Annotated in this window: 59 protein-coding genes and 2 pseudogenes (1 of these 61 only partly in view); 44 read left to right on the forward strand and 17 right to left on the reverse strand. The window is 60.3% G+C overall.

Annotated features, from left to right (window positions below):
• Positions 1-124: 124 nt before the first annotated feature.
• The 23 genes from fliL (at position 125) to ACM6IK_RS06295 (ending at position 21,077) form a co-directional block, all read left to right on the forward strand.
• Positions 125-628, forward strand: a complete 504-nt coding sequence (fliL, locus tag ACM6IK_RS06185) for a flagellar basal body-associated protein FliL (RefSeq protein WP_414873598.1) — start codon at positions 125-127, stop codon at positions 626-628.
• Between the two features lie 9 nt (positions 629-637).
• Entirely contained in the window at positions 638-1,606 is a 969-nt protein-coding gene (fliM, locus tag ACM6IK_RS06190; RefSeq protein ID WP_103394738.1) for a flagellar motor switch protein FliM, read from the forward strand.
• A 66-nt stretch (positions 1,607-1,672) separates the two neighbouring features.
• The gene (fliN, locus tag ACM6IK_RS06195) at positions 1,673-2,119 is read left to right on the forward strand and encodes a flagellar motor switch protein FliN (protein ID WP_057398370.1); all 447 of its coding nucleotides are present in this window, start codon (positions 1,673-1,675) and stop codon (positions 2,117-2,119) included.
• Between the two features lie 30 nt (positions 2,120-2,149).
• Complete coding sequence (gene fliO, locus ACM6IK_RS06200) at positions 2,150-2,563, forward strand: flagellar biosynthetic protein FliO (RefSeq protein WP_414873692.1); 414 nt, start codon at positions 2,150-2,152, stop codon at positions 2,561-2,563.
• A complete protein-coding gene (fliP, locus tag ACM6IK_RS06205) occupies positions 2,563-3,321 on the forward strand; it encodes a flagellar type III secretion system pore protein FliP (protein ID WP_218432705.1) in 759 nt (252 codons plus the stop codon). Before fliO ends, fliP begins: the two co-directional genes overlap by 1 nt.
• Positions 3,318-3,587, forward strand: coding sequence for a flagellar biosynthesis protein FliQ (fliQ, locus tag ACM6IK_RS06210; RefSeq protein WP_007983364.1), 270 nt, complete (start codon positions 3,318-3,320; stop codon positions 3,585-3,587). Before fliP ends, fliQ begins: the two co-directional genes overlap by 4 nt.
• A gap of 3 nt (positions 3,588-3,590) precedes the next feature.
• On the forward strand, positions 3,591-4,373 hold the full coding sequence (gene fliR, locus ACM6IK_RS06215; RefSeq protein ID WP_414873599.1) for a flagellar biosynthetic protein FliR: 783 nt from the start codon (positions 3,591-3,593) through the stop codon (positions 4,371-4,373).
• A 3-nt stretch (positions 4,374-4,376) separates the two neighbouring features.
• On the forward strand, positions 4,377-5,516 hold the full coding sequence (gene flhB / locus ACM6IK_RS06220) for a flagellar biosynthesis protein FlhB (RefSeq protein WP_108218654.1): 1,140 nt from the start codon (positions 4,377-4,379) through the stop codon (positions 5,514-5,516).
• A 308-nt stretch (positions 5,517-5,824) separates the two neighbouring features.
• Positions 5,825-7,954: a flagellar biosynthesis protein FlhA gene (gene flhA, locus ACM6IK_RS06225; protein WP_414873600.1), complete on the forward strand. Its 2,130-nt coding sequence runs from the start codon at positions 5,825-5,827 to the stop codon at positions 7,952-7,954.
• Positions 7,955-7,965: 11 nt separating this feature from the next.
• Positions 7,966-9,294, forward strand: coding sequence for a flagellar biosynthesis protein FlhF (gene flhF / locus ACM6IK_RS06230; RefSeq protein ID WP_414873601.1), 1,329 nt, complete (start codon positions 7,966-7,968; stop codon positions 9,292-9,294).
• 116 nt (positions 9,295-9,410) lie between these two features.
• On the forward strand, positions 9,411-10,241 hold the full coding sequence (gene fleN, locus ACM6IK_RS06235; protein WP_008001746.1) for a flagellar synthesis regulator FleN: 831 nt from the start codon (positions 9,411-9,413) through the stop codon (positions 10,239-10,241).
• Complete coding sequence (gene fliA / locus ACM6IK_RS06240) at positions 10,238-10,978, forward strand: RNA polymerase sigma factor FliA (RefSeq protein WP_223461391.1); 741 nt, start codon at positions 10,238-10,240, stop codon at positions 10,976-10,978. Before fleN ends, fliA begins: the two co-directional genes overlap by 4 nt.
• Before the next feature lie 168 nt (positions 10,979-11,146).
• On the forward strand, positions 11,147-11,518 hold the full coding sequence (locus ACM6IK_RS06245) for a chemotaxis response regulator CheY (protein ID WP_003183998.1): 372 nt from the start codon (positions 11,147-11,149) through the stop codon (positions 11,516-11,518).
• A 21-nt stretch (positions 11,519-11,539) separates the two neighbouring features.
• Positions 11,540-12,328 carry a protein phosphatase CheZ gene (locus ACM6IK_RS06250; RefSeq protein ID WP_414873602.1) on the forward strand — a complete coding sequence of 263 codons (789 nt, stop codon included), beginning with the start codon at positions 11,540-11,542 and terminating at the stop codon, positions 12,326-12,328.
• A 47-nt stretch (positions 12,329-12,375) separates the two neighbouring features.
• Positions 12,376-14,634: a chemotaxis protein CheA gene (locus ACM6IK_RS06255; protein WP_414873603.1), complete on the forward strand. Its 2,259-nt coding sequence runs from the start codon at positions 12,376-12,378 to the stop codon at positions 14,632-14,634.
• A gap of 48 nt (positions 14,635-14,682) precedes the next feature.
• Positions 14,683-15,813, forward strand: a complete 1,131-nt coding sequence (locus ACM6IK_RS06260; protein ID WP_414873604.1) for a protein-glutamate methylesterase/protein-glutamine glutaminase — start codon at positions 14,683-14,685, stop codon at positions 15,811-15,813.
• Positions 15,813-16,553, forward strand: coding sequence for a flagellar motor protein (locus ACM6IK_RS06265; protein WP_085716992.1), 741 nt, complete (start codon positions 15,813-15,815; stop codon positions 16,551-16,553). The genes ACM6IK_RS06260 and ACM6IK_RS06265 overlap by 1 nt, the downstream gene beginning before the upstream one ends.
• Positions 16,554-16,576: 23 nt before the next feature.
• Positions 16,577-17,467 carry a flagellar motor protein MotD gene (gene motD, locus ACM6IK_RS06270; RefSeq protein ID WP_414873605.1) on the forward strand — a complete coding sequence of 297 codons (891 nt, stop codon included), beginning with the start codon at positions 16,577-16,579 and terminating at the stop codon, positions 17,465-17,467.
• Between the two features lie 43 nt (positions 17,468-17,510).
• On the forward strand, positions 17,511-18,299 hold the full coding sequence (locus ACM6IK_RS06275; protein WP_414873606.1) for a ParA family protein: 789 nt from the start codon (positions 17,511-17,513) through the stop codon (positions 18,297-18,299).
• Positions 18,300-18,422: 123 nt separating this feature from the next.
• The gene (locus tag ACM6IK_RS06280) at positions 18,423-19,355 is read left to right on the forward strand and encodes a chemotaxis protein CheW (RefSeq protein ID WP_414873607.1); all 933 of its coding nucleotides are present in this window, start codon (positions 18,423-18,425) and stop codon (positions 19,353-19,355) included.
• A 42-nt stretch (positions 19,356-19,397) separates the two neighbouring features.
• Entirely contained in the window at positions 19,398-19,883 is a 486-nt protein-coding gene (locus ACM6IK_RS06285; RefSeq protein ID WP_007980742.1) for a chemotaxis protein CheW, read from the forward strand.
• Positions 19,884-20,276, forward strand: coding sequence for a DUF2802 domain-containing protein (locus ACM6IK_RS06290; RefSeq protein ID WP_414873608.1), 393 nt, complete (start codon positions 19,884-19,886; stop codon positions 20,274-20,276).
• 300 nt (positions 20,277-20,576) lie between these two features.
• Complete coding sequence (locus tag ACM6IK_RS06295) at positions 20,577-21,077, forward strand: hypothetical protein (protein ID WP_414873609.1); 501 nt, start codon at positions 20,577-20,579, stop codon at positions 21,075-21,077.
• Between the two features lie 148 nt (positions 21,078-21,225).
• Here ACM6IK_RS06295 and ACM6IK_RS06300 read toward each other — a convergent pair.
• Positions 21,226-21,297 (reverse strand): annotated as a pseudogene (locus ACM6IK_RS06300) (flagellar biosynthesis protein FlhB); the annotation flags it as partial.
• 292 nt (positions 21,298-21,589) lie between these two features.
• On the opposite strand from ACM6IK_RS06300, the gene ACM6IK_RS06305 reads away from it, so the two are divergent.
• A complete protein-coding gene (locus ACM6IK_RS06305) occupies positions 21,590-21,823 on the forward strand; it encodes a hypothetical protein (RefSeq protein ID WP_414873610.1) in 234 nt (77 codons plus the stop codon).
• A 128-nt stretch (positions 21,824-21,951) separates the two neighbouring features.
• Here ACM6IK_RS06305 and ACM6IK_RS06310 read toward each other — a convergent pair whose 3' ends face one another.
• On the reverse strand, positions 21,952-22,278 hold the full coding sequence (locus ACM6IK_RS06310; protein ID WP_414873611.1) for an EscU/YscU/HrcU family type III secretion system export apparatus switch protein: 327 nt from the start codon (positions 22,276-22,278) through the stop codon (positions 21,952-21,954).
• On the reverse strand, positions 22,275-23,849 hold the full coding sequence (locus ACM6IK_RS06315) for a flagellar hook-length control protein FliK (RefSeq protein WP_414873612.1): 1,575 nt from the start codon (positions 23,847-23,849) through the stop codon (positions 22,275-22,277). The genes ACM6IK_RS06310 and ACM6IK_RS06315 overlap by 4 nt, the downstream gene beginning before the upstream one ends.
• A gap of 199 nt (positions 23,850-24,048) precedes the next feature.
• Between ACM6IK_RS06315 and ccmA the strand changes: the two genes are divergently transcribed.
• The 12 genes and pseudogenes from ccmA to phnN all read left to right on the forward strand — a co-directional run bounded on the left by ccmA (position 24,049) and on the right by phnN (position 32,827).
• Positions 24,049-24,684, forward strand: coding sequence for a cytochrome c biogenesis heme-transporting ATPase CcmA (gene ccmA / locus ACM6IK_RS06320; protein ID WP_108218669.1), 636 nt, complete (start codon positions 24,049-24,051; stop codon positions 24,682-24,684).
• Positions 24,681-25,349, forward strand: coding sequence for a heme exporter protein CcmB (ccmB, locus tag ACM6IK_RS06325; protein ID WP_007980754.1), 669 nt, complete (start codon positions 24,681-24,683; stop codon positions 25,347-25,349). The genes ccmA and ccmB overlap by 4 nt, the downstream gene beginning before the upstream one ends.
• Positions 25,350-25,438: 89 nt before the next feature.
• On the forward strand, positions 25,439-26,194 hold the full coding sequence (locus ACM6IK_RS06330) for a heme ABC transporter permease (RefSeq protein WP_103394761.1): 756 nt from the start codon (positions 25,439-25,441) through the stop codon (positions 26,192-26,194).
• Positions 26,191-26,367 carry a heme exporter protein CcmD gene (ccmD, locus tag ACM6IK_RS06335; protein ID WP_007939192.1) on the forward strand — a complete coding sequence of 59 codons (177 nt, stop codon included), beginning with the start codon at positions 26,191-26,193 and terminating at the stop codon, positions 26,365-26,367. Before ACM6IK_RS06330 ends, ccmD begins: the two co-directional genes overlap by 4 nt.
• A complete protein-coding gene (ccmE, locus tag ACM6IK_RS06340; RefSeq protein WP_414873613.1) occupies positions 26,364-26,819 on the forward strand; it encodes a cytochrome c maturation protein CcmE in 456 nt (151 codons plus the stop codon). Before ccmD ends, ccmE begins: the two co-directional genes overlap by 4 nt.
• A 3-nt stretch (positions 26,820-26,822) precedes the next feature.
• Positions 26,823-28,811, forward strand: coding sequence for a heme lyase CcmF/NrfE family subunit (locus ACM6IK_RS06345; RefSeq protein WP_414873614.1), 1,989 nt, complete (start codon positions 26,823-26,825; stop codon positions 28,809-28,811).
• On the forward strand, positions 28,808-29,344 hold the full coding sequence (locus ACM6IK_RS06350) for a DsbE family thiol:disulfide interchange protein (RefSeq protein ID WP_414873615.1): 537 nt from the start codon (positions 28,808-28,810) through the stop codon (positions 29,342-29,344). Before ACM6IK_RS06345 ends, ACM6IK_RS06350 begins: the two co-directional genes overlap by 4 nt.
• Positions 29,341-29,814, forward strand: coding sequence for a cytochrome c-type biogenesis protein (locus ACM6IK_RS06355; protein ID WP_223461425.1), 474 nt, complete (start codon positions 29,341-29,343; stop codon positions 29,812-29,814). The genes ACM6IK_RS06350 and ACM6IK_RS06355 overlap by 4 nt, the downstream gene beginning before the upstream one ends.
• The gene (gene ccmI / locus ACM6IK_RS06360) at positions 29,807-31,009 is read left to right on the forward strand and encodes a c-type cytochrome biogenesis protein CcmI (protein WP_414873616.1); all 1,203 of its coding nucleotides are present in this window, start codon (positions 29,807-29,809) and stop codon (positions 31,007-31,009) included. The genes ACM6IK_RS06355 and ccmI overlap by 8 nt, the downstream gene beginning before the upstream one ends.
• A gap of 15 nt (positions 31,010-31,024) precedes the next feature.
• Positions 31,025-31,432, forward strand: a complete 408-nt coding sequence (locus ACM6IK_RS06365) for a hypothetical protein (protein ID WP_223544309.1) — start codon at positions 31,025-31,027, stop codon at positions 31,430-31,432.
• 397 nt (positions 31,433-31,829) lie between these two features.
• Positions 31,830-32,216, forward strand: a pseudogene (locus ACM6IK_RS06370) (alpha-D-ribose 1-methylphosphonate 5-triphosphate diphosphatase); the annotation flags it as partial.
• Positions 32,217-32,260: 44 nt separating this feature from the next.
• Complete coding sequence (gene phnN / locus ACM6IK_RS06375) at positions 32,261-32,827, forward strand: phosphonate metabolism protein/1,5-bisphosphokinase (PRPP-forming) PhnN (protein WP_414873617.1); 567 nt, start codon at positions 32,261-32,263, stop codon at positions 32,825-32,827.
• A gap of 198 nt (positions 32,828-33,025) precedes the next feature.
• On the opposite strand, the gene ACM6IK_RS06380 is transcribed toward phnN, so the two are convergent.
• Positions 33,026-33,154, reverse strand: a complete 129-nt coding sequence (locus ACM6IK_RS06380; RefSeq protein ID WP_414873618.1) for a hypothetical protein — start codon at positions 33,152-33,154, stop codon at positions 33,026-33,028.
• 102 nt (positions 33,155-33,256) lie between these two features.
• Between ACM6IK_RS06380 and ACM6IK_RS06385 the strand changes: the two genes are divergently transcribed.
• Both ACM6IK_RS06385 and ACM6IK_RS06390 read left to right on the forward strand, forming a co-directional pair.
• On the forward strand, positions 33,257-33,469 hold the full coding sequence (locus tag ACM6IK_RS06385) for a type II toxin-antitoxin system HicA family toxin (RefSeq protein ID WP_414873693.1): 213 nt from the start codon (positions 33,257-33,259) through the stop codon (positions 33,467-33,469).
• Positions 33,469-33,873, forward strand: a complete 405-nt coding sequence (locus ACM6IK_RS06390; RefSeq protein ID WP_108218680.1) for a type II toxin-antitoxin system HicB family antitoxin — start codon at positions 33,469-33,471, stop codon at positions 33,871-33,873. The genes ACM6IK_RS06385 and ACM6IK_RS06390 overlap by 1 nt, the downstream gene beginning before the upstream one ends.
• A 104-nt stretch (positions 33,874-33,977) precedes the next feature.
• Here the strand turns inward: ACM6IK_RS06390 and ACM6IK_RS06395 are convergent, their stop codons facing one another.
• Positions 33,978-35,183 (reverse strand): MFS transporter, encoded by a 1,206-nt coding sequence (locus tag ACM6IK_RS06395; RefSeq protein ID WP_414873619.1) that lies wholly within the window; start codon positions 35,181-35,183, stop codon positions 33,978-33,980.
• Positions 35,184-35,418: 235 nt separating this feature from the next.
• Between ACM6IK_RS06395 and ACM6IK_RS06400 the strand changes: the two genes are divergently transcribed.
• A complete protein-coding gene (locus ACM6IK_RS06400; protein WP_218432758.1) occupies positions 35,419-36,048 on the forward strand; it encodes a hypothetical protein in 630 nt (209 codons plus the stop codon).
• Between the two features lie 187 nt (positions 36,049-36,235).
• Here the strand turns inward: ACM6IK_RS06400 and ACM6IK_RS06405 are convergent, their stop codons facing one another.
• From ACM6IK_RS06405 to gcl, 8 genes are all read right to left on the reverse strand, one after another.
• A complete protein-coding gene (locus ACM6IK_RS06405; RefSeq protein ID WP_414873620.1) occupies positions 36,236-37,234 on the reverse strand; it encodes a sulfate ABC transporter substrate-binding protein in 999 nt (332 codons plus the stop codon).
• A gap of 173 nt (positions 37,235-37,407) precedes the next feature.
• The gene (locus tag ACM6IK_RS06410) at positions 37,408-38,232 is read right to left on the reverse strand and encodes an ion transporter (RefSeq protein ID WP_414873621.1); all 825 of its coding nucleotides are present in this window, start codon (positions 38,230-38,232) and stop codon (positions 37,408-37,410) included.
• A 21-nt stretch (positions 38,233-38,253) separates the two neighbouring features.
• Positions 38,254-39,168, reverse strand: a complete 915-nt coding sequence (locus tag ACM6IK_RS06415) for an urea transporter (protein ID WP_414873622.1) — start codon at positions 39,166-39,168, stop codon at positions 38,254-38,256.
• 160 nt (positions 39,169-39,328) lie between these two features.
• Positions 39,329-40,744 (reverse strand): pyruvate kinase, encoded by a 1,416-nt coding sequence (gene pyk / locus ACM6IK_RS06420; protein ID WP_414873623.1) that lies wholly within the window; start codon positions 40,742-40,744, stop codon positions 39,329-39,331.
• Entirely contained in the window at positions 40,734-42,014 is a 1,281-nt protein-coding gene (locus tag ACM6IK_RS06425; RefSeq protein WP_414873624.1) for a glycerate kinase type-2 family protein, read from the reverse strand. The genes pyk and ACM6IK_RS06425 overlap by 11 nt, the downstream gene beginning before the upstream one ends.
• Before the next feature lie 151 nt (positions 42,015-42,165).
• Complete coding sequence (locus ACM6IK_RS06430) at positions 42,166-43,059, reverse strand: 2-hydroxy-3-oxopropionate reductase (RefSeq protein ID WP_414873625.1); 894 nt, start codon at positions 43,057-43,059, stop codon at positions 42,166-42,168.
• Between the two features lie 181 nt (positions 43,060-43,240).
• Positions 43,241-44,023, reverse strand: a complete 783-nt coding sequence (gene hyi / locus ACM6IK_RS06435) for a hydroxypyruvate isomerase (protein ID WP_414873626.1) — start codon at positions 44,021-44,023, stop codon at positions 43,241-43,243.
• Between the two features lie 154 nt (positions 44,024-44,177).
• On the reverse strand, positions 44,178-45,953 hold the full coding sequence (gcl, locus tag ACM6IK_RS06440) for a glyoxylate carboligase (RefSeq protein ID WP_108218690.1): 1,776 nt from the start codon (positions 45,951-45,953) through the stop codon (positions 44,178-44,180).
• 260 nt (positions 45,954-46,213) lie between these two features.
• Between gcl and ACM6IK_RS06445 the strand changes: the two genes are divergently transcribed.
• Positions 46,214-46,654, forward strand: a complete 441-nt coding sequence (locus ACM6IK_RS06445; RefSeq protein WP_046037662.1) for a GlcG/HbpS family heme-binding protein — start codon at positions 46,214-46,216, stop codon at positions 46,652-46,654.
• Positions 46,655-46,863: 209 nt separating this feature from the next.
• On the forward strand, positions 46,864-47,322 hold the full coding sequence (locus ACM6IK_RS06450) for an REP-associated tyrosine transposase (RefSeq protein WP_414873627.1): 459 nt from the start codon (positions 46,864-46,866) through the stop codon (positions 47,320-47,322).
• A gap of 103 nt (positions 47,323-47,425) precedes the next feature.
• Here ACM6IK_RS06450 and ACM6IK_RS06455 read toward each other — a convergent pair whose 3' ends face one another.
• On the reverse strand, positions 47,426-48,031 hold the full coding sequence (locus tag ACM6IK_RS06455; protein WP_414873628.1) for a TetR/AcrR family transcriptional regulator: 606 nt from the start codon (positions 48,029-48,031) through the stop codon (positions 47,426-47,428).
• 134 nt (positions 48,032-48,165) lie between these two features.
• Between ACM6IK_RS06455 and ACM6IK_RS06460 the strand changes: the two genes are divergently transcribed.
• Complete coding sequence (locus ACM6IK_RS06460) at positions 48,166-49,080, forward strand: DUF808 domain-containing protein (RefSeq protein ID WP_414873629.1); 915 nt, start codon at positions 48,166-48,168, stop codon at positions 49,078-49,080.
• A gap of 127 nt (positions 49,081-49,207) precedes the next feature.
• Here ACM6IK_RS06460 and ACM6IK_RS06465 read toward each other — a convergent pair whose 3' ends face one another.
• Together ACM6IK_RS06465 and ACM6IK_RS06470 are read right to left on the reverse strand one after the other, a co-directional pair.
• Positions 49,208-49,996 carry a VacJ family lipoprotein gene (locus ACM6IK_RS06465; protein ID WP_414873630.1) on the reverse strand — a complete coding sequence of 263 codons (789 nt, stop codon included), beginning with the start codon at positions 49,994-49,996 and terminating at the stop codon, positions 49,208-49,210.
• The gene (locus tag ACM6IK_RS06470) at positions 49,989-51,287 is read right to left on the reverse strand and encodes a serine/threonine protein kinase (RefSeq protein ID WP_414873631.1); all 1,299 of its coding nucleotides are present in this window, start codon (positions 51,285-51,287) and stop codon (positions 49,989-49,991) included. The genes ACM6IK_RS06465 and ACM6IK_RS06470 overlap by 8 nt, the downstream gene beginning before the upstream one ends.
• Before the next feature lie 225 nt (positions 51,288-51,512).
• Between ACM6IK_RS06470 and ACM6IK_RS06475 the strand changes: the two genes are divergently transcribed.
• Positions 51,513-51,881 (forward strand): hypothetical protein, encoded by a 369-nt coding sequence (locus tag ACM6IK_RS06475; protein ID WP_414873632.1) that lies wholly within the window; start codon positions 51,513-51,515, stop codon positions 51,879-51,881.
• Positions 51,882-52,005: 124 nt separating this feature from the next.
• On the opposite strand, the gene ACM6IK_RS06480 is transcribed toward ACM6IK_RS06475, so the two are convergent.
• Complete coding sequence (locus tag ACM6IK_RS06480; protein WP_414873633.1) at positions 52,006-53,601, reverse strand: glycosyl hydrolase family 17 protein; 1,596 nt, start codon at positions 53,599-53,601, stop codon at positions 52,006-52,008.
• Positions 53,602-53,889: 288 nt separating this feature from the next.
• Here ACM6IK_RS06480 and ACM6IK_RS06485 point away from each other — a divergent pair, with 288 nt between their 5' ends.
• Positions 53,890-54,438, forward strand: the 5' portion of a protein-coding gene (locus ACM6IK_RS06485) for a glycine betaine ABC transporter substrate-binding protein (RefSeq protein ID WP_414873634.1). The gene runs 303 nt beyond the window's last position; only the first 549 of its 852 coding nucleotides appear in the window; the start codon lies at positions 53,890-53,892; its stop codon lies off the right edge, out of view.

The following is a 54,438-nucleotide window of genomic DNA, read 5'->3' on the forward strand; positions in this document are numbered from 1 at the left end:
GGGGCTTTGTGGTGATCTTGCGACCGAAGTCGGTCCGCCCATCTACCTCCAACACTTCTGGCATAACACTTGCTCTTGCCTTGCCGTGCGACTGTGAAAACCCGATTAGTGACGGATTATTGGCATGGCGAAGAGCGACGCAGCAGTAAAAGACCCCGCAACCAAAGGCAAACTCAAGCTGATTATCGTGATCGTGGTGGCCCTGCTGCTGGCGATCGGTGTGTCCGTGGGGGCGACCTGGTACTTCATGCACAGCGCTCAGAGCAAGCCTGCCGTCGCCGAGGCGCAAATCGCTCCCGTCGGCAAACAGCCAGCGATTTTCGAGTCGATGGCGCCGGCCTTCGTGGCCAACTTCAACCAGAACGGTCGCCAGCGCTACATGCAAGTGAGCATCACCATGCTTGGGCGCAATCAGGCGGATCTGGATGCCCTCAAGGTCCACATGCCGGTGATCCGCAATAACCTGGTCATGCTGTTCTCCGGGCAGGACTTCGCGACCCTCGCCTCGCCGGTCGGTCAGGAAATGCTGCGGCAGAAAGCCACCGCCAGCGTCCAGGAAGTGGCGCAGAAAGAGCTTGGCAAAGTGGTGATCGAACAGTTGCTTTTCACTAATTTCGTACTGCAGTAGGAACACGACATGGCCGTGCAGGACCTGCTGTCCCAGGATGAGATCGACGCGCTGTTGCATGGCGTCGACGATGGTCTGGTACAGACCGAAAACGCTGCCGAACCCGGCACCGTCAAAAGCTATGACCTGACCAGCCAGGATCGCATCGTCCGTGGACGCATGCCGACCCTGGAAATGATCAACGAGCGTTTCGCCCGCTATACCCGCATCAGCATGTTCAACATGCTGCGGCGCTCGGCGGACGTGGCGGTCGGCGGCGTGCAGGTGATGAAGTTCGGCGAATACGTGCACTCGCTGTACGTGCCGACCAGTCTCAACCTGGTCAAGATCAAGCCCCTGCGCGGCACTGCGCTGTTCATCCTCGACGCCAAACTGGTGTTCAAGCTGGTGGACAACTTCTTCGGCGGTGACGGCCGGCACGCCAAGATCGAAGGACGTGAATTCACGCCGACCGAACTGCGTGTGGTGCGCATGGTGCTGGAGCAGGCGTTCGTCGATTTGAAGGAGGCCTGGCAGGCGATCATGGAAGTCAACTTCGAGTACATCAACTCGGAAGTGAACCCGGCCATGGCCAACATCGTCGGCCCGAGCGAAGCCATTGTGGTGTCGACCTTCCACATCGAACTCGATGGCGGTGGCGGCGACCTGCACGTGACCATGCCGTACTCGATGATCGAGCCGGTGCGCGAAATGCTCGACGCCGGCTTCCAGTCGGACCTCGACGACCAGGACGAGCGCTGGGTCAACGCCCTGCGCCAGGACGTGCTGGACGTCGACGTGCCGATCGGTGCGACCGTGGCTCGTCGTCAGTTGCGCCTGCGCGACATCCTGCACATGCAGCCGGGGGACGTGATCCCGGTCGACATGCCGGAAGAAATGATCATGCGCGCCAACGGCGTGCCGGCCTTCAAGGTCAAGATGGGCTCGCACAAGGGCAACCTGGCGTTGCAAGTGATCGAGCCGATCGAGCGCCGTTGACCGGCGCTCGATCCCATTCGCGATTAACCGAATTCTGAATTTTTGCTCGCCGAGGACACTGACAATATGAACACCCAGGACGATCAGGCACTGGCCGATGAATGGGCTGCGGCCCTGGAAGAAACCGGCGATGCCGGGCAGGCCGATATCGACGCTTTGCTGGCCGCCGATTCCGGCAGCTCCGCGTCCAACCGCCTGCCTATGGAAGAGTTCGGCAGCGTGCCGAAAAACAACGATCCGGTCAGCCTCGAAGGCCCGAACCTGGACGTGATCCTCGATATCCCGGTGTCGATTTCCATGGAAGTGGGCAGCACCGACATCAACATCCGCAACCTGCTGCAACTGAACCAGGGTTCGGTGATCGAGCTCGATCGCCTGGCCGGTGAGCCGCTGGACGTGCTGGTCAATGGCACGCTCATCGCCCATGGCGAAGTGGTGGTGGTCAACGAGAAGTTCGGCATCCGCCTGACGGACGTGATCAGCCCAAGCGAACGCATCAAGAAGCTGCGCTGAGTGAACAAGGTTCTTGGATTTGCGCTGGCGATGCCGTTCAGCGTGCTGGCGGCCGAGCCGGTTGCAACGGCAGCCACGGCTGCTGCGCCGGCGGTGAGCAGTGGTGTGGCTGGGCAACTGACGCAGCTGGTGTTCGGCTTGCTGCTGGTGCTGGGGCTGATCTTTCTCCTCGCCTGGTTGCTGCGGCGGGTCCAGCAGGCCGGTCCGGCTGGCAAAGGGCAGGTGATCGAGATTGTCGGCTCCCGCGCGCTGGGGCCTCGCGACCGGCTGATGCTGGTGCAGGTCGGCAGCGAGCAGATTCTGTTGGGCCTGAGCCCCGGCAACATTGCTGCGCTGCACGTGCTCAAGGAGCCGGTGCAAGTGCCGAGTACCGAGAAGCCTACGCCGGAATTTGCCCAGCGCCTGTTGGAGATGCTGGGTAAAGATCAGAAGGATAAGAAGTAATGGGTGCGCTACGCATCGTCTTGACGCTGGCCCTGATGCTGGCCGCGCCACTGGCATTCGGCGCCGATCCGCTGTCGATCCCGGCCATCACCCTGGGCACCAATGCACAGGGTGCGCAGGAATACTCGGTCAGCCTGCAAATCCTGCTGATCATGACCGCGCTGAGTTTTATCCCGGCGTTTGTCATGCTGATGACCAGTTTCACCCGGATCATCATTGTCTTCTCGATCCTGCGCCAGGCCCTGGGCCTGCAACAAACGCCATCGAACCAGATCCTCACCGGCATGGCGCTGTTCCTGACCCTGTTCATCATGGCACCGGTGTTCGACCGGGTGAACCAGGACGCCTTGCAGCCGTATCTGGCGGAAAAACTGACCGCCCAGGATGCGGTCGCCAAGGCGCAGGTGCCGATCAAGAACTTCATGCTCGCACAGACCCGCACCAGCGATCTGGAGCTGTTCATGCGCTTGTCCAAACGGACTGACATCGCGACGCCGGATCAGGCGCCGCTGACCATCCTGGTGCCGGCCTTCGTGACTTCCGAGCTGAAAACGGCGTTCCAGATCGGCTTCATGATCTTCATTCCGTTCCTGATCATCGATCTGGTCGTGGCCAGTATATTGATGGCCATGGGTATGATGATGCTCTCGCCGTTGATCATTTCCCTGCCGTTCAAGATCATGTTGTTCGTGCTGGTGGATGGCTGGGCGCTGATCATCGGCACGCTGGCCAGCAGCTTCGGCGGTGTCTCGCCATGACGCCGGAAGTTGCTGTCGACATCTTTCGCGAAGCGCTGTGGCTGACCACCATGATGGTGGCGATCCTGGTGATTCCAAGTTTGCTGGTGGGCTTGCTGGTGGCGATGTTCCAGGCCGCCACCCAGATCAACGAACAGACCCTGAGCTTCCTGCCGCGCCTGCTGGTGATGCTGGTGACGCTGATCGTCGGCGGTCCATGGATGGTGCAGACCTTCATGGATTACATCCTGCAGTTGTACGGCAGCATTCCTCAGGTCATCGGCTAAACCATGTCACTGCTTGCGCTGACCGATACGCAGATCAGCACCTGGGTGGCGACGTTCATGTTGCCGCTGTTTCGCGTCGGCTCCTTGCTGATGGTCATGCCGGTGTTCGGCACGACCTTGCTGCCGCGGCGCATCCGCCTGTATTTCGCGCTGGCCATTACCGTGGTCATCGCGCCGGGCCTGCCGCCGATGCCGCCGGTCAATCCCCTGGATCTGAGCGGGCTGTTGCTGATTGCCGAGCAGATTCTCATTGGTGCGGTGATGGGGTTCTCCTTGCAGTTGTTCTTCCAGGCCTTTGTGGTGGCCGGGCAAATCGTCGCCATCCAGATGGGCATGGGCTTCGCTTCCATGATCGACCCGGCCAACGGCGTATCGACGGCGGTGATCGGGCAGTTTTTCACCATGCTGGTGACGCTGCTGTTCCTGTCCATGAACGGTCATCTGGTGGTGTTCGAGATTCTCACCGAAAGCTTCACCACATTGCCGGTGGGCAGTGGCCTGATGGTCAATCACTACTGGGAGCTGGCCGGCAAGCTCGGCTGGGTGCTCGGTTCAGCGTTGTTGCTGGTGTTGCCGGCGATCACCGCGCTGCTGGTGGTCAACATCGCGTTTGGCGTCATGACCCGGGCGGCGCCGCAACTGAACATTTTCTCTGTTGGCTTCCCGCTGATCCTGGTGCTTGGGCTGTTCATCGTCTGGGTCGGGCTGGCGGACATTCTCAACCAGTATCAACCGCTGGCCTCCGAGGCCCTGCAGTTACTACGCGAAATGGCACGGGCGAGCTGAGTCATGGCCGAGAGCGAAAGCGGTCAGGACAAAACAGAAGACCCCACGGAGAAGCGCAAGCAGGACTCCCGTGAAAAGGGTGAGGTGGCCCGGTCCAAGGAACTCAACACCCTGGCGATCATGCTGGTCGGTGCCTCGGCGCTGCTGATTTTTGGCGGCGCCCTGGCGCAGGACATGATGGAGCTGATGCGTATCAACTTCTCGCTGCCGCGGGAAGTGATCCTGGATCAGCGCTACATGGCCACCTACCTGATGCGTTCGGGGCAAATTGCCCTGTGGTCGATCCAGCCGGTGATGATCACCTTGGTGCTGGCCGCCATCATCGGTCCGATTTCCCTGGGTGGCTGGCTGTTTGCGGCGAGCTCCATGGCGCCCAAATTCAGCCGCTTGAACCCTGGTCCCGGCCTCAAGCGCATGTTCTCGGCCAAGTCGCTGATTGAGCTGCTCAAGGCCCTGGCCAAGTTCATCATCATTCTGTTCGTGGCGCTGGCGGTGTTGTCGTCGGATATCGATGACCTGCTGCGCATCGCCCATGAGCCCTTGGACATGGCAATCATTCACAGCCTGCAAGTGGTGGGCTGGAGCACCCTGTGGATGGCATGCGGGCTGATCCTGATCGCTGTGGTGGATGTGCCGGTGCAGCTCTGGGAAAGCCACAAGAAACTGCTGATGACCAAGCAGGAGGTGCGCGACGAGCATAAGGACCAGGAGGGGAGGCCGGAGGTCAAGCAGCGGATTCGACAGCTGCAGCGTGAGATGTCTCAGCGCCGGATGATGGCCGCCATTCCCGAGGCCGACGTGGTCATCACCAACCCGACGCACTACGCCGTGGCCCTCAAGTACGACCCGGAAAAAGGCAATGCGCCGGTATTGCTGGCCAAGGGTAGCGACTTCCTGGCCCTGAAGATCCGTGAGATCGCGGTGGCCAACGAGATCCTGCTGCTGGAGTCACCGGCGCTGGCGCGCTCGATCTACTACTCCACTGAGCTTGAGCAGGAAATTCCCGGCGGGCTGTATCTGGCGGTCGCGCAGGTGCTGGCTTACGTCTACCAGATCCGCCAGTACCGGGCGGGCAAGGGCAAACGACCGGATCCGCTCAAGGATGATCTGCCGATTCCGCCGGATTTGCGCCGCGATTCCTGAGTTTTGTTCTAACCCTGATGAACTCTTCGCTGGCAAGCCAGCGCCTACAAGATTTCGCGGAACCTGTAGGAGCGGGCTTGCCCGCGAAGGCGTCAGTCCAGCAATGCATATTCCCCTGAAAAAACTACAGGTTCGGCGATACCCCTGTAGGAGCGGGCTTGCCCGCGAAGGCGTCAGTCCAGCAATACATATCCCCCTGAAAAAACTCTCTATTTCTCCCTCTGCAAAAGTTGGAAAGCTTCTTGCAGTAGCCGCTCTGCGCCCGCTTCAGGCGTCAAAAGATTGCTTTAAAGGAACGGGGAAAACCGGTGGATCGCTCTCAGTTAATCAACAGTGCCCGCAGCAACATTGCCGACCTCAGTCGAGGCAATCTGGGCGTGCCGCTGTTGCTGCTGGTCATGCTGGCGATGATGATGTTGCCGGTGCCGCCGTTCCTGCTCGACGTGTTCTTCACCTTCAACATTGCCCTGTCCATCGTCGTGCTGCTGGTGTGCGTCTACGCCTTGCGGCCGCTGGATTTCGCGGTATTCCCGACCATTCTGCTGGTGGCGACGCTGTTGCGCCTGGCGTTGAACGTGGCCTCCACGCGGGTCGTGATGCTGCACGGCCAGGACGGCCATGCGGCGGCCGGCAAGGTGATCCAGGCATTCGGCGAGGTGGTGATCGGCGGTAACTACGTGGTCGGTATCGTGGTCTTCGCGATCTTGATGATCATCAACTTCGTCGTGGTGACCAAGGGTGCAGGGCGGATTTCCGAGGTGAGCGCGCGTTTCACTCTCGATGCGATGCCCGGCAAGCAAATGGCGATCGACGCCGATTTGAACGCCGGCCTGATCGATCAGAACCAGGCGAAACTGCGCCGGATGGAAGTGGCTCAGGAAGCCGAGTTCTACGGCTCCATGGACGGTGCCAGCAAGTTCGTGCGCGGTGACGCCATTGCTGGTCTGCTGATCCTGTTCATCAACCTGATTGGTGGCATGGCGGTCGGCATCTTCCAGCACAACATGACCTTTGCCGACGCCGGCAAGGTGTATGCGCTGTTGACCATCGGTGACGGTTTGGTGGCGCAATTGCCATCACTGTTGTTATCGACAGCCGCCGCGATCATGGTGACCCGTGCTTCCGGTTCGGAAGACATGGGCAAGCAAATCAATCGCCAGATGTTCGCCTCGCCCAAGGCGCTGGCGGTGGCCGCAGGCTTGATGGCGGTCATGGGCCTGGTGCCCGGCATGCCGCACTTCTCGTTTCTGAGCATGGCGGCCCTGGCGGCCGGTGGCGCCTACCTCTTCTGGAAGAAGCAGAGCGTCGCCAAGGTGCAGGCCCTGCAAGAGGTCAAGCGCCAGCAGGAGCTGCTGCCGTCGCCGGCCCGCGCCCAGGAAACCAAGGAGCTTGGCTGGGATGACGTGACGCCCATCGACATGATCGGCCTGGAAGTGGGTTATCGCCTGATTCCGTTGGTGGACCGCAACCAGGGCGGCCAGTTGCTTGCGCGGATCAAGGGGGTGCGCAAGAAACTGTCCCAGGATCTGGGCTTCCTGATGCCGACCGTGCATATCCGCGACAACCTCGACCTGGCGCCGAGTGCCTATCGCCTGACCCTCATGGGGGTGATCCTGGCTGAAGCGGAGATTTACCCGGATCGGGAGCTGGCGATTAACCCGGGGCAGGTCTACGGCACGCTCAACGGCATTACCGCCAAAGATCCGGCTTTCGGCCTGGAGGCGGTCTGGATTGAAATCAGCCAGCGCGCCCAGGCGCAATCCCTCGGTTATACGGTGGTCGATGCCAGTACCGTAGTGGCTACCCACCTGAACCAGATACTTTACAAGCACTCCAGTGAACTGATCGGTCACGAAGAAGTGCAGCAGCTCATGCAATTGCTGGCCAAAAGCTCGCCGAAACTGGCCGAGGAACTGGTGCCGGGCGTGGTTTCGCTGTCGCAGCTGCTCAAGGTGCTGCAAGCGCTGTTGGCCGAGCAAGTGCCGGTACGCGACATCCGCAGCATTGCCGAGGCCATCGCCAACAATGCCGCCAAGAGTCAAGATACCGCCGCGCTGGTGGCTGCCGTGCGGGTTGGCGTATCCCGTGCAATCGTGCAAAGCATTGTAGGCACTGAGTCGCAGCTGCCAGTGATCACGCTGGAGCCAAGGTTGGAACAGATATTGCTCAATAGTCTGCAAAAGGCCGGGCAAGGCTCGGAAGAAGGCGTTCTGCTGGAGCCAAGCATGGCTGAGAAGCTGCAACGCTCGCTGATTGACGCGGCGCAGCGCCAGGAGATGCAAGGTCAGCCGGTGATTCTGCTGGTGGCCGGTCCGGTTCGCGCAATGCTCTCGCGATTTGGCCGGCTCGCAGTCCCGGGTTTGCACGTGTTGGCTTACCAGGAAATCCCTGACAACAAGCAAGTGACCATCGTTGCGACAGTAGGGCCCAACGGCTGAGGTAGTGGTTTATGCAAGTTAAGCGTTTTTTCGCCGCCGATATGCGTCAGGCCATGAAGCTGGTTCGCGATGAGCTGGGCGCTGATGCCGCCATCATTGGCAACCGTCGGATCGCCGGAGGCGTCGAGCTGACGGCTGCGCTGGATTACAAGTTGTCGGCGCTGGCGCCACGGGTTCCGAACATGGAGCTCGAAGACGAGTTGCGCAAGACGCAGTCGCGGATCGTCACCGCCCAGGCCGAATTGAGCCTGCGTAGCGATGGCGAGAGCGACCAGAGCACCAACCGTCAGTTGTTCGCCGGCTTGCCGTTGACCGCCGCCGAGCCGCTGATCGAGCCGACGTACGCCGAACCTCGTCGCCCCGCACCAGCCGTTGCGCCTGCGTCCGGTGGCGTGGACCCGCGGGCGTTCGACTCGATGCGATTCGAGCTCAACAGCCTGCGCGAACTCATGGAAGTACAACTCGGGTCCCTGGCCTGGAATCAGCTGCAAGGCAGCCGTCCGGACCAGGCCAACCTTTGGCGTCGCCTGCAACGCATTGGCCTGTCTGGCCCGCTGTCGCGCGACCTGCTGGCGCTGATCACCGAGATCGAAGAACCTCGTCAGGCTTGGCGCATGTTGCTGGCGCACCTGGCGCGCATGATCGCGACCCCCGAAGTCGAGCCGCTGGAGGAGGGCGGTGTGATCGCCATGGTCGGCCCTGCCGGCATGGGCAAGACCACCACCCTGGCCAAACTGGCGGCCCGTTACGTGCTCAAGTACGGCGCGCAGAACATTGCGCTGGTGAGCATGGACAGCTTCCGCATCGGTGCCCAGGAGCAGCTCAAGACCCTGGGGCGCATTCTCAATGTGTCGGTGACTCACGTCGACCCGGGCCAGTCCCTGGTGCAGGCGCTGGAACCCTTGCTGCGCAAGCGTGTGGTGCTGATCGATACCGCAGGCCTGCAGGCCAGCGACCCGGCCCTGCGCATGCAGCTCGAAAGCCTGGCCAGTCGTGGCATTCGCTCAAAAAATTATCTGGTCCTGGCAACCACCAGCCAGAAGCAGGTTCTAACCGCCGCTTATCACAGTTACAAGCGTTGTGGGCTCGCTGGCTGCATCCTGACTAAACTGGATGAGACGGCTAGTCTGGGCGAGGTGTTGAGCCTGGCCATCAGTCATGAGTTACCCGTGGCCTACCTGACCGATGGCCCGCGGATTCCGGATGATCTCCATCTGCCGCGCCGTCATCAGTTGGTCAGTCGCGCCGTCAGCGTGCAAATGCAGGAAGAACCCAGCGAAGAAGCCATGGCTGACATGTTCGCTGATATTTACCACAGCCAAACCAAGCAGGTTGGCTAAGGTAGTAATGAACAGTTTTTGTACCTACATCGATGGTCTGCCATGCATTGTTCCGATTGTGAACGCGCAGCCAGTAATGTGGCCTCCGTCTATGCAAGACAAGGTAAAGAAATAACATGGGCAGCATGCATCCCGTACAGGTGATCGCGGTGACCGGCGGCAAAGGTGGCGTCGGGAAAACTAACGTGTCAGTGAACTTGTCCCTGGCTTTGGCTGAGCTTGGCCGGCGCGTCATGCTGTTGGACGCCGACCTGGGACTGGCGAACGTTGACGTTCTGCTGGGCCTGACACCCAAACGTACCCTGGCCGACGTGATCGAGGGCCGCTGCGAACTGCGCGATGTACTGCTGCAGGGACCCGGCGGCATCCGTATCGTTCCGGCCGCATCCGGCACTCAGAGCATGGTGCATCTGAGCCCCGCGCAACACGCCGGCCTGATCCAGGCCTTCAGTGATATCGGCGACAACCTCGACGTATTGGTGATCGACACCGCGGCGGGCATTGGTGACTCGGTCGTCAGTTTCGTTCGCGCAGCCCAGGAAGTGCTGCTGGTGGTGTGCGACGAGCCGACCTCGATTACCGATGCCTACGCCTTGATCAAATTGCTCAATCGCGACTACGGCATGAACCGCTTCCGCGTCCTGGCCAACATGGCCCAGAGCCCGCAGGAAGGACGCAACCTGTTCGCCAAGTTGACCAAGGTCACGGATCGCTTCCTCGACGTCGCCCTGCAATACGTCGGCGCGGTGCCCTACGACGAAAGCGTGCGCAAGGCCGTGCAGAAACAGCGTGCCGTCTACGAGGCCTTCCCGCGTTCCAAGTGCTCGCTGGCGTTCAAGGCCATCGCGCAGAAGGTCGATACCTGGCCACTGCCTGCCAACCCCCGTGGGCACCTGGAATTTTTCGTCGAGCGCCTCGTGCAGCAGACAGCAGGACCGGTTCTATGACAGCAAGCGGTTACAACCTCTACAAAAAATCGGCGCGTGATGCGCAGTACGAGCTGATCGAGCGTTACGCGCCGCTGGTTAAACGCATTGCCTACCACTTGCTGGCGCGCCTGCCGGCCAGCGTTCAGGTAGAAGACCTGATCCAGGCCGGGATGATCGGCCTGCTTGAAGTGTCGACCAAATATGACGCCAGCAAAGGCGCCAGTTTCGAGACGTACGCGGGCATTCGAATCCGCGGCGCCATGCTCGATGAAGTGCGCAAGGGGGATTGGGCGCCACGTTCGGTTCACCGCAATACGCGCATGGTCAGCGACGCTATTCGCTCGATTGAAGCGAAAACCGGCCGTGATGCTAAAGATCACGAAGTTGCGGCCGAACTCCAATTGAGTCTCGATGATTACTACGGGATTTTGAACGACACCCTGGGCAGCCGGTTATTCAGTTTCGACGATCTGTTGCAGGACGGCGAACACGAAGGGCTGCACGAGGATGGCGCGAGTGCTCATATCGAGCCGTCACGCGACCTGGAAGATGAACGCTTCCAGGCTGCGCTGGCGGAGGCGATTGCCAATTTGCCGGAGCGTGAGCGACTGGTGTTGGCGCTGTACTACGACGAAGAGTTGAACCTCAAGGAAATCGGTGAGGTCCTGGGGGTCAGCGAATCTCGGGTCAGCCAGTTACACAGCCAGTGCGCAGCCCGTTTACGGGGGCGTTTGGGGGAGTGGCGAGCGCGCTGAAGGCAGTGTGGGGGACACTGCGAACGAGACCGGTGTGGTGTTGAACTGCGCCGGTCGCGATCTGTTGTGCTCCAGACAGTCATTGAGTGCTTTGCCGGATTGATTGAAATGGCGCGTCCAGGTGCTGGGCGCGTTTAAGACTGCTTGGAGGTCGAATTGGACAAGAACATGAAAATCCTCATCGTTGATGACTTCTCAACGATGCGGCGGATCATCAAGAACCTGCTGCGTGACCTTGGGTTCACCAACACCGTCGAGGCCGACGATGGCACTACCGCCATTCCGGTGCTCAACAGCGGAAGCATCGACTTTCTGGTAACGGACTGGAACATGCCTGGCATGACCGGTATCGATCTGCTGCGCCACGTGCGTGCCGATGAAAAGCTCAAGCACCTGCCGGTGCTGATGGTGACCGCTGAAGCCAAGCGTGAGCAGATCATCGAAGCGGCCCAGGCCGGCGTTAACGGCTATGTGGTCAAACCCTTCACGGCCCAGGCGTTGAAAGAAAAAATCGAGAAGATTTTCGAACGCATCGGTTGATGAGTGCGCCACGGGGGAGCTATGGGCAATAACGAAACTTCATTGGGCGACTTTGAGTCGACCCTGAAAAAACACGCCGTCGAATTGGTCGCGAGCCTTGAAAAAGGCAAGTTCGGCGACGCGGTGCAATTGATCCATGAGCTCAACCAGACCCGTGACCGCGGCCTGTATCAGGAAGTGGGCAAGCTCACTCGCGAACTGCATAGCGCAATCGTCAATTTCCAGATTGACCCGCACATGCCGCAAGCCGAAGAAGTGTCCCAGATCACCGACGCCGCGGAGCGTCTGGGCTATGTGGTCAAGCTGACCGAGGCCGCGGCCAACCGCACCATGGACCTGGTGGAAAGTGCCACGCCGCTGGTCAATGGCCTGGCGGATGAAGCCCAGGCCTTGAGCGCGGACTGGGGGCGCTTCATGCGTCGTGAAGTCGGCGCTGAAGAGTTCCGCGAACTGGCCCGTCGGGTCGAGGGGTTCCTGGCGCGCAGCGGCACGGACAATCGCGCGGTGTCGGGCAACCTCAACGACATCCTGCTCGCCCAGGATTACCAGGACCTCACGGGGCAAGTGATCAAGCGAGTGACCCAGTTGGTCACCGAAGTCGAAAGCAACCTGCTCAAGCTCGTGCTGATGGCCAGTCAGGTGGACCGCTTTGCGGGCATCGAACATGACCGTGAGGCGATGCTTGCTGAAAAAGATCCGCAAAAACATCTCTCTCAGGGTGAAGGTCCGCAGATTCATGCCGATAAAAGAGAAGACGTTGTGTCCGGTCAGGACGATGTGGACGATTTGCTATCCAGCCTGGGATTTTAGAGTTTCAGGTTTTTTAGGTTTTTAGACCTGTAGGAGCACCCCCCTTAATGAGCTTCGGCGCCGATGAAGAGATCCTTCAGGATTTCCTGGTTGAGGCCGGCGAGATTCTAGAGCAACTGTCCGAGCAACTGGTCGAGCTGGAAAGCCGTCCGGATGATGCGGATCTGCTCAATGCAATTTTTCGCGGTTTTCACACTGTAAAAGGGGGCGCCGGCTTCCTCCAGCTCAATGAGCTGGTGGAGTGCTGCCACATCGCCGAGAACGTGTTCGACATCCTGCGCAAGGGTGAGCGTCGCGTCGACTCGGAACTGATGGACGTGGTTCTCGAAGCGCTGGACGCGGTGAACAGCATGTTCAGCGAGGTCCGCGATCGCGGCCCGATCACGGCCGCTACACCGCAACTGCTCGCGGCGCTGGCCCGTCTGGCCGAACCGCAATCGGCTGACGAGGCGGCTGCTGCACCTGTCGCCGCCGTGGTCGAAGCGCCTGTGGCTGAAAGCGAATCGGGCGACATCACCGACAATGAATTCGAACAACTGCTGGACTCGCTGAATGCCGTCAAGGCTCAGGCCGAGGCGCCGGCGGCGATGTCTGTGCCGGTCAGCAATGCGGCTGCCAGCGACGAAATCACCGATGCGGAGTTCGAGTCGTTGCTCGATCAACTGCACGGCAAGGGTCAGTTCGCCGTTGACGCGGTGGTCCCGGCGCCAGCTGCGCCAGAGGCTCCGAAAGCGGTAGGCGACAGCTCCGATATTACTGACGACGAATTCGAAGCGCTGCTCGACCAACTGCACGGCAAGGGTAACTTTGCTGTCGATGCGCTCGAATCGGCCATCGCTTCTGTGCCAGCACCTGCTGCGCCAGCCGCCATTGCGGCCGGCAGCGATCTGATCAGCGATCACGAATTTGAATCGCTGCTCGACGAGTTGCACGGCAAGGGCAAGTTCAGCGAAGTCGGCAAAGCGACAGTTGCCAGCGGATCGAACACGTCCGTTGCCGCGGCGGCCGCGAAGGCGGCGGCGCCGAAACCGGTGGCCAAGGCACCCGAGCCAAAAGCCGAAACGCCGGCTGCTGCCGCTGCACCTGCTGCCGCACGTACTCCGGCCGCGCCACCGGCGGAAAAACCGGCCAGCGAAGCCGAGACCACCGTGCGCGTCGATACCGCGCGTCTCGACGAGATCATGAACATGGTCGGCGAGTTGGTGCTGGTGCGTAACCGCCTGGTCCGTCTGGGCCTCAACAGCGGCGACGAAGCCATGTCCAAGGCCGTGTCGAACCTCGATGTGGTCACGGCCGACCTGCAAACCGCGGTCATGAAGACCCGGATGCAGCCGATCAAGAAAGTCTTCGGGCGTTTCCCGCGCCTGGTTCGCGACCTGGCTCGCCAGCTCAAGAAAGAGATCAACCTGGAACTGGTCGGCGAAGAAACCGACCTCGACAAGAACCTCGTCGAAGCCCTGGCCGATCCGTTGGTCCACTTGGTGCGCAACGCAGTCGACCACGGCATCGAATCGCCGGAAGAACGCGAGGCCTCGGGCAAGGCCCGGGGTGGCAAGGTCATTCTGGCGGCCGAGCAGGAAGGCGACCACATCCTGCTGTCGATCTCCGATGACGGCAAAGGCATGGATCCGAACGTCCTGCGTTCCATCGCGGTCAAGCGCGGTGTGATGGACAAGGATGCGGCGGACCGCCTGAGCGACACCGAGTGCTACAACCTGATCTTCGCCCCGGGTTTCTCGACCAAGACCGAGATCTCCGACGTATCGGGTCGCGGCGTGGGCATGGACGTGGTGAAAACCAAGATTTCCCAGCTCAACGGTTCGATCAACATCTACTCGGCCAAGGGGCAGGGTTCGAAGATTGTCATCAAGGTGCCGCTGACCCTGGCGATCATGCCGACGCTGATGGTCATGCTCGGCAACCAGGCGTTTGCGTTCCCGCTGGTGAACGTCAACGAGATCTTCCACCTCGACCTGTCGACCACCAACGTCGTGGACGGCCAGGAAGTGGTGATCGTGCGGGACAAGGCACTGCCATTGTTCTATCTCAAACGCTGGCTGGTCAGCTCCGCCGCTCACGAAGAGCAGCGCGAGGGCCATGTGGTGATCCTTTCGGTGGGCACGCAGCGGATCGGCTTTGTCGTCGATCAACTGGTGGGCCAGGAAGAAGTGGTCATCAAGCCATTGGGCAAAATGCTCCAGGGAACGCCGGGCATGTCCGGCGCCACCATCACCGGTGACGGCCGCATCGCGCTGATTCTCGATGTTCCGAGCATGCTCAAGCGTTACGCCACACGGCGTATTTGATTCTGGTGGAGCGGGGCGCCTGGCCTCGCTCCATCTAATGGAGTGTTTATGGCAGTCAAAGTCCTGGTGGTGGACGATTCGGGGTTTTTCCGCCGCCGCGTCTCGGAAATTCTTTCAGCGGATTCCAATATCCAGGTCGTCGGCACGGCGACCAACGGCAAAGAGGCGATCGATCAGGCGCTGGCTCTCAAGCCCGACGTGATCACCATGGACTACGAGATGCCGATGATGGACGGCATCACCGCCGTACGGCACATCATGCAGCGCTGCCCGACCCCGGTCCTGATGTTCTCCTCGCTGACCCACGAAGGCGCCCGCGTCACGCTCGATGCGCTGGATGCCGGCGCGGTGGACTTCCTGCCGAAAAACTTCGAAGACATCTCGCGCAACCCCGAGAAGGTCAAGCAACTGCTGTGCGAAAAGATCCTGAGCATCTCGCGCAGCAATCGTCGCGTCAGCACTTACAGCGCTCCGGCCCCTGTGGCCGCACCCGCTCCAACACCTGCGCCTTCGAGCGTCGGCAGTTACGGCAGCAGCGCGCCCGTGCGTCCGGCACCGGCACCGATTCCGGCGCGTACACAGGCGGCCACTGCGCCGTCGCCCGCGCCAAAACGCAAGGCCTACAAACTGGTGGCCATCGGTACGTCCACCGGCGGTCCGGTTGCCCTGCAGCGGGTGTTGACCCAATTGCCGGCCAGTTTCCCGGCCCCGATCGTGTTGGTTCAACATATGCCGGCCGCCTTCACCAAGGCTTTCGCCGAGCGCCTGGACAAGCTCTGCCGCATCAGCGTCAAGGAAGCCGAGGATGGCGACATCCTGCGTCCGGGCCTGGCGCTGCTGGCGCCGGGTGGCAAGCAGATGATGATCGACGGCCGCGGTGCGGTGAAAATCCTCCCGGGTGACGAGCGTCTGAATTACAAGCCGTGCGTGGACATCACCTTCGGTTCGGCAGCCAAGTCCTACGGCGACAAAGTTCTGGCGGTCGTCCTCACCGGCATGGGCGCCGATGGTCGAGAAGGCGCGCGTATGCTCAAGCAGGGCGGCAGTTCGATCTGGGCACAGGACGAAGCCAGTTGCGTGATCTACGGCATGCCGATGGCCATCGTCAAAGCCGAGCTCGCGGACGCGGTGTACAGCCTTGACGACATTGGCAAGCACCTGGTCGAGGCCTGTATCTGATGGATGTTCTAAGCCTGATCGGCATCATCATGGCCTTCGTCGCCATCATCGGTGGCAACTATCTCGAAGGTGGTCATCTCGGCGCCCTGGCCAACGGTCCGGCAGCGCTGATCGTGCTCGGCGGCACCATTGGCGCCGCGCTGTTGCAATCGCCGATGAGTGCCTTCAAGCGTGCGATGCAGATCCTCGCCTGGATCCTGTTCCCGCCTCGCGTTGACCTGGCCGGTGGCATCGACCGCGTGGTGAACTGGAGCCTGACCGCCCGCAAGGAAGGTCTGCTAGGCCTTGAAGGTATCGCCGACGCAGAACCCGACAACTACGCGCGCAAAGGCCTGCAACTGCTGGTCGACGGCGCCGAGCCGGAAGCGATCCGCAGCATTCTGGAAGTGGATTTCTACACCCAGGAAAGCCGCGATGTCGAAGCGGCCAAAGTCTTCGAAAGCATGGGCGGTTACGCGCCGACCATCGGCATCATCGGTGCGGTGATGGGCCTGATTCACGTCATGGGCAACCTGGGTGATCCGTCGCAACTGGGTAACGGCATCGCCGTGGCGTTCGTTGCCACCATCTACGGCGTGGCCAGTGCCAACCTGGTGCTGTTGCCGATTGCCGCCAAACTCAAATCCATCGCGTTGCGTCAGTCGCGTTATCGCGAAATGTTGCTGGAAGGGCTCCTGTCGATTGCCGAAGGTGAAAACCCTCGCTCAATTGAGTTGAAGCTTCAAGGCTTCATGGATTGATGGATTGATGGGAGACATGGACCATGGCACGTCGTCGCCAGCATGAAGAGCATGTAAACCATGAACGTTGGCTGGTTTCCTACGCCGACTTCATCACCTTGCTGTTCGCTTTTTTCGTGGTGATGTACTCGATCTCGGCGATCAACGAAGGCAAGTACAAGGTCATTTCCGAAGCGCTGATCGGCGTCTTCACCGATTCCGATCGTTCGCTCAAGCCGATCCCCATCGGTGACGAGCGGCCGAAGACCGTGACCCCGGCCAAGCCGCTGGTCAAGGACAGTGACCAGGTCGATGCCGGTGTCGCCGGCACCAGCGATCCACTCAAAAGCATCGCCGATGACATCAGCGCGGCGTTCGGTGACCTGATCAGCTCCAACCAGATGACTGTGCGCGGCAATGAGCTGTGGGTCGAGATCGAGCTCAATTCCAGCCTGTTGTTCGGCAGCGGCGACGCCATGCCCAGCGACATCGCGTTCAACATCATCGACAAGGTCGCGGCGATCCTGAAGCCGTTCGACAACCCGATTCACGTCGAAGGTTTTACCGACGATCAACCGATCCGTACCGCGCAGTACCCGACCAACTGGGAACTGTCCTCGGCCCGTTCGGCCAGCATCGTGCGCATGCTGGCGATGCAGGGGGTGAACCCCGGTCGCCTGGCGTCGGTGGGCTACGGCGAGTTTCAGCCGGTGGCCAACAATGCCACGGCTGAAGGCCGCGCACGCAACCGTCGCGTGGTGCTGGTGGTGTCGCGCAACCTCGATGTGCGCCGCAGCCTGACCGGCACCGGAACCGCCCATGCGCAACCGGATGCCGCATTGAAGCGTGCTGGCACACAAACTGCACCGACCCCGGTCAAGTCGCCGGTACGAGAGAGCGCCGTCAATTCTCCGTCGCCCGCATTAACACGTTGAGCTATTTCTCGGCCGATCCGTTCGGCCGGGAGGAACAATCCGAATGAGAGTCTGGGCAGTCGCCAATCAAAAGGGTGGTGTCGGTAAAACCACTTCCTCCATCGCTTTAGCCGGTTTACTGGCGGAGGCGGGCAAGCGTGTGGTCGTGGTCGATCTCGACCCCCACGGCTCGATGACCAGCTATTTCGGCTACGATCCCGACAGCCTGGAGCACAGCAACTACGACCTGTTCCTGCACAAGGGCGGCGTGCCGCAAGGCCTGCCGGGTCAACTGCTGCTGTCGACCAGTGACGAACGCATCTCCCTGTTGCCCTCCAGCACCGCGCTGGCCACCCTTGAGCGCCAGTCGCCGGGGCAGAGCGGTTTGGGCCTGGTGATTGCCAAGAGCCTGGCGCAACTGTGGCAGGACTTCGATTACGCCGTGATCGACAGCCCGCCATTGCTTGGCGTGTTGATGGTCAATGCCTTGGCGGCGAGCCAGCAACTGGTGATCCCGGTGCAGACCGAACACCTGGCGGTCAAAGGCCTTGAGCGTATGGTCAACACCCTGGCGATGATCAACCGCTCGCGTAAACAGGCGCTGCCTTTCACCATCGTGCCGACGCTGTTTGACCGACGCACCCAGGCGTCCCTCGGAACCTTGCGCGTGCTGCGCGACAAATTCCCCGACGAAATCTGGCAGGGCTACATCCCGGTGGACACGCGCCTGCGCGATGCCAGTCGAGCGGGGCTGACGCCTTCACAATTCGACGGCAAGAGCCGTGGCGTTCTCGCTTACCGCGCGTTGCTCAAGCATCTGCTGGCGGCACAACTCGTTCCGCAGGTGGCTTGAGATGAATTCAATCCCTGTAGGAGCTGCCGCAGGCTGCGATCTTTTGATCTTGCTTTGTGGCGTCCTTGAAAAGATCAAGAGCAAAAGATCGCAGCCTGTGGCAGCTCCTACGATGGTGTGCGCATGAATCGGCCGGTGAAGGTCACGTCGCGCCCGCAACTGGCGCTGCAGTCGTATCTGGACAACTTGCTGCAGGACGCAACCGAAGAATTGCCACCGGAAATTGAAGCGCTGCCCGAGGTGGTCGAGGTTGCAGCTGCGCTGGATGAGTTCCAGGCGGCCGTGCTTGAAGAGCAGGCTCGTGATGCGCAAAAACCAGCATTGGCTGCTGCCCCCGTCGTTGTGCCAGTGGCAAAAGCACCAGTGGCCGTGATCGAAGCGCCGGCACCGGTCCTGGCGCCGGTATCGACCATCGCGCCGTTGCTGCAAACACTGGTGGCGTCTGTCGCCGAAGTGCCGCCAGCACCAGAGCCTGTGGCGGTCGAGGTGCAGCGGATTCTGGTGGCGCCGGTGGTCGAAGTGCATCTGCCACCCGCGAACACGCCGCCACCGGTACAAACCGACGGTCGTCCGTCCTGGGCTGCCGAACCCTTCGAATGCCTGCTGTTCGATGTCGCCGGGTTGACCCTGGCGGTGCCGTTGGTGTGCCTGGGTTCGATTTACTCCCTGGCCGGTCATGAGCTGACGCCGTTGTTCGGTCAGCCGGAGTGGTTCCTGGGCATCCTGCCGAGCCAGGCCGGCAACCTCAAGGTCCTCGATACCGCGCGCTGGGTCATGCCCGACCGTTATCGCGACGATTTCAAGCAGGGTCTGCAATACGTGATTTCGGTGCAAGGCTACGAGTGGGGGCTGGCGGTGCATCAGGTCAGCCGCTCGTTGCGCCTGGACCCGAATGAAATCAAATGGAGAAGTCACCGAGGCCAGCGGCCATGGCTGGCCGGCACGGTGATTGAACACATGTGTGCCTTGCTCGACGTTTCCGCGCTGGCCGAGTTGATCGCCAGCGGCGGGGCAAAGCACATGGGCGGCCAAAAGCCGACCCACAAAACTACATAACAGAACAACACCGCCAGGGCGGTTTCTTGAGGGGATCAGGGTATGAATGACAAGGCGACGGCGGCAAAGGGTTCCGAAGATCCGATCCTGCAATGGGTCACCTTCAAGCTGGACAACGAGACCTACGGCATCAACGTGATGCGCGTTCAGGAAGTCCTGCGCTACACCGAAATCGCCCCGGTCCCGGGTGCCCCGAGTTACGTGCTGGGTATCATCAACCTGCGCGGCAACGTCGTCACCGTGATCGACACCCGCCAGCGCTTCGGCCTGATGAATGCCGAGATCAGCGACAACACCCGTATCGTCATCATCGAAGCCGACAAGCAGGTGGTCGGGATCATGGTCGACAGCGTGGCCGAAGTGGTTTACCTGCGTCAGTCGGAAATCGAAACCGCGCCGAACGTGGGTAACGAAGAGTCCGCCAAGTTCATTCAAGGCGTGTGCAACAAGAACAACGAATTGCTCATCCTGGTCGAGCTCGACAAGATGATGAGCGAAGAAGAATGGTCGGAACTGGAGAGTATCTGATTGATTCTCGAGGTTGCGGTCATTGTCCTGTTCCTGTTCTGGGCAGGCACGCTGGCAATGTTCCTGGCGTACATTCGCGCTCAAAAGCAGATCGCCGCACAACAGACCAAGGGTGATGCGCTGCGCGATCAGCGTATCAAGGACCTGGCCAAGTGTGTCGACGATTACCAGAACGGCAATGTGCGCATGGGCGAAGATCTGCATGAGCTGCGGGCGATCGTTGCGCCGTTGCCGGACAAACTCGCCCAGCTGGAACAGCGTGATCCTTCAAGCCTGTCGTTTGCTCAGGCAGCGCGACTGGTCGGGATGGGCGCCAGCGTCAACGAACTGACCCAGTCCTGTGGCCTGACCCAGGCTGAGGCGGAGTTGATGAGCAAGTTGCACAAGAACTGAGTTTTTCAGTTCCTTTGAGATTGCTATCGCGAGCGAGCTCGCTCCCACAGTAGTTCTATGTCGGACACAATATCCGTGTTCACTGAAGATCAATTGTGGGAGCGAGCTTGCTCGCGATGGCGTCTTCGAATGCGCAGCAATCTTCTCCGCGATCCGACGCATCCCCCTTCATCCTCAGACAGGTATTACACCGTCGTAGTCTCCTGTCTATATCTTTCTCAGATTTCACAGTCTTGTGTTCGCAACCCGCCATCAGTAGGTTGAACATCTTGTTCAAGATATGCAGTGCCAAGGAGGCTTATGATCGACATTGTGCGCGGTACACCGCTGTGGGTTTATGCGGTTTTTCTGATCCTGACTTATTACGGTGTCATTGCCTGTTTCAAGAGTCATGAGTCGAAAAGGTCATTGCAGATTACGCCGGTGATATTCGTGATCCTGTCCCTGGCTTCGCTGAATATCTCCCAAAGTGTAGTCATTCCATTCTCGGCCTATGTAATCGGGTTATTGGCCGGATGGTTGCTGGCACTGCGCTTTTTCTCGTACGGCAATGTGCAGCGCGAGGGGGAACATCTGGTTCTGCCTGGCACGATCAAGGTGCTGATGGTGTATTGGGGCTTCTTTGCATGGCGTTACTACCTTGGCTATCAGGCAGCGATGTATCCGGAAATGGCCAATGAATTGCCGATGACGGCAGGGTCGGCACTGGGGGCTGGCCTTATCAATGGATTGATTGTCGGTCGCAGTCTCAGGCTTTTGCGCTTTGCAGGAGCTGGCTTGCCAGCGAAGGCGGCTAAATGACCGGTGCAATATTCAAGGCCGTGGAATGGCGTACGCCCTGTAGGAGCTGTCGAGTGAAACGAGGCTGCGATCTTTTACATTCAACACAAACTCAATAATCATCCCCGCGTTCGGTGACATCTTTCTCCACCATCACCGATTCTGGACTCTACCCCTCGGAAAACATCCCCTTCAAACTCCGCGCAAATGCAATGATCTCGGCAATCGTGCGGTGCAACTTCATCGCAATATTCTCCTGATCAGCAATTTCTTTTGCTCAGACCTGTTGAGGTAGTTCGGCTGTTTCTTGTCGTGCGCCAAGATTAGATGATCGTTCATACGTTGTTTAGTGCCAATTCTTACGCTCGAAAACTTTTTAAATCCATTATTTTGAAATGCTTTTATAAAGCAAAAAAACTGTCATATTTGATAGTTTAATATTTGCTGGGAGGGGTGTTCAATAAGCGTGTCCCGTTCTAATGTCGGGAATGATTTAAATCTTTCGGCCTCGGCCTTATGTAAAGGAGATTCAGATGAGCAGTGTTCGTGAACGTAAAACTGGCTCCATAATAGAGTTTAATCCTGAGTTAACCCATGGGTTCGTAACAATATCAAGCATTGCGGGTAAAAAGGCTCGATTTCGACTACAGGAATATAATAGTCCGGGTTGGCCGGAAGTGGGAATTCGGGTTTCTTACTATCTTAGTCAACGTGGAGGAGGAGAGGATCCTCTCTACATTGCTGAAAATCTTCTTCGACTCCCCTGAGTGACAGCCACCAGTTGATGGATGAACTGATGGTCGGAGCGTGATAATCGCAGGCGTATATAGCCAGGACTTTATAAAGGTTATCTGATCAAAACGCTGCCGTGACAGTTATCGATAGAATGATGCTTTCATTCTGATGTTGCAGTGGTGATATCACGCTCCATCTTCGGCGCCTCCGGATCATGCCCCGCCGGAAACTTCCCCTTCAAACTCCACGCAAACGCAATGATCTCGGCAATCGTCAGATACAACTCCTGGGGAATGCTGTCCCCCAGTTCCATACGGGCTAGCAGTCTCACCAGTTCGGCGTTTTCGTAGATCGGCACTTCGCAGTCGCGGGCAATGCGCAGGATTTCTTCCGCCAGTTCTTCGTCGCCCTTGGCGGTGAGGGTGGGAGCATGGCTGCCGTCGTATTTGAGAGCGATGGCCTGGCGTGGGGCGTTGGGGTTTTTCATGCGGTTTCGTCGACCCAGCGTTGTTCGAGACGGGTTTGCGGACCTTGGGGTGGTGTGCCGAGGTGGCAATCGAGGTCGCCGACGTTCAGGCCGGCGGACAGCAAGCGGTCGCGTAGCCCGCTGAGGTTGCTGTCGATCAGGCTGGCGGTGTAAGGCCGCTCGGCCCAGAGCTGGCTGCTGAGGCTGTCCTTGATCAGCTGCGCCTGAATTTGCAGCGGCCCCAAAGGCTCCATGGCGAAGGCCAACTCCACACGCCACAGCTGTTGCTTGGGTTCGCGTTCTTCGCGACGCTCCTTCGGCTGGTCTTTTTCGGGTGACTCTTCACGCTGGAATTTGACCTGCAAGGGCACGATGTCCTGCATGTTGCGCATCGGGATTTCCAGCTGCCAGGTGCTCATCAGCCGCCCGTCGGCGGTTACGCCGGTTTGTTCCAGGCTCGACAGCTGATGGCTTTGCAGGCGTGAAACCGCGGCGGCGGCCAGGCGTAGCAGGTGTTCGAGGTCGTTCTCGCCGTCGGCGCTTTGCAACCGGCGTTCGGGCAGCGGGAAACCGCTCGGCGACGGTTTGGCACTGACCTGGCCAAGCAGGCCCAGGGCATTGCGGACAAAATTCGGCATGGCCTGGGCCAGGGTGTTGGCGGCGATGATCGCGCCGAGGCTGGTGTTGGCTGGCAAGCCCTGACTCAACTGCGCAACCAGTTTGAGCAGGTCGCCTTTCATGTCCGGCGCGAGTGTCGGGTTTTGCCCGGTCAGCAATTTGCTTTCGAGAAATACACCGCTGCTGGCCACGGCCTGGGCCAGGCCCTTGGGGGTGCTCAATTGTTGAACATCCGGCAGGACGGCGAGCAACCGGGTAGCGGCGCTGCGCAATTCAACGGATGTCTGGTCCGAGGGCGCAAGGTTTTGCAGGAGCTTGAGCAAGCCATCCAGCGACCCCTGGCGGCTTTGCTGGTCGACCAGTTGCCGGGTCACCGCCAGTTGTTCCTGGCGGCTGCTCAGCGGCACGAACTTCAAAGTCTGGCTGTCCTGCACCTGTGCGCTCAGCAAGGTGCCGATGCGCAAGGGCTGCGGACTGTCGATGCTCAGGGTACTGCCACTCAGTGCGGTATTGAGCAGGCTCACCATCGAGCGAAACACCATGGACTGGCCAGGCACCTGCGGCAACACTTGCGAGGTCAGCACTTTGCCTTGCAGCAGGGTGCCAACCGGCAGTTGCGCAGTGTCGAGGCGGGTGAGGATGGCGACGCTGGAGGCGATGGCCTGTTGCACCGTCACGGCCAGACTACCGGCCGTGGGTTGGGTGACGACCAGCGTGGTGCCCTGGGCCAGCGGTTGATTACTGGTGGTCTGGACCGTGGTCTGGCGCCCGCTGTCGAGGGTGACCTTGAGCAGCATCTGGAAAGTCTGATCCGCCTGCTTGAGCGACAAGACTTCGGCCTGGGCGGTTTGACCGACGCTGATCAGCCCCTCCACCGGCGTCAGCAATTTGAGCAGTTCACCGCTGACCACCGGCGGGCGTGATGTCGCCGGCAGGGTTTGCGGTAGCGGGAGGATGTTCATTTCGCCTGTCATACGCGGTCACAACCTGAGGAAAATCCACTCTTTGGAGTAAGGCCTGGCATGTATAATGCCGCGCCGTTGTATCCAAAAATGGCGAAAACTTTGCAATTGTTTGACGCAGCTCTCTAGAACAAGACGTCATTGCATCTATGCTGCATCTCTTTAACGGCCGCGCCAGTGCCGACTTGAACCGTATAAGGCCCGTGATCCCTTGACCAGTCCTGTCCTGCAAACCGTTGCCCTTGCCTGTGAGCGAGACCTTCGGCTGCTCTTCGAAAATCTCGATTTGCGACTGGCCAGTGGCGAAATGGTACAAATCAGCGGCCCCAACGGCAGTGGCAAGACCAGCCTGCTACGCCTGCTCTCGGGGCTGATGCAGCCGACCGCCGGTCAAGTGCTGCTCAACGGCCAGCCGCTGAACGAGCAACGCTTTGAGCTGGCGCGCAACCTGCTGTGGATCGGCCACGCGGCCGGGATCAAGGATTTGCTGACGCCGGAAGAGAATCTGAGCTGGCTGTGTGCCTTGCATCATCCGGCGACCCATGAGGCGATCTGGCAGGCGCTGGCCGCGGTGGGGCTGCGCGGATTCGAGGATGTGCCTTGCCACACCCTGTCAGCCGGTCAACAGCGCCGCGTCGCCTTGGCTCGCCTGTATCTGGACAGTCCGCCACTGTGGATCCTCGATGAACCCTTTACCGCCCTCGACAAGCAGGGCGTGGCACAGCTTGAATCTCATCTGGCCGGCCACTGCGAACGCGGCGGGATGGTGGTGTTGACCACTCATCACACGCTGAGCCGGATGCCGGCCGGTTATCGCGACATCGATCTGGGGAGCTGGGCCGTATGAGTGTTTTCGGCCTGCTGGTCGCCCGCGAGGCTCGTCTGCTGTTCCGCCGTCCGGCGGAGCTGGCCAATCCACTGGTGTTCTTTGCCATCGTCGTTTCCCTGTTCCCGCTGGCGGTCGGTCCTGAGTCTCAATTGTTGCAAACCTTGTCTCCGGGGCTGGTCTGGGTCGCGGCACTTTTATCGGTCTTGCTCTCGCTGGACGGGCTTTTCCGCAGTGATTTCGAAGACGGATCGCTTGAGCAGTGGGTCCTTTCGCCGCACCCCCTGGCTCTTCTGGTTTTGGCCAAAGTGCTGGCACACTGGGCTTTTTCCGGCCTGGCACTGGTTTTGCTCGCGCCCTTGCTGGCGCTGATGCTCGGTTTGCCTGCCGCCTGTCTGCCAGTGTTGCTGCTTTCGTTGCTGCTCGGTACACCGGTACTGAGCCTGCTCGGTGCGGTGGGTGCGGCACTGACCGTGGGCTTGAAGCGCGGTGGCCTGTTACTGGCACTGCTGATTCTGCCGCTGTACATCCCGGTATTGATCCTTGGCAGTGGCGCCTTGCAGGCTGCCTTGCAGGGGATGCCGGCGACTGGTTATCTGTTGTGGCTTGGCAGCCTGACCGCCCTGGCGATAACCCTGACACCTTTTGCAATAGCTGCTGGCCTGAAGATCAGCGTCGGCGAATAATGAGGTCTGGTTAAAAAGTAACCACTCTTTTAAAAAAAAAGCAGACCCTGGCTCTTCATAGTAAAGAGCAACCGTGACGGAAACAGAGTATGAACTGGACGTGGTTTCACAAGCTTGGCTCGCCCAAATGGTTTTACGGCATCAGCGGCAAAATGTTGCCTTGGCTGAGCGTCGCGGCGTTGTTGCTGATCAGCGTTGGCGTGGTCTGGGGCCTGGCCTTCGCGCCACCGGACTATCAGCAGGGCAACAGCTTTCGCATCATCTATATCCACGTCCCGGCCGCCATGCTGGCGCAGTCCATCTACGTGATGCTGGCCGTGTGCGGCATCGTCGGGCTGGTCTGGAAGATGAAGCTGGCCGATGTCGCCCTGCAATGCGCCGCGCCGATCGGTGCCTGGATGACCGCCGTGGCGCTGGTCACCGGGGCGATCTGGGGCAAGCCGACCTGGGGCTCGTGGTGGGTCTGGGATGCACGCCTTACGTCCATGTTGATTCTGCTGTTCCTGTACTTCGGTCTCATTGCGCTGGGCAACGCGATCAGCAATCGTGACAGCGCGGCCAAGGCCTGCGCGGTGCTGGCGATCGTCGGCGTGATCAACATCCCGATCATCAAGTACTCGGTGGAGTGGTGGAACACCCTGCACCAGGGCGCGACCTTCACGCTCACCGAAAAACCGGCGATGCCGGCCGAGATGTGGCTGCCATTGCTGCTGACGGCGCTGGGTTTCTACTGTTTCTTCGGCGCGGTCCTGCTGCTGCGCATGCGCCTTGAAGTGCTCAAGCGCGAAGCCCGGGCCAGTTGGGTCAAAACCGAAGTGGAAAACAGCCTGGAGGTCGCTCGATGAGTTTTGCTTCATTCGGCGACTTTCTCGCCATGGGTCATCATGGCCTGTATGTCTGGTCAGCCTATGGCATCTGCCTCGCGGTATTGGCCCTCAACGTGGCGGCGCCGATCCTGGCCCGCAAGCGGTATCTGCAACAAGAGGCGCGTCGTCTGCGCCGGGAGAACGGCCAGTGAATCCGCTGCGCAAAAAGCGTCTTGTCATCATTCTCGCGATCATGGTCGGGGTCGGCGCTGCCGTCGGCCTGGCCCTGAGCGCCCTGCAGCAGAACATCAATCTGTTCTACACACCGACCCAGATCGCCAACGGCGAAGCCCCGCAAGGTACGCGCATTCGTGCTGGCGGCATGGTCGAGAAGGGCTCGCTGGAGCGTTCCAGTGATTCTCTGGACGTGAAGTTTGTCGTCACCGACTTCAACAAGTCCGTGACCATCACTTATCGCGGCATCCTGCCGGACCTGTTCCGCGAAGGGCAGGGCATCGTCGCCCTCGGCAAGCTCAATGCCGATGGCGTGGTAGTGGCCGATGAAGTGCTGGCCAAACACGATGAGAAGTACATGCCGCCGGAAGTGACCAAGGCGTTGAAAGACAGCGGTCAATCGGCTCCAACGCCCGCGAAGGAGGGTTGATCCATGACATCCGGCATCTTTATTCCCGAGCTTGGCCACCTGGCGATGATCCTGGCCCTGTGCTTCGCCCTGGCCCAGGCGGTGGTGCCATTGCTCGGTGCCTGGCGCGGTGATCGCCTGTGGATGAGCCTGGCCCAGCCGGCGGCGTGGGGGCAATTCACCTTTCTGCTGTTTGCCTTCGGTTGCCTGACCTACGCCTTCATGGCGGACGATTTCTCCGTGGCCTATGTGGCCAACAACTCCAACAGCGCGTTGCCGTGGTACTACAAGTTCAGCGCCGTGTGGGGTGCCCACGAAGGTTCCCTGCTGTTGTGGGCCTTGATTCTCGGTGGCTGGACTTTCGCGGTGTCGGTGTTCTCCCGGCAGTTGCCGCAGGTCATGCAGGCCCGCGTGCTGGCGGTGATGGGCATGATCAGCACCGGTTTCCTGCTGTTCCTGATCATGACCTCCAACCCGTTCAAACGCATCCTGCCGCAAGTGCCAGGCGACGGCGCCGACCTCAACCCGTTGCTGCAAGACATCGGCCTGATCGTTCACCCGCCGATGCTGTACATGGGCTACGTCGGTTTCTCGGTGGCCTTCGCCTTCGCCATCGCCGCGCTGATGGGCGGTCGCCTGGATGCCGCATGGGCACGCTGGTCGCGTCCGTGGACCATCGTTGCCTGGGCCTTCCTCGGTATCGGCATCACCCTGGGTTCGTGGTGGGCCTACTACGAACTCGGCTGGGGCGGCTGGTGGTTCTGGGACCCGGTGGAAAACGCCTCGTTCATGCCTTGGCTGGTGGGCACCGCGCTGATTCACTCGCTGGCGGTCACGGAAAAGCGTGGCGTGTTCAAGAGCTGGACCGTGTTGCTGGCCATCGCCGCATTCTCCTTGAGCCTGCTCGGTACCTTCCTCGTGCGTTCCGGCGTGCTGACCTCGGTGCACGCCTTTGCGTCCGATCCGGAGCGCGGGGTGTTCATCCTGATTTTCCTGCTGTTCGTGGTCGGTGGTTCGCTGACCCTGTTCGCCCTGCGCGCGCCGGTGGTCAAGAGCCAGGTGGGCTTCAACCTCTGGTCCCGGGAAACCCTGTTGTTGGGCAACAACCTGGTGCTGGTGGTAGCGGCTTCGATGATCCTGCTCGGCACCTTGTACCCGCTGATTCTGGACGCCATGACCGGCGCCAAGCTGTCGGTCGGCCCGCCGTACTTCAACGCGCTGTTCATTCCGTTGATGGCGTTGTTGATGATGGTGATGGCGGTCGGTGTGATCGTGCGCTGGAAAGACACCCCGGTGAAGTGGCTGGTGAGCATGCTGACGCCGATCTTGCTGGGCAGTGCCGCTTTGGCCGTGGTGGCCGGTGTCGCCTACGGCGATTTCAACTGGGCGGTACTCGCGACCTTCATGCTCGCCGCCTGGGTGTTGCTGGCCGGTGTGCGTGACATCTTCGACAAGACCCGCCACAAGGGCCTGATCAAGGGCCTGCCGACCCTGACCCGCAGTTACTGGGGCATGCAGGTCGCACACCTGGGCATCGCCGTGTGTGCGCTGGGTGTCGTGCTGTCGAGCCAGAACAGTGCCGAGCGTGACCTGCGCCTGGCGCCGGGCGAGTCCATGGACCTGGCCGGCTACCACTTCATCTTCGAAGGCGCCAAACACTTTGAAGGCCCGAACTTCACGTCCGACAAGGGCACCGTCCGGGTGATCCGCAACGGTAAGGAAGTCAGCGTGCTGCACCCGGAAAAACGCCTCTATACCGTGCAGAACTCGGTGATGACTGAAGCCGGCATCGACGCCGGTTTCACTCGCGACCTCTATGTAGCCCTTGGTGAGCCCTTGGGTAACGGTGCCTGGGCTGTGCGCGTGCACGTCAAACCGTTCGTGCGCTGGATCTGGTTCGGTGGTCTGCTGACCGGCTTCGGCGGGTTGCTGGCGGCGCTGGATCGGCGATATCGGGTCAAGGTCAAAAGCCGCGTGCGCGAAGCACTGGGCATGTCGGGAGCCACTGCATGAAGCGTTGGTTGATGTTGTTGCCACTGGCGATTTTTCTGGTGGTCGCTGTATTCCTTTACCGTGGGTTGTACCTGGATCCGGCCGAGCTGCCTTCGGCCATGATCGACAAGCCGTTCCCGGAGTTTTCCCTGCCGGCAGTGCAGGGTGACAAGACCCTGACCCGCGCTGACATTCTCGGCAAGCCGGCGCTGGTCAACGTCTGGGGCACCTGGTGCATTTCCTGCCGGGTCGAGCACCCGGTGTTGAACAAGCTGGCCCAGCAAGGCGTGGTGATTTACGGCATCAACTACAAGGACACCAACGCCGATGCCTTGAAGTGGCTGACGGATTTCCACAACCCGTATGCACTGGACATTCGTGACGACCAAGGCTCGCTGGGCCTCAACCTCGGTGTCTATGGCGCGCCGGAAACCTTCTTCATCGACGCGAAGGGCATCATCCGCGACAAGTTCGTCGGTGTGATCGACGAACAGGTCTGGCGCGAAAAACTGGCGGTCAAATACCAGGCGCTGGTCGACGAGGCCAAGCCATGAAGCGCTGGATCGCTGCCGCTGTTCTGGGTTTGAGCCTGGCCGGCGTGGCCCACGCGGCCATCGACACCTACGAGTTCGCCAAGGAAGGTGATCGCGAGCGTTTTCGCGAGTTGACCAAGGAGCTGCGTTGCCCCAAGTGCCAGAATCAGGACATCGCCGATTCCAACGCACCGATTGCTGCCGACCTGCGCAAAGAGATTTTCCGCATGCTCGGCGAGGGCAAGGACAACCAGCAGATCATCGACTTCATGGTCGATCGCTACGGTGATTTTGTCCGCTACAAGCCTGCGCTGAACGCCAAGACCGCCTTGCTCTGGTTCGGCCCCGCCGGTCTGTTGCTGGGCGGTGTCGTGATCATCGCGGTGATCGTTCGCCGTCGTCGCGTGCAACGCGCCGGTACCCCGGGCTCGCTGTCTGCCGAGGAGCGTTCGCGCCTCGACCACCTGTTGGATAAAACCAAGAATGATTGATTTCTGGCTCGCTGCTGGTCTGCTGCTTCTGGTGGCCCTGAGTTTTCTGTTGATCCCGGTGCTGCGCAGCCGTCGCGCCCAGCGTGAAGAGGATCGTACCGCCCTGAACGTTGCACTTTATCAGGAGCGCGTGGCTGAGTTGCAGACTCAGCAGGAAGAGGGCGTACTCGATGCGGCGCAAATGGACGCCGGTCGCGCCGAAGCGGCCCGTGAGTTGCTGGCGGACACCGAAGGCGTCGAAGCGCCGCCGGTATCGCGTCTGGGCAAACCCTTGCCATTGCTGGCGGCCGTTCTGGTGCCGGTGCTGGGCCTGGGGCTGTACCTGCATTACGGCGCCAGCGACAAGGTTGAGCTGACTCGCGAGTTCGCGCAGGCACCGCAATCGATGGAAGAGATGACCAAACGCCTGGAGCGCGCAGTTGCCGCTCAACCGGATTCCGCCGAAGGCACGTACTTCCTCGGTCGTACCTACATGGCTCAGGATCGCCCGGCGGACGCGGCGAAGATGTTCGAGCGCACGGTGAACCTGGCTGGTCGTCAGCCCGAGCTGCTCGGCCAATGGGCTCAGGCCCAGTATTTCGCCGATGGCAAGAAGTGGTCGGACAAGGTCCAGGCGCTGACCGACGAAGCGCTCAAGGCTGATCCGAAGGAAGTCACCAGCCTCGGCCTGCTCGGCATCGCTGCGTTTGAAGGCGAGCGCTATCAGGAGGCTATCGACTATTGGAATCGTCTGCTGGCGCAACTGCCGCCGCAAGACAGATCCCGCGAGGCGTTGCAAGGCGGGATTACCCGGGCCACTGAGAAGCTGGTGGCCAGTGGCGGCAAGGTTGCGCAGGCACCGGCGGCCAAGGCCTCGGCGTTGCTCAAGGTCAGTGTCGATCTGGCAGCGGACCTCAAATCCAAGGTCCAGCCTGGCGACAGCGTGTTCATCTTCGCCCGTGCGATCTCCGGTCCTCCGGCCCCGCTGGCGGTCAAGCGCTTGACCGTGGCCGACCTGCCGGTGACCGTCGAACTGGGCGATGCCGACGCAATGATGCCGCAATTGAAACTGTCGAACTTCCCTGAAGTCCAACTGGTTGCGCGCATTTCCCGCGCCGGCAAACCCACCGCCGGCGAATGGATCGGTCGCAGCCAGCCTCTGGCCAGCAGCACCACCGCGCCGCAAACACTGACCATCGATAGCCCGGACAAATAACAGGAAAACGCAATCATGACCGCATTCGCTCGTATCACCCTGCTCAGCGTCGTTATGGGGTTAAGCGCTTGTGCGGTCCAGCCACCAACGGAACAACAGGCACCACCACCGTTCCCGCCGTCGCAGCCCAGCCCTACGCCATCGACTTCGCCTGTACCGAGCAAGCCGAGCATCCCGGCCAAGCCCTCCAAGCCGTTGCCACGCACTTCTGCGAGCTTCGCGCCACCACCCGGGGGCAACAGCCATTGGGATCCGAAGCTTGGGGTGTATGTGCTCGATGACCAGCCCAATACTTTTTATCGCCAGCGTACCTATTACCGGTGGGATAACGGCTGGAGCCGGTCGATCAGTCCGAAGGGGCCGTGGGAGGAGACTGACATTCACGGTGTGCCGGGTGGCCTGGGGCGGCAATTCGGGCAGTAACGCACCAAGGCGACTTTCGTGTCGCCTTTTTTGTGCCTGCTGAATAATTCGGTTCAACCCCAATCCCTGTAGGCGCTGGCTTGCCAGCGAAGGCGGCCTGCCAGCCGACCTGATTTCGCGGATGTATCACGCCGAGCTGCCGAAGGCTGCGATCTTTTGCTCTTGTTTGTCAGGAATAAAGCTAAAAGATCGCAGCCTCGTTGCACTCGACAGCTCCTACAGGGAAATGCGCACGCATGAAGAACCAGGCCGGCCGGTAGGCCGCCTCGGGCGCTGTTGTGGCACACGCCCCCTCATGCCCTGAGCCTCTCCGTCAACCCGAAGCTACCTCCACCGGTGCCTCTATCAGTGTTGATCCCCAGCGTATTAAAGCCTGCAGGCAAGCCATCTTCCCACAGCCTCCGACGCCGAACTGACCCGAGCCGAACACCGCCTGCACCTGCGCCGCGAGCTCTGCCACCCGGACATTTTCAGCGTGTTCCGCGATCTGGTGGAGAACCCGCTGGTGCAGTTGGTGTCGGTGATGGACCACTCGCCGGGCCGGCGCCAGTTCGTCCTCGAATCCAAGTACCGTGAGTACTACATGAGCAAGTACCACCTGACCACGACGCAGATGGACGAATCCATCACGCTGCGGCATGACCATCGCCGAGTTCCCGACCACCGTCGAGGCGTGGTTACCAAGGACCACGGCATGAATGTGTTGATGGGCACACCGAACATCGTGCGCGGCGAGTCACACTCGGGTAACGTGGCCGCCGCAGATCAGACCGCATTGGGTCTGCCGAAGGTCCAGCAAGTATGGCGACAAGCAACGAGGGTGTTTTGATGTCAGGCAGGTTGATCTATCTCATCGGGCCTTCAGGTTCGGGCAAGGACAGCCTGCTGGATGCTGCACGAACGCGGTTGGCCGAACGCGGCTGCCGCATTGTGCGGCGGGTCATCACTCGCTCGGCCGAAGCCGTGGGCGAGGCGGCGCTGGGTGTCAGTGCGCAGCAATTCGCCGATATGGACGCTCAAGGGGCATTTGCCCTGAGCTGGCACGCCAACGGGTTGTCCTATGGCATCCCGCGGGAAATCGACGATTGGCTGGCCGCCGGGCAGGACGTACTGGTCAATGGCTCTCGGGGGCATTTGCAGAACACGCGCTCGCGCTATCCGAACGTGTTAGTGCTGTTGTTGACAGTGGATCAAGCAGTACTGCGTCATCGCTTGCTGGAGCGTGGGCGGGAATCGCTGACCGAGATCAATCAGCGGTTGGCACGCAATGCCCGGTTCAGCGAGCAACTGCTGGCGCAAGACTCGACCGTGCACCTGCTCGACAACTCCGGACAACTTGAGCAAACGGTCGAACGGTTGCTGGCCTGCTTTGACGAGCAGCCTCCATGTGTCTGACATTGCGGGGAGCGAACGACGATGATTTACCTGTGTACGCGCTTAATGTAGGAGCTGGCGCGGCCTGCGATCTTTTGATCTTGATTGAGGGGCTGAAACTTACCTCATCAACCCCCGGGTCGAGCGCAGCAACAGCCGCACGGCCAGCCGCGATTCGATGTGGGGCGAGGCTGCTCGCCCCACATTTGATGAATGGTGTCAGTGCGAACCGCGAATTGTATCCAGCATCGCCTCAGGCTCGGGACGCTGAGTGTAATCCGGGTTGACCTCGGCGTAACGGATCACACCCTCTCGGCCGATCGCATAGCGCCCCGGCATGGGCAGCATCACACTCTGTAAAACAACCGAGCGTCGTACTGCGAGATTTTGTGCTTGAGTAAAGATAACTCTAGGGTTACTTTTAATTGGGCCGGAGCAAGGAGGCTGGTGGTGCAGAGCAGGCTATTGATCAAGGAATTGATGGAGGCAGGTTGGACTTTGGACAGGGGCACTGGCAGTCATCACATCTTCACTCACCGATACAACCCATACACGATCCCCGTCCCCCATCCGAAAAAGGATTTGCCGGTCGGGACGGTCAAGAGCATCAGGAGGCGCGCCGGGCTGTACTGCCCGCCAGCCAGTTACGCAGGAGATCCATAATGCAATATCCAATCTGTATCGAATGGGGCGATGAACACACCGCTATCGGTATCCAGATCCCCGATATTCCTGGCGCGGTAACCGCCGGGGATACCTTTGAAGATGCCTATAACGCTGCTGTCGAAATTGCCCACATCATGCTGCAAGAGATCGCGGCAGATGGAGAGACGATTCCGATGCCGACTTCGGCAGCGGTGCATCGTGGTAATCCGGAGTTCGCCGACATGGGCTGGGGAATGCTGGAGCTGGATATTTCGCCGTATATGGGCAAGACCGAGAAGGTCAATGTCACGCTGCCCGGCTATGTGATCCAGCGCATTGACCGCTATGTGCGCGAGCACAATGTCAAAAGCCGCTCCTCCTTTCTGGCGGATGCGGCGATGGAAAAGCTGGTGCGGCAATAAATCCGGGTCGCTTTCATTCGCGAGCAGGCTCGCTCCCACAGGATGTTCGCGAACCCTGTAGGAGCGAGTCAGCTCCGGGCGGCGATCTGACGAAGCTTTAAAGCTTACGCAGTCGCCAACGCCGTCTTCTGCGAAACACTCAAAAACCGCAACAACGCCAGCAGCGGAAATGCGCTGCCGACGATTACGATCCACAACCAGCCGCCCTGTTCGTACACCGCGCTGGCCACCGAAGAGCCGAAGGCGCCGCCGATGAAGATGCTGGTCATGTACAGCGCATTCAGGCGGCTGCGGCTTTTGCCGTCGAGGGCGTACACCGCACGCTGGCCGAGGACCATGTTCATCTGCACGCAGAAGTCGAGCACCACACCGGTCACGGCCAGGCCGATGACGCTCCAGGCCGGATGGATAAACGCCGGCAGAAAACTCAGGCTGGCGAACAGCAGGGCGAGCAACGATGCGATGCGGGTGTGGCCGGCATCGGCCAGGCGTCCGGCGATAGGGGCGGCAATGGCGCCGATGGCGCCCACCAGCGCGAAAATCGCGATCTCGCTTTGCGACAAACCGTGATTGCGCGCCAACTCCAGTGGCACGGCGGTCCAGAACAGGCTGAAGGTGGCAAACATGCACCCCTGGTAAAACGCCCGCTGGCGCAGCACCGGTTGTTTGCGCAACAGCGTCCACAGCGAGCCCAGCAACTGGCCGTAGGAAGCACTGTGATCAGGTTCACGTTTGGGAATGGTTACGGCCAGCACGATGCTGATGGCGGCCATCAACACGGAGGCAATCACAAACATCGCCCGCCAGCCGAAGTGGTCGGCCACCACGCTGGACACCGGCCGGGCCAGCAGAATGCCGAGCAACAATCCGCCCATGATCCCGCCCACCACACGGCCACGGGTTTCTTCCGGCGCCAGGTGCGCGGCCAGCGGAATCAGGATCTGCACCGACACCGAACTGAACCCCACCAACAGCGAAATCAGCAAAAACACATTCGGCTGATCGGTGAGCGCCGCCCCCAGCAGGCTGCCGATTGCCACCAGCGTGGTGATGATCATCAACCGGCGGTTCTCCAGCAAATCCCCCAGCGGCACCAGGAAGAACAGCCCCAGCGCATAGCCGATCTGAGTCAGGGAAACGATCAGGCTGGCCATGGTGTTGGTCAGGCCGATGTCCGGCGCGATCAGGCCGATGATCGGCTGCGCGTAGTAGATGTTGGCGACAATCGCGCCGCAGCAGAAGGCGAACAGCAGCACCATCCCTGGGGTCATTGTCGCGGTGCCGTGGGACACCTGGGTCGCTGGGTTCATAACGGGTCTCGCTGTACGGAAAGGAATGCGCGCAGGCTAATGGGCTGACTGAAACGGCGGAAGAGGGATTGGAGTGATAGCAATCATTCCATTGCGGAATGACTGACGGCCGCGTGTGTCGCCCGTCGAAGAGCCTTGCGTCAGAACTATGGAGGTGAATGATACATTCACTTATATCTTGCTCGATAGCGTGCTCATGTTCTCTCTTACTGTCTTGCCACCGGAGGGCCGTCCCATGAATGTGAAGTTTCGTCAGCTGATTCTCCGCGCTTGTGTCGCTACCTTGATCAGCGTATTCAGCGTTGGCCTGGTCCAGGCAGAGGATGCGCCGGGCACGCGCATCGGGGTGCGCGGCGAGATCACCGGCGTCAGTCCGGACGTTCTGAAAGTCCACGCCAACAGCGGCGACAATGTGGTGATCAATTTGACCAAGGACACCAAGGTCCGCGCCGTGACCTTGGCCAACATCGAAGACATCAAGCCCGGCAGTTACATCGGCTCTGCGGCCATTCCCCAGGAGGATGGCACCCTCAAGGCCCTTGAAGTTCATGTTTTCCCGCCAGAGCTGGCCGGCAGTGGCGACGGTCATCGGCCCTTCGATCTGGTCAAGGGCAGCAGCATGACCAACGGCAGCGTCGGCGACCTGGTGGTGAGCAACGGTCGGGTGCTGACCGTCAATTACAAGGGCGGCCAACAGAAGATTCTGGTGCCCGAAGACGTACCCATCGTCAACCTGGTGCCGGCCGATCGCAGCCTGTTGAAGGTGGGCGTGAAGATCGTGACCTTTGTCACGCAGGGTGCTGATGGCACGCTCACTGCTCAATCCATCTCGGCGGGCAAGGATGGCGTGACGCCGCCGATGTAACAGACCACTGCAGATCCTCTGTAGGAGCGAGCTCGCTCGCGAAAAAATCAAGAGCGCCACTGGTCATCTGGGTTTACGCGTTATCGTTGACGATTTTCGCGAGCAAGCTCGCTCCTACAGTGGATAGGTGTTGTACCCATAAAAAAGGCGACCTCTGCAGGTCGCCTTTTTCGTTACCGCCCGGTTATCACTGACCGCTGTAGATCTGGTCGAAAACCCCGCCATCATTGAAGTGGGTCTTCTGCACCGTGCGCCAGTCACCGAAGGTCTTCTCCACCGACAGGAAGTCCACTTTCGGGAAGCGGTCGGTGTACTTGGCCAGCACGGCCGGGTCACGCGGGCGCAGGTAGTTGGCGGCAGCGATTTCCTGGCCTTGTGGCGACCACAGGTATTTCAGGTATTCCTCGGCGGCGGCGCGTGTGCCTTTCTTGTCGACGTTTTTGTCGACAACAGAGACCGGTGGCTCGGCTTCGGCAGAAACGCTTGGGTAGATGACTTCGAACTGATCACGGCCGAACTCGCGGGCGATCATTTCCGCTTCGTTCTCGAAGGTCACCAGCACGTCGCCGATCTGGTTGGTCATGAAGGTGGTGGTGGCGGCACGGCCGCCGGTGTCGAGAACCGGCGCTTGCTTGAACAGCTTGCCGACGAAGTCTTTGGCTTTGTTCTCGTCGCCGCCGTTTTTCAGCACGTAGCCCCAGGCCGAAAGGTAGGTGTAGCGACCGTTGCCGGAGGTTTTCGGGTTCGGCACGATGACCTGTACGCCGTCCTTGAGCAGGTCCGGCCAGTCCTTCAGGGCTTTCGGGTTGCCCTTGCGCACTATGAACACAGTGGCCGAGGTGAACGGCGCGCTGTTGTTCGGCAGGCGCGTGACCCAGTTGTCCGGGACCAGTTTGCCGTTGTCCGCCAGGGCGTTGATGTCGGTGGCCATGTTCATGGTGATCACGTCAGCCGGCAGGCCGTCGATGACTGAACGCGCCTGTTTGCTGGAGCCGCCGAAGGACATCTGCAGGACGATGTTTTCGTTGTGTTCGGCTTGCCAGTGTTTCTGGAACGCAGTGTTGTAGTCCTTGTAGAAATCGCGCATCACGTCGTAGGAAACGTTGAGCAGGGTCGGTGCGGCCTGAGCCACGCTGGTCAGTGCCAGGCCCGCGGCCAGAAGAGAGGCGCCAAAGAGTTTTTTCACTGCGAAATCCTTTTGATGTAGGAGCTGCCGTAGGCTGCGATCTTTTGACTTTGATTTTCAAGATCAAAAGATCGCAGCCTACGGCAGCTCCTACGGGTTATTTATTAGTTATCAACGATGTGTCGACTATAGCCGGGCTCGTTTAGTCCCTTAAAGATTAAAAAGCTCTTTGCTTATTCCAGTTTTTTGAACAGTGCATTGCCACAACGGGAGCAGAACGAGGCTTCCGGTTCGTGGCTGTCTTTGGCACACACCGGGCAGTCGTGCTGTAACTGGCCTCCACGCATGGCCGTGGCCAGTTCGGCAGTGAAGATCCCCGTGGGCACGGCAATGATCGAATAACCGGTGATCATCACCATCGACGAAATGACCTGGCCCAGGGCGGTCCTGGGCACGATGTCGCCATAACCGACTGTGGTCAGGGTGACGATCGCCCAGTAGATGCCCTTGGGAATGCTGGTGAAGCCACTTTGCGGGCCTTCGACCACGTACATCAGGGTGCCGAACACTGTCACCAGGGTGCAGACGCTGAGCAGGAACACGAGGATTTTCTGCTTGCTGCCGCGCAACGCATCGAGCAGGTAATGGGCTTGTTTGAGATAAGGACCGAGCTTGAGCACGCGGAAGATCCGCAGCATCCGGATCACCCGGATGATCAGCAGGTATTGGGCATCGCTGTAATACAGCGCGAGGACGCCAGGCACGATGGCCAGCAGGTCCACCAGCCCATAGAAACTGAAGGCATAGCGCAGGGGTTTGGGCGAGCAGTACAGGCGCAGGATGTACTCGCCGAGGAAGATCACCGTGAAGCCCCACTCGATGTACGCAAGCACGCTGGCGTAGTTCTGGTGGACGTCATCGATGCTGTCCAGAATCACCACCACCAGGCTGGCGAGGATGATCAGCAGCAGGGTGGTGTCGAAACGTCGCCCGGCGACGGTGTCGGTCTGGAAAATAATCACGTACAGGCGATTACGCCACGTGTCGTTGCTGTTCATGCCCATCGCCCTGGCCGCAAATCAACGCAGCCTAGGTTGATTCTCCCCGGGAGCGCAAGGCGCGCTTTCGACGGTGGCTTTGCCGAGCATTTGCACAACGCAGCGGATCAGCCAGCCGGCAAGAATGAACGGCGCAGTCAGTGTGGGCAGACCGATGGCGGCAAACACCGGCGTCAGCAACAGCGCCAAGCCAATGCCAAGCAGCGGCAGCCACGGTTGGCGACCCTGAGAGCTGAAGGCGAGGGCGGCGAGCACGGCGTTATAGCCGCCGAGGCCGAGCAGTGCGGTATAGAAGTCGTGGTGCAGCAGGCTCCAGCCCATGCCTGCGACAGACGCCAGCAACGCCCAGAAAAATGCGCGGCGATCGGCGATCAGCAAACCGGCGGCAATCATCGCACCGGCCAGTGGATGACCAAGGAACATCACCTGACCAATGCCTTTGAGGGGGGCGGCGAGCATGTTCAGAGAGCTGACCTCGATCAAGTGCGCCTCTGTCGAGGGCGTGGCGAAGCACAGCAGCAACCAGCTCAGCCCGACGAAGGGCGCGGTGTAGGCGGGCAGGCATTGGCTGAACCGGATGCGCTTGAGCCACTGCTGGGTGACCATCGCGCTCAGGCCTCCGGCGGCCAGAATCAGCGGCGGCATCATCGCCGACCAGGGGAAATACAGGCTCAGCAACAGACCGAGCAGAACGCCGTTGTAACTGTACAGTCCGGCCTGACGATCAGCCTTGGCATAGTTGCGGCGTTGCGCGGTGAACAACCCGGCGACACCACCGAGCAAAGCGCCGCCGAGCAGGGCGGGCGCGGTAAACAGAATCGCGGACAGACACAGCAGGCCGCACAGCGGATTGCGCTGGAGAAAGATCTGGCTGAAGCCGTTGAGCAAGGCTTCGGCCCAATCGGGGCAGTGGGTGTTGAAGTGATTGGCAGGCATGGCAGTTCTGAAAGTTAGTGGGACCGAGTTGGTCGAGCGCGACCCCGGCTGATCGCGAGCAGGCTCGCTCCCACACTGAATCTCTGTTCAGTCTTGATTCTGTGAACGACACAAAACCAATGTGGGAGCGAGCCTGCTCGCGATGAGGCCGGTACAGGCGCTAGATCAATGTCTCGATACGCAAAGAGTTAGTCGATCCCGGTTGCCCAAACGGCACACCCGCAGTGATCAACAGCGTGTCGCCACGCTGCGCCATGCCCTGGGCCTGGGCAATTTCCAGTGCCGTGGAGCAGACTTCATCGACCTGGCGCAGGCGGTCGTTGACTACCGAGTGCACACCCCAGGCCACGCTCAGGCGACGGGCGGTTTGCAGGTTCGGTGTCAGGTTGAGGATCGGCACCGTCGGCCGCTCCCGCGCCGCGCGCAGGCTCGACGCGCCGGACTCGCTGTAATTGACCAGCACCGCCACCGGCAGCACGTTGCTGATGCGGCGAATGGCGCAGCTGATCGCGTCGGAAACGGTCGCCTCGGCTTTCGGTCGGCTGACGTCGAGTTGGGTCTGATAGTCCGGACCGTTTTCCACCTGGCGGATGATCTTGCTCATCATCTGCACGGCTTCGAGCGGGTATTCGCCGGAGGCGGTTTCCGCCGACAGCATCACCGCGTCGGCACCTTCGGCCACGGCGTTGGCGACATCGGTGACTTCGGCGCGGGTTGGCGCCGGTGAGAAGCGCATCGACTCGAGCATCTGGGTCGCCACCACCACCGGTTTGCCGAGCTGACGGCAGGTGCCGATGATGTTCTTCTGAATCTGCGGCACGCTTTCGGCCGGCACTTCCACGCCCAGATCACCCCGGGCAACCATGATCGCATCGCTCAATTCGGCGATCTCGCGCAGTTTTTCGACCGCCGAGGGCTTCTCGATCTTGGCCATCAGGAACGCCTTGTCGCCGATCAGGGAGCGGGCTTCGCGGATGTCGTCGGGACGTTGCACGAACGAGAGCGCCACCCAGTCCACACCGAGCTCCAGACCGAAGGTCAAGTCGCGACGATCCTTGGCGGTCAGCGGGCTCAGGTCGAGCACCGCTTGCGGCACGTTCACGCCTTTGCGGTCCGACAGTTCGCCGCCATTGAGCACGGTGGTGTCGATGGCGTCGGCGTACTTGGTCACTACCCGCAGGCGTAACTTGCCGTCGTCCAGCAGCAGGTCCATGCCCGGCTCGAGGGCGGCGATGATTTCCGGGTGCGGCAGGTTGACCCGGCGCTCATCGCCCGGCGTGGCATCGAGGTCCAGGCGAAGGGCTTGGCCGCGTACCAGTTGCACCTTGCCGTCGGCGAACTTGCCGACCCGCAGTTTCGGGCCTTGCAGGTCCATCAGGATGCCCAATGGATAATTGAGCTGGCGTTCGACTTCACGAATCCAATGGAAACGCTGGGCATGGTCGGCGTGATCGCCGTGGCTGAAGTTCAGGCGGAAGATGTTGACCCCGGCCAGCACCAGCTCACGGATGGCGTCGATACCGTCGGTGGCCGGGCCGAGCGTGGCGAGGATTTTGACCTTTTTATCAGGCGTCATGTTTAGTGCTCTCAAGGATCAGAATGGCGCGGAAGTCGTTGACGTTGGTGCGGGTCGGCTCGGTGACGATCAGCGCGTCCAGCGCCTCGAAGTAGCCGTAGCCATTGTTGTTGTCCAACTCGTCGCTAGCGCTCAGACCCTTTGCTGCTGCTCGGGCATAGCTGTCCGGGGTCATGATCGCGCCGGCGTTGTCTTCGGAGCCGTCGATGCCATCGGTGTCGCCGGCCAGCGCGTAGACGCCGGGCAGACCCTTGAGGCTGTCGGTCAGGCTCAGCAGGAACTCGGCGTTGCGCCCGCCACGACCGTTGCCGCGCACGGTGACGGTGGTTTCGCCGCCGGAGAGAATCACGCAGGGCGCCGCCAGCGGCTGACCGTGCAGGACGATCTGCCTCGCGATGCCGGCGTGGACTTTGGCCACCTCGCGGGATTCACCTTCAAGGTCACCGAGGATCAGCGGACTGAATCCGGCCTGACGGCATTTCACCGCCGCTGCTTCAAGGGATTGTTGCGGGCGGGCGATCAACTGGAAATGACTGCGGGCCAGGCTCGGGTCACCGGGTTTGACGGTTTCCGATTCGGGGCTTAGCAGCCAGCTGCGCACCGAAGCCGGAACCTCGATGGCGTAGCGTTTGAGGATCGCCAACGCTTCGGCCGAGGTGCTCGGGTCGGCTACGGTCGGGCCGGAAGCGATGACCGTGGCGAGGTCGCCCGGTACATCGGAAATCGCGTAGGTGTAGACAGTGGCCGGCCAGCAGGCTTTGCCCAGGCGGCCGCCCTTGATCGCCGAGAGGTGCTTGCGCACGCAGTTCATCTCGCCGATGGTCGCCCCAGACTTGAGCAGGGCTTTGTTGATCGACTGCTTGTCGGCCAGGGTGATGCCTTCGGCCGGCAGTGCCAGCAGAGCAGAGCCACCACCGGAGAGCAGGAAGATCACGCGGTCGTTTTCCGTCAGGTCGCTGACCAGCTCGAAAACGCGCTTGGCGACGGCTTGGCCAGCAGCGTCAGGCACCGGATGCGCGGCTTCGACCACTTCGATTTTTTCGCAAGGGGCGCCGTGACCGTAGCGGGTCACCACCAGGCCGGAGACTTCACCCTGCCAGCAGCGCTCGACCACTTGGGCCATGGCGGCGGCGGCTTTGCCGGCGCCAATGACGATCACCCGACCGCTGCGGTCGGCAGGCAAATGGGCTTCGAGGACTTGTTGCGGATGCGCCGCGTCGATGGCTGTGGCAAACAGCTCGCGCAGCAATTGTTGCGGATCGACCGACATGGCGGGCTCCCGGAATTCTTGTTATTTGAAGGGCAACTCGGATCCCTGTAGGAGCGAGCCTGCTCGCGATAGCGGTGGATCAGTCAACATTGATGTTGAATGTCAGGACCTCATCGCGAGCAGGCTCACTCCTACAGGTTTGCGGCAGGGCTTACTTCTTGTCGCGAATCGAGAAGTTCGCCATGTGTTCCAGGCCCTTGATCAGCGCCGAGTGGTCCCAGTTGCTGCCACCGATGGCCGCACAGGTGCTGAACACTTGCTGGGTGTTGGCGGTGTTCGGCAGGTTGATGTTCAGCTCCTTGGCGCCTTGCAGGGCCAGGTTCAGGTCCTTCTGGTGCAGGCTGATGCGAAAGCCCGGATCGAAGGTGCCTTTGATCATGCGCTCGCCATGTACTTCCAGGATCTTCGAGGACGCGAAACCGCCCATCAGTGCTTCACGCACCTTGGCCGGATCGGCACCGTTTTTCGAAGCGAACAGCAGGGCTTCTGCCACCGCCTGGATGTTCAGGGCCACGATGATCTGGTTGGCCACCTTGGCAGTCTGACCGTCGCCGTTGCCACCGACCAGGGTGATGTTCTTGCCCATGGCCTGGAACAGCGGCAGTGCGCGTTCGAAGGCGTCGGCATCGCCGCCGACCATGATGCTCAGGGTCGCCGCCTTGGCGCCGACCTCACCGCCGGATACCGGGGCGTCGAGGTATTGCGCGCCGTTTTCGTTGATCCTGGCCGCGAAAGCCTTGGTGGCAGTCGGCGAGATCGAACTCATGTCGATCACCACTTTGCCTTTGCCAACACCGGCAGCGATGCCGTCGGCGCGGAACAGCACGTCATCGACCTGCGGGGTATCCGGCACCATGACGATGATGAATTCAGCTTCCTCGGCGACTTGCTTCGGGTTCGCCAGGGCAACGGCACCGCCGGCAATCAGGTCGGCAGGGGCGGCGTCGTGGTGCGCCGACAGGAACAGGCTGTGACCGGCTTTCTGCAGGTTCAATGCCATTGGGTGGCCCATGATGCCGGTGCCGATAAATCCGATTTTAGCCATGAGAAAATCCTCTTGTTTTGTCTTGCCCCCGGTTTGGAACCGATGAGCTTTTTGTGGCGAGGGGGCTTGCCCCCGTTGGGTCGCGCAGCGGCCCCATATGTTTTCACGGTCAGTAGCTTTTACGACTGCTGCGCAGCCGAACAGGGGCAAGCCCCCTTGCCACAAAGGCCCGGGTTCAGTGTCAGATTGCGTTGTGCGACTTCAACCAGCCCAGGCCTGCCTCGGTGGTGGTCAGCGGCTTGTATTCGCAACCGACCCAGCCCTGATAACCGATGCGGTCCAGGTGTTCGAACAGGAAGCGGTAGTTGATTTCACCGGTGCCAGGTTCGTTGCGCCCCGGGTTGTCCGCGAGCTGCACGTGGTTGATCTCGCCCAGGTGCGATTGCAGGGTGCGGGCCAGATCGCCTTCCATGATTTGCATGTGATAGATGTCGTATTGCAGGAACAGGTTGGCGCTGCCGACCTGCTCGCGAATCGACAGGGCTTGCGCCGTGTTGTTCAGGTAGAAGCCTGGAATGTCACGGGTGTTGATCGCTTCCATCACCAGCTTGATACCCGCCGCTTGCAGCTTGTCGGCGGCGTACTTGAGGTTGGCGACGAAGGTTTTCTCCACGGTGGCATCGTCAACGCCCTGCGGACGAATACCGGCCAGGCAGTTGACCTGGGTGTTGCCCAGCACTTGCGCGTAAGCGATGGCCAGGTCGACACCGGCACGGAACTCTTCAACCCGGTCCGGCAGGCACGCGATACCGCGCTCGCCCTTGGCCCAGTCACCGGCGGGCAGGTTGAACAACACTTGGGTCAGACCGTTGGCGTCGAGCTTGGCCTTGATTTCGCCGGAGCTGAAGTCGTACGGGAACAGGTATTCGACACCACTGAAGCCGGCCTTGGCGGCCGCTTCGAAACGGGCAAGAAAGTCCTGTTCGGTGAACAGCATGGACAGGTTGGCTGCGAAACGCGGCATGGTGGTCTCCTGAATATGTATGGTGAGCGGTCCCGGATCCCTGTGGGAGCGAGCTTGCTCGCGATAGCGGCGTGTCAGTCGATATGGATGCTGAATGGCACTACGCAATCGCGAGCAAGCTCGCTCCCACAGGATGCGGGAACGATCCTACAAGTTAATCGAGCAACGAAATCGCAGTCGGTGCGTCGTCGCCGACCAGCGCCAGGTCTTCGAACTCGTTGACGGCGTTGATCTCGGTACCCATGGAAATGTTGGTCACGCGCTCCAGGATGATCTCGACGATCACCGGCACCTTGAACTCTTCGATCAGCTCCTGGGCCTTGCGCAGGGCAGGCTGGATCTGAGCCGGTTCAAACACACGCAGTGCCTTGCAGCCGAGGCCTTCGGCGACTGCGACGTGGTCCACGCCGTAGCCGTTGAGTTCCGGCGCGTTCAGGTTGTCGAAGGACAGCTGCACGCAGTAGTCCATGTCGAAACCGCGCTGTGCCTGACGGATCAGACCCAGGTACGAGTTGTTCACCACGACGTGGATGTACGGCAGCTTGAACTGCGCACCCACGGCCAGTTCTTCGATCATGAACTGGAAGTCATAGTCCCCCGACAGGGCCACGACTTTGCGGTTCGGATCAGCCTTGACCACGCCCAGCGCTGCCGGAATGGTCCAGCCCAACGGGCCAGCCTGACCGCAGTTGATCCAGTGACGCGGCTTGTAGACGTGCAGGAACTGCGCGCCGGCAATCTGCGACAGACCGATGGTACTGACGTAGCAGGTGTCTTTGCCAAACACCTGGTTCATTTCTTCGTAAACGCGTTGCGGCTTGACCGGCACGTTGTCGAAGTGAGTCTTGCGCTGCAGGCTGGCTTTACGCTGCTGGCAGTCTTGCAGCCAGGCGCTGCGGTTCTTCAGCTTGCCAGCGGCTTGCCATTCGCGAGCGACTTCGATGAACACGGTCAGCGCGGCAGCGGCGTCGGAAACGATGCCCAGGTCCGGGGTGAACACGCGGCCGATCTGGGTCGGTTCGATATCGACGTGAATGAACTTGCGGCCTTCGGTGTACACGTCAACGGAACCGGTGTGGCGGTTGGCCCAACGGTTACCCACGCCCAGAACCACGTCGGATTTCAGCATGGTTGCGTTGCCGTAGCGGTGCGAAGTCTGCAGACCAACCATGCCCACCATCAGCGGGTGATCGTCCGGGATGGTGCCCCAGCCCATCAAGGTCGGGATAACCGGAATACCGGTCAGCTCGGCGAACTCCACCAACAGATCGCTGGCGTCGGCATTGATGATGCCGCCACCGGCCACCAGCAATGGACGCTCGGCCTGATCCAGCATGGCCAAGGCTTTTTCCACCTGAACGCGGGTAGCGCTCGGCTTGGCCAATGGCAGCGGCTGGTAGGCGTCGATGTCGAATTCGATTTCGGCCATCTGCACGTCGAACGGCAGGTCGATCAGCACCGGGCCTGGACGGCCGGAGCGCATTTCATAGAAAGCCTTCTGGAACGCATAAGGCACCTGGCCCGGTTCCATGACGGTGGTCGACCACTTGGTGACTGGCTTGACGATGGTGGTGATATCGACAGCCTGGAAGTCTTCCTTGTGCATACGGGCGCGGGGTGCCTGGCCTGTGATGCAGAGGATTGGAATCGAGTCGGCCGAGGCGCTGTAGAGCCCGGTGACCATGTCGGTACCGGCAGGGCCGGAAGTGCCGATGCACACGCCGATGTTGCCGGCCTTGGTGCGGGTGTAGCCCTCGGCCATGTGCGAGGCGCCTTCAACGTGGCGAGCGAGTACGTGATCGATGCCGCCGACCTTTTGCAGGGCGGAGTACAGCGGGTTGATGGCGGCACCCGGGATGCCGAAAGCGGTATCGACCCCTTCACGGCGCATCACCAGAACGGCGGCTTCGATTGCTCTCATTTTGCTCATGGTTTTGTGCCTCTTTACGTTTTGTAATTGTATACAAGTGGCTTTGCGCAGAGTGTATTCACGGCGGACGGCGCAGGTCAATCCATTTTCTCAAGCGGCCGTTTCATTCGTCTGAAGCCCGTTCTGCTGTGGCTTTTCGTCGCATGTGGCGCTTTTCGAGAATTATTGTATACAAAAAAATAATTCATTGTGTTCTATTTGTTGCATCGGGCTGCCGCGCAGCCCAACGACTTTCCGAAAAACAAAATGAGGACGGCACCATGAGCGCTTTAACCTTGAAAGTCGCAGTCAACCTGGTCAACGAGGCCATCACCGCAGGGCGTGCAATCTCTGCGGCACCCTTGACGATTGCGGTACTGGACGCCGGTGGGCATCTGATCGCCTTGCAACGCGAAGACGGCGCCAGCCTGCTGCGCCCGCACGTCGCCATCGGCAAAGCCTGGGGCGCCATCGCGCTGGGCAAGGGTTCACGCCTGCTGGCGCTGGACGCTCAGCAACGCCCGGCATTTATCGCCGCGCTGAACAGCCTTGGGCAGGGCAGCGTCGTGCCGGCACCGGGTGGTGTGCTGGTTCGCGATCAGGACGGGAATGTACTGGGGGCGGTGGGGATCAGCGGCGATCTGTCGGATGTCGACGAGCAGTGCGCGATCAATGCGATCGAGGCGTTGGGGTTGGTGGCGGATGCTGGGGTGGCGGCTTGATTTGTAGCGCCTGATCTAATGCCATCGCGAGCAGGCTCGCTCCTACAGGGTTTGTGGTCGGACACAAAATTGTCTGAATGCCAGAACCCCTGTAGGAGTGAGCCTGCTCGCGATAGCTATCTACCAGACACATCCAGTCAATAGTGTGCCCCACCCACTTGAATCCACAGAGCTAGCCTTCTCATGACCTGATCATGGGAGGCGATGGAATGCCGGATTTACCTGCCGCAAATCGATTGAGAATCGGCCGCTATGCCGAAACCAGCCGAATTTATCTGTTAACCACCAATACACTTCACAGGACCCCGGGTTTCAAGGATTTCACCTTGGGCAGGCTGGTGGTCGATCAATTTCGAAATGCACAGAATCTAGGCTTTGCGAACTCGTTGGCCTGGGTGGTCATGCCGGATCATTTTCATTGGCTAATTGAGTTGCAGAAGGGGTCTTTGAGTGAGCTGATGCAAAAAACCAAGTCGATGAGTACCAAAGCCGTGAAGCAGTCTACCGGTCGAACTACCGGTCTCTGGCAGAGAGGATTTCATGATCGGGCACTGCGGCGGGAAGAGGATTTGGTGAAGATGGCGCGGTATGTAGTAGCCAACCCGTTGCGGGCTGGACTGGTGGAAAAGCTTGGCGACTATCCGTTGTGGGATGCGATCTGGGTTTGAGCTGAAACCGTGTCGTCTCGATCGCGAGCAGGCTCACTCCTACAGGGGAATGCATTCCAAATGTAGGAGTGAGCCTGCTCGCGATTGGTAGCACCGCTGTCCATCAATCCGCCTCACACCCCTTGAGCACCAACCGGATAATCGTCTGCGCCGCCGCTTCGTAATCTTCTTCATCCAGTCTGGCCTTGCCGGTGATGGCGGTGATCTGCCAGTCGAAGTCGGCGTAGGTCTGGGTCGCGGCCCAGATGCTGAACATCAGGTGGTTAGGGTCGATGGGGGCGATTTGCCCGCGGTCGATCCAGGTCTGGATACACTCGATGTTGTGTTTTGCCTGACCGTTGAGCTGTTCGACCAGATCGGTGCTCAAGTGGGGTGCGCCGTGCATGATTTCGCTGGCGAACACCTTGGACGCGAAAGGCAGGTCGCGGGAGATGCGGATTTTCGAGCGAATGTAGCCGCTGAGCACTTCTCCGGGTTCGCCGTCCGGATTGAACGGTGTCGACGCCTGCAGGATGGGCTCGATGATGCTTTCCAGTACCTCGCGGTAGAGGTTTTCCTTGGATTTGAAGTAGTAGTAGACGTTGGGCTTGGGCAATCCGGCCTTGGCTGCGATGTCGCTGGTTTTGGTCGCAGCGAAGCCTTTGTCGGCGAATTCCTCACTGGCGGCACGCAGGATCAGTTGTTTGTTGCGCTCGCGGATAGTGCTCATAAACCGGGTGATTCCTTGCCTGTTCTGGCGGTTGCGCATGGTATCACCGGCCTCGCGCGACGCTCAAGAATGCACCGCGACGCGTTATGCCGCGCTATGCTGCTGCGCATTCATTGCAGAAGGAAACCCGATTCATGGCAGGAAGCAGTTTGCTGGTGCTGATTGACGACATCGCCACCGTACTCGACGACGTGTCATTGATGACCCAAATGGCCGCCAAGAAAACGGCCGGCGTACTCGGTGACGACCTGGCACTCAATGCACAGCAAGTCAGTGGCGTGCGTGCCGAACGGGAAATTCCGGTGGTCTGGGCGGTCGCCAAGGGTTCGTTCATCAATAAATTGATCCTGGTGCCGTCGGCGCTGGCCATCAGTGCGTTCATTCCGTGGCTGGTCACCCCGTTGTTGATGGTCGGCGGTGCCTATCTGTGCTTCGAAGGTTTCGAAAAACTCGCCCACAAGTTTCTGCACAGCAAGGCCGAAGATCAGGTCGAACATGCTGAACTGGTCGAGGCGGTGGCAGACCCGGCAGTGGATCTGGTGGCGTTCGAAAAGGACAAGATCAAGGGCGCGATCCGCACCGACTTCATTCTCTCGGCGGAAATCATCGCCATCACCCTTGGCACCGTGGCCGGTGCGCCGTTGAGCCAGCAAGTCATCGTGCTGTCGGGGATCGCAATCGTCATGACCATCGGCGTCTATGGCCTGGTGGCGGGTATCGTCAAACTGGATGACCTTGGACTCTGGTTGACTCAAAAGCCCGGGCAGATGGCGAAAAGCATCGGTGGCGCCATTCTGCGTGCTGCGCCGTACATGATGAAGAGCCTGTCGGTGATCGGCACCGCGGCGATGTTCCTGGTGGGTGGCGGCATCCTGACCCACGGTGTGCCGGTGGCGCATCACTGGATCGAAGAGGTGGGTGCCGCGGCGGGTAGCGGCGGATTTATCGTGCCGGTGTTGCTCAATGGTCTGGCGGGGATTGTCGCAGGGGCGGTGGTGTTGGTTGGCGTGATGGCCTTCAGCAAGATCTGGAAATCCCTGAAAGGCTGAAGACAGCACATAACAACTGTGGGAGCGAGCTTGCTCGCGATGAGGTCGTGTCAGTCACCAACAAGGTTGTCTGACACACCGCCATCGCGAGCAAGCTCGCTCCCACAGTGTTTTTTGGGTGCCTTGTTTACTCGGCAATCTGCAACTTGCGCGCTTCGGTATACACGTAACGCACTTTGTCGTACTCGAACGGCGAGTTCGTCTGGCCATAGCGGAAGGTGGTCTGGTAGCGCTTGTCGATGGCGCGCAGGATCAACACTTCCGGATGGTTGGAGCTGACTTCGGCCACGTTCAGGAAGTTGATCGCACTCTCGGCCGAGTAATCCACCACCAGGCCGCCGGTATCACGCAGGTTCGACGGACCGAGGATCGGCAGGACTAAATAAGCGCCGCCCGGCACGCCGTAGAAGCCCAGGGTCTGGCCGAAGTCTTCGCTTTGGCGCGGCAGGCCCATGGCGGTGGCCGGGTCCCACAGGCCGGCGATGCCGATGGTGGTGTTGAGCAGCAGGCGCCCGGTGGTTTCCAGCGAGCGCTGGCCCTTGAGTTGCAGCAGGCTGTTCATCAGATTCGGCACGTCGCCGAGGTTGTTGAAGAAGTTGCTGACGCCGGTGCGCAGGAAGCTCGGGGTGACGTAGCGGTAACCATTGACCACCGGCAGGAACACCCATTGATCGAAGCGGTAGTTGAAGTGATAGACGCGCCGGTTCCACTCTTCCAGCGGATCGTAGACGGTCAGCGCGCTGAGGGTTGAGCGCTCGAACTCACGCTGGTCCAGACCCGGGTTGAATTTGAGTTTGCTCAGCGGTTCCTTGAAACCATCACTGTCGACGACCAGGGGGGCGTTGGCTTTGCTGTTGTCGGCATTGGCGACGCCTGCACAGAGTAACGCTGCGAAAAGCAGGAGGTATTTAGCCACGGAAGAACTCCAGCATGGCGTCGCTGTTGACGCGGTAGTTAATGTTGCCGCAGTGGCCGCCCAGCGGGTAAACGGTCAGGCGATCGCCAAAGGTCCGGCGCAGGAAACCGAGGTCGCCAGGGCCGAGGATCACGTCGTCGGCGTTGTGCATGACGGCGATTTTCGGGCTGTCGTGCAGATAGTCCTTCAGCGCATACAGGCTCACCTGGTCAATCAGTTGCAGCAGGCTGCCGCCGTCGGTACGGGCGCGCCACATCGGAATGACTTGTTCGGTGATGTAGCAGTCGAAGTCGCATTGCAGCGCACGCTTGAGGAATGGCGTGAGGCTGGTGCCCTCGGTGATCGGGAACTTGGGTGGAGTGATCAGGCCGCGACGGTTGACCAGGTCCGAAGTGAAGGCAATGTCGGCCGCCGAAAAGCGGAACGAGGTGCCGATCAGCATGGCCATCTGCTCGTTGGACAGTTGCTGCTTGGACTGCTGGAAGTCGTAGAGCAGGGCGTCGTTGAGGTCGATGTAGCCCTTCTGCTGGAAGTAGCGGGTCAGTTTGTTCAGTACCAGCTCATAGAATGTGGTGCTGTTGTTGATGCCCTTGACCTCGGTCTGGACCAGCTTGTCGAGGTTGGTGATCGAGGTGTAGAGGTTGACCGGCGGGTTGAGCAGCAGGACTTTCTTGAAGTTGAAGCTGCGGCGGGTTTCGTCCAGGTGCGCGACGAAAGCGGCATCCAGTCCACCCAGGCTGTAGCCGGTCAGGTAGTAATCGGTGACTGGCAGTTTCGGGTTTTGTGCCCGCACGGCCTGCATCACCCGGTACAAATCTTCGGCGTCTTCCTTGGACACACCTGGCGTGGCGAAGCGTGATGCGGCGCTCATGAAGTCATAGCTGGTGGGCGATGACAACTGCACCACGTGGTAGCCGGCTTTGTAATAAAGCTTCTTCAGGTATTCGTTCAGCGTGCTGTCATAGCGTGCGCCGGTGCCGGCGATCAGGAAAATCAGTGGTGCGGCGTGATCCTGCGTGGCAATGCGGTAGTCGAGTTTCTTGACCGCCCAGAAATTATCCGGCAATTCGAACGCCCGTTCCGGACGCAAGGTGACGCTGCGCACTGCCTGATCGATGTCATCGTCCAGGGGCAACTCCGGACGCAAGTCCGGCGGCGTGGTCGCGATGGTCGCCTCGAACGGGTTGGTCAGGGGGTAGCCATAACTGGCGGCATCTATATCGACCGCCAGTGCGGACGCACTCAAAATAAGGCCGCCAAACAGGGCGGCGAAGCGCAAGGAACGGAGCATGACTAAATCCCTTAGAAGAAGGTGCCGAATGAATTTCGCAGGCTATGACCATCGGATCTGCGCCAAAGTGCCAACCATCGACAACAAACAGGCCTGATTGCGCAGTAACAATAGCTGGACGATACACGTTGCCGCGATTGAAAGACCAGTTAACAGTTGTTATCGCTTGCGAAACGCTTTCGGGCGATTAAGCTGGCCGCCGTTTTCCGCCAATTGGAGTGTTTCATGTCTCGCCGCCTGCTCGTGATTCTGCTGCTTGTATTGCTGCCTGTATGGCTTGTCGCCAGCTATGGCGCGCGTTATGGCTTCATGGAGGATGCGCAGTGGGTCGGCATTTGCGTGGATGAGGCAAGTCGCTGGGAATGCCAGGTGCGTTCGAACCTGGGGCTGATGATCCACTTCGGGGTGCTGGGTTGGGCTGCGCTGGGTGCGGCAATCATCGGCTTTGTCGTGCCGGGGCGGGCAGGCTGGTGGTTGGCAGCGCTGGCGCTGGTGTTCGGGTTTCCGGCGCTGGCGTTGTACAACACGACGCTGGCGGTGTTTGCGGTGGTGATTGCCGGGTTGCGGTTGGTCAGGGCGTCTCGCGGCGTTTAAAAATCCGTCTCCGCGAGCAAGCCCGCTCCCACAGGATTTTTCAGTGAACACAGAGTTTGTGTACGACAAAGATCCTTGTGGGAGCGGGCTTGCCCGCGAAGAGGCCAGTCAGGTCGCTAAAGAGTTAAACCTTGCGAACCCGCAGGCAACGCCACAACGCGGCCACCATCAACACACTCACCAGCGCCCAGCCCCAGGCCTGCTGATTCTGCAAACCTTCACCAAACAGCTGCGGCGCAATGCCAGCACCTATGATGAAGGTCAGCAACGCAACCTCGCGGCGCGGCACATTCACCGGGCGGCACAGATAAACCAGCGCAGGCACGATGAACGCAACACTCGGGAAGCTGCGATAACGCGGATCGAATACCAGTTCCAGCATCATCACGGCTGCAGCGAAACCTGTCGTCGCAACCAGCCAGCCAGCACGGCGTTCCAGCAAGTTGAAAGCCCGTCCACGCCACCCGTTACGCGGACTAAACGTCAGTGCGGCATGGGCCAGCACCAGCAGGTTCAGCGCGGTCAGCAATCCAACCCATAACCATTCACTGGTAAAGCGCGTGGTCACCCGTGCCAGATCGCCCCATGCGCCAATCGAGCAGGCTGCCAATGCGCCGAGCAGTGGCAGCACCAGCGCCGAGCGCGTCGTACGAACCCGGCCACCGAACAGTAACGTGCCGATGAAGATCAAGCCACCCACCGCCAGCCATTGCGACCAGTAGGGTACGTTTGTCACTGGCCCGGCCAACACGCCCTTGTCCTGGCGATCGGCATCGAACAGCCCCCAGTAACCACCCACTGCACCTTCACTGGCGCGTTTCCATGGCTGGTCGAAGGCTTCGATCAGGTTGTAGTGCCAGCCCCGTTGCTCGGCCATGGCGACAAAACCGCGAATGAACCTGGCTTCGTTGACCCGGCTCGGCAGGGCCGTTTCGCGTTGGCGACCTTCGCTTGGCCAGCCGGTTTCGCCGATCAGTACATCCTTGGGTGCGAACTTGTTGCCAAACACCTGGCGTACTTCCGCCACATGTTGCAGGGCAGCGTCGATGTTCGACGGATCGTCTTCCCAATACGGCAGCAAATGGATGGTCAGGAAGTCTACGGCGGGTGCGATTTCCGGATGCTTGAGCCAGAACTCCCAGACGTCGGCATAGGTGACAGGCTGTTTGACCTGGCTTTTGACCTTGTTGATCAGTTTCGCCAATTGCGCGCCGGTGACTTCCTTGCGCAACAGGGTTTCGTTGCCGACGATCACCGCGCTCACCACATCCGGGTTGGCATTGGCCGAGGCGATCAGCAGGTCGACTTCTTTTTCCGTGTCCACCGGGTTGCTGTTCACCCATGCGCCAATCATCATTTTCAAGCCGTGCTTGCGCGCCAGTTCCGGCAGGGCTTCGAGGCCGGTCATGGAATAGGTGCGGATGCATTCGAAGCTTTTGGACAGCAGCGCGAGGTCGGCATCCATGCGCTCGGGGCGCAGCTTGAAGGGCTGGTCGAACGGCGATTGATCCTTGTCGAACGGTGTGTAGGACGCGCATTGCAGCTTGTGCGTTGCGCTGGCCACGTCCGGCAGGATCACCGGTTTGCCGAGGCCGTACCAGAAGCCGCCCAGGGCAAACAGCCCGAGCAGGCAAGCGAATAGATAAGCTGCAAAAGGGAAGCGGGATGTCGCGGACATGGAAAGGCCGTGTGGGAGCAAAGCCGCGCATGTTACCTGCATTTACCGCGTGCTTGGTGGCCCGCATGATTTTGACATGCAATGTTCGGGCGTAGTCTGCGGTGCGTTGGTCGCGCTCAGGATTAATGGCGTTCTGATGTCGTTTCTCGTTGCCTCGATGTCGCTGGCAGAGCAGGTCGCCAAGGGCGTCAGGTTGATCATCGAAGGCGTCAGTACTCCGCTGATGTTCGAACGAGTTTGCGGTTAGGCGTGATGGGGGCGCTGTGCACCATAACAATACGTTTAAGCGACTCGGCATCCGTCGAGTGCAGCACTTTCGGGGAAGTAACGATGAAGATGCGACGACTCTTGGGCGCAGGTGCCGCTTTGGTGCTGGCGATCAGTTCTACCGTGGCCAGTGCCGCTGGGAAGGAAGTGACGATCGGTTATGTCGACGGCTGGTCGGACAGTGTCGCCACGACCAACGTGGCCGCAGAAGTGATCCGGCAGAAGCTCGGTTATGACGTGAAGCTGCAAGCTGTCGCCACCGGGATCATGTGGCAAGGCGTGGCCACCGGCAAGCTCGACGCCATGCTGTCGGCCTGGCTGCCGGTGACCCACGGCGATTACTGGACGAAGAACAAGGATCAGGTCGTCGATTACGGCCCGAACTTCAAGGACGCGAAAATCGGCCTGATCGTGCCGGAATACGTCAAGGCCAAGTCCATTGACGACCTCAAGACCGACGACACCTTCAAGAACCGCATTGTCGGCATCGACGCCGGTTCGGGCGTGATGCTCAAGACCGATCAGGCGATCAAGGACTACGGCTTGAACGGTTATCAACTCAAGGCCAGTTCCGGCGCCGGCATGATCGCCGAGCTGACCCGTGCCGAGAAG

It is taken from the genome of Pseudomonas sp. IT-196MI5, assembly GCF_949767415.1.
In the GTDB taxonomy this organism is placed as follows: Bacteria; Pseudomonadota; Gammaproteobacteria; order Pseudomonadales; family Pseudomonadaceae; genus Aquipseudomonas.

What these genes read in the sequence shown, in the direction of transcription:
- ACM6IK_RS06350 (WP_414873615.1), top strand. Translation starts at nt 28,808, where the DNA reads ATGAAGCGTTGGTTGATGTTGTTGCCACTGGCGATTTTTCTGGTGGTC.
- fliR (WP_414873599.1), top strand. Translation starts at nt 3,591, where the DNA reads ATGTCACTGCTTGCGCTGACCGATACGCAGATCAGCACCTGGGTGGCG.
- fliM (WP_103394738.1), top strand. Translation starts at nt 638, where the DNA reads ATGGCCGTGCAGGACCTGCTGTCCCAGGATGAGATCGACGCGCTGTTG.
- ACM6IK_RS06470 (WP_414873631.1), bottom strand. Translation starts at nt 51,287, where the DNA reads ATGCTCCGTTCCTTGCGCTTCGCCGCCCTGTTTGGCGGCCTTATTTTG.
- phnN (WP_414873617.1), top strand. Translation starts at nt 32,261, where the DNA reads ATGTCAGGCAGGTTGATCTATCTCATCGGGCCTTCAGGTTCGGGCAAG.
- ACM6IK_RS06415 (WP_414873622.1), bottom strand. Translation starts at nt 39,168, where the DNA reads ATGCCTGCCAATCACTTCAACACCCACTGCCCCGATTGGGCCGAAGCC.
- ACM6IK_RS06265 (WP_085716992.1), top strand. Translation starts at nt 15,813, where the DNA reads ATGGATGTTCTAAGCCTGATCGGCATCATCATGGCCTTCGTCGCCATC.
- pyk (WP_414873623.1), bottom strand. Translation starts at nt 40,744, where the DNA reads ATGACGCCTGATAAAAAGGTCAAAATCCTCGCCACGCTCGGCCCGGCC.
- ACM6IK_RS06310 (WP_414873611.1), bottom strand. Translation starts at nt 22,278, where the DNA reads ATGAAAAACCCCAACGCCCCACGCCAGGCCATCGCTCTCAAATACGAC.
- ACM6IK_RS06250 (WP_414873602.1), top strand. Translation starts at nt 11,540, where the DNA reads ATGGGCAATAACGAAACTTCATTGGGCGACTTTGAGTCGACCCTGAAA.
- fliN (WP_057398370.1), top strand. Translation starts at nt 1,673, where the DNA reads ATGAACACCCAGGACGATCAGGCACTGGCCGATGAATGGGCTGCGGCC.
- flhB (WP_108218654.1), top strand. Translation starts at nt 4,377, where the DNA reads ATGGCCGAGAGCGAAAGCGGTCAGGACAAAACAGAAGACCCCACGGAG.
- ACM6IK_RS06410 (WP_414873621.1), bottom strand. Translation starts at nt 38,232, where the DNA reads ATGAACAGCAACGACACGTGGCGTAATCGCCTGTACGTGATTATTTTC.
- fliO (WP_414873692.1), top strand. Translation starts at nt 2,150, where the DNA reads ATGCCGTTCAGCGTGCTGGCGGCCGAGCCGGTTGCAACGGCAGCCACG.
- fliP (WP_218432705.1), top strand. Translation starts at nt 2,563, where the DNA reads ATGGGTGCGCTACGCATCGTCTTGACGCTGGCCCTGATGCTGGCCGCG.
- ACM6IK_RS06285 (WP_007980742.1), top strand. Translation starts at nt 19,398, where the DNA reads ATGAATGACAAGGCGACGGCGGCAAAGGGTTCCGAAGATCCGATCCTG.
- fliQ (WP_007983364.1), top strand. Translation starts at nt 3,318, where the DNA reads ATGACGCCGGAAGTTGCTGTCGACATCTTTCGCGAAGCGCTGTGGCTG.
- ACM6IK_RS06460 (WP_414873629.1), top strand. Translation starts at nt 48,166, where the DNA reads ATGGCAGGAAGCAGTTTGCTGGTGCTGATTGACGACATCGCCACCGTA.
- ACM6IK_RS06390 (WP_108218680.1), top strand. Translation starts at nt 33,469, where the DNA reads ATGCAATATCCAATCTGTATCGAATGGGGCGATGAACACACCGCTATC.
- fliA (WP_223461391.1), top strand. Translation starts at nt 10,238, where the DNA reads ATGACAGCAAGCGGTTACAACCTCTACAAAAAATCGGCGCGTGATGCG.
- hyi (WP_414873626.1), bottom strand. Translation starts at nt 44,023, where the DNA reads ATGCCGCGTTTCGCAGCCAACCTGTCCATGCTGTTCACCGAACAGGAC.
- ACM6IK_RS06345 (WP_414873614.1), top strand. Translation starts at nt 26,823, where the DNA reads ATGACATCCGGCATCTTTATTCCCGAGCTTGGCCACCTGGCGATGATC.
- fliL (WP_414873598.1), top strand. Translation starts at nt 125, where the DNA reads ATGGCGAAGAGCGACGCAGCAGTAAAAGACCCCGCAACCAAAGGCAAA.
- motD (WP_414873605.1), top strand. Translation starts at nt 16,577, where the DNA reads ATGGCACGTCGTCGCCAGCATGAAGAGCATGTAAACCATGAACGTTGG.
- ACM6IK_RS06430 (WP_414873625.1), bottom strand. Translation starts at nt 43,059, where the DNA reads ATGGCTAAAATCGGATTTATCGGCACCGGCATCATGGGCCACCCAATG.
- ACM6IK_RS06380 (WP_414873618.1), bottom strand. Translation starts at nt 33,154, where the DNA reads ATGCTGCCCATGCCGGGGCGCTATGCGATCGGCCGAGAGGGTGTGATC.
- ACM6IK_RS06455 (WP_414873628.1), bottom strand. Translation starts at nt 48,031, where the DNA reads ATGAGCACTATCCGCGAGCGCAACAAACAACTGATCCTGCGTGCCGCC.
- ACM6IK_RS06400 (WP_218432758.1), top strand. Translation starts at nt 35,419, where the DNA reads ATGAATGTGAAGTTTCGTCAGCTGATTCTCCGCGCTTGTGTCGCTACC.
- ACM6IK_RS06260 (WP_414873604.1), top strand. Translation starts at nt 14,683, where the DNA reads ATGGCAGTCAAAGTCCTGGTGGTGGACGATTCGGGGTTTTTCCGCCGC.
- ACM6IK_RS06280 (WP_414873607.1), top strand. Translation starts at nt 18,423, where the DNA reads ATGAATCGGCCGGTGAAGGTCACGTCGCGCCCGCAACTGGCGCTGCAG.
- ccmB (WP_007980754.1), top strand. Translation starts at nt 24,681, where the DNA reads ATGAGTGTTTTCGGCCTGCTGGTCGCCCGCGAGGCTCGTCTGCTGTTC.
- ACM6IK_RS06315 (WP_414873612.1), bottom strand. Translation starts at nt 23,849, where the DNA reads ATGACAGGCGAAATGAACATCCTCCCGCTACCGCAAACCCTGCCGGCG.
- flhF (WP_414873601.1), top strand. Translation starts at nt 7,966, where the DNA reads ATGCAAGTTAAGCGTTTTTTCGCCGCCGATATGCGTCAGGCCATGAAG.
- ACM6IK_RS06245 (WP_003183998.1), top strand. Translation starts at nt 11,147, where the DNA reads ATGAAAATCCTCATCGTTGATGACTTCTCAACGATGCGGCGGATCATC.
- ACM6IK_RS06295 (WP_414873609.1), top strand. Translation starts at nt 20,577, where the DNA reads ATGATCGACATTGTGCGCGGTACACCGCTGTGGGTTTATGCGGTTTTT.
- ACM6IK_RS06275 (WP_414873606.1), top strand. Translation starts at nt 17,511, where the DNA reads ATGAGAGTCTGGGCAGTCGCCAATCAAAAGGGTGGTGTCGGTAAAACC.
- ACM6IK_RS06365 (WP_223544309.1), top strand. Translation starts at nt 31,025, where the DNA reads ATGACCGCATTCGCTCGTATCACCCTGCTCAGCGTCGTTATGGGGTTA.
- ccmD (WP_007939192.1), top strand. Translation starts at nt 26,191, where the DNA reads ATGAGTTTTGCTTCATTCGGCGACTTTCTCGCCATGGGTCATCATGGC.
- ACM6IK_RS06330 (WP_103394761.1), top strand. Translation starts at nt 25,439, where the DNA reads ATGAACTGGACGTGGTTTCACAAGCTTGGCTCGCCCAAATGGTTTTAC.
- ACM6IK_RS06475 (WP_414873632.1), top strand. Translation starts at nt 51,513, where the DNA reads ATGTCTCGCCGCCTGCTCGTGATTCTGCTGCTTGTATTGCTGCCTGTA.
- ACM6IK_RS06305 (WP_414873610.1), top strand. Translation starts at nt 21,590, where the DNA reads ATGAGCAGTGTTCGTGAACGTAAAACTGGCTCCATAATAGAGTTTAAT.
- ACM6IK_RS06255 (WP_414873603.1), top strand. Translation starts at nt 12,376, where the DNA reads ATGAGCTTCGGCGCCGATGAAGAGATCCTTCAGGATTTCCTGGTTGAG.
- ACM6IK_RS06450 (WP_414873627.1), top strand. Translation starts at nt 46,864, where the DNA reads ATGCCGGATTTACCTGCCGCAAATCGATTGAGAATCGGCCGCTATGCC.
- ACM6IK_RS06480 (WP_414873633.1), bottom strand. Translation starts at nt 53,601, where the DNA reads ATGCAGGTAACATGCGCGGCTTTGCTCCCACACGGCCTTTCCATGTCC.
- ACM6IK_RS06355 (WP_223461425.1), top strand. Translation starts at nt 29,341, where the DNA reads ATGAAGCGCTGGATCGCTGCCGCTGTTCTGGGTTTGAGCCTGGCCGGC.
- ACM6IK_RS06425 (WP_414873624.1), bottom strand. Translation starts at nt 42,014, where the DNA reads ATGTCGGTCGATCCGCAACAATTGCTGCGCGAGCTGTTTGCCACAGCC.
- ACM6IK_RS06445 (WP_046037662.1), top strand. Translation starts at nt 46,214, where the DNA reads ATGAGCGCTTTAACCTTGAAAGTCGCAGTCAACCTGGTCAACGAGGCC.
- ccmI (WP_414873616.1), top strand. Translation starts at nt 29,807, where the DNA reads ATGATTGATTTCTGGCTCGCTGCTGGTCTGCTGCTTCTGGTGGCCCTG.
- ACM6IK_RS06395 (WP_414873619.1), bottom strand. Translation starts at nt 35,183, where the DNA reads ATGAACCCAGCGACCCAGGTGTCCCACGGCACCGCGACAATGACCCCA.
- gcl (WP_108218690.1), bottom strand. Translation starts at nt 45,953, where the DNA reads ATGAGCAAAATGAGAGCAATCGAAGCCGCCGTTCTGGTGATGCGCCGT.
- fleN (WP_008001746.1), top strand. Translation starts at nt 9,411, where the DNA reads ATGGGCAGCATGCATCCCGTACAGGTGATCGCGGTGACCGGCGGCAAA.